Below are 55,324 nucleotides of genomic sequence, written 5' to 3'. Positions count from 1 at the left end.
GTGGACGTTGCGTCATCGTCGGGGCCGGACGTGGAGTCCCGTTGCGTCACCGGTTCGGCTACCGAGGCCGGGCAGAGTTGGCTCCCTCAATCGGAGGTGATGACTATGTCCGCCACTACCCAGGTGCACCTGAGCGCGCCGCGCGGCTACCGGGAACGGCCGCCCGAGGTCCTTAGCGTGACCGTCGAGAGGGACGAGCGTTTGCTCCTCAGTGTTGCGGAGGCGGCGCGCAGGCTCGGCATCGGCCGGACGCTCATGTACGAGCTCCTCGCCGCTGGCCAGATCCAGTCGGTGCACGTCGGCCGGCTTCACAAGGTTCCAGCTCGTGCGCTGGACGCCTACGTCGCCCGGCTCACCGCGGACGGGGAATGAGGCGCAGCGGTCGGGTCAGCATCTCGGCTGGCTGGCGATTGCCACCAGTGGTCACGCGGCGTGACCGGCGCGACTACCGCGTACGGATTCTCTCGAAGGCGGCGAGCGCCTCGTCCTGCGCCTCCGGGAGCGTGTGAAGGTACTGCTGGGTCGTCATGATCTGCGAGTGGCCCATGCGCTCCATGACCGCCTTGAGGTCCGCCCCGCCGGCCAGAAGCCACGAGGCGTGTGCATGGCGAAGGTCATGCATACGCAGATCGAAGTCGACACCGGCCCGCTGGACCGCCGGCCTCCAGTGGCGTGTGTTGAACGTGGCACGCGACAAGGGCTGCCCGCCGGCCGTCTCGCGCGACGGAAACAGCAGATCGTCCCGGGCCAGGCCCAGCGCGGCTATCCGCGCAGCGAGGACGTCGAGGAGGCCTTGGGAGACGCGAAGGGTGCGCGGCTCGTCGTCCTTCGGGTAGGGCTTGACGATCATCCGTTCACCCGTCGGCGAGTCGCGCCGCGAGACCTCGACGATGGTCTCCTCGACGGTGATCGTCCGGCGGAGGAAGTCCACGTGCCGCGGCCTGAGGGCGACGAGCTCGCCCCAGCGCAGGCCCGTCTCGATCGCGGTCATGACGAGCGGCTTGAAGCGGTCCGGGATCTCGGCCAGCACGCCCGCGAACTCCTCGGGCGTGAGTGTCCTGACCCTCCTCGTCACGACCTTCGGCAGTTCGGTGTCCTCGCAGGGGTTGAAGGCGATGAGCCGGTCACGAACCGCCCGGGCGAACACCGAGTGCAGCATCACGTGGTACTTGGCGACGGAACGTGGCGACAAGCCCCTAGCCGCGGCGCCGCTGACCCAGTCCTGCACCGTCGAGGGCATGATGCGTGCGAGCGGCATCGCGCCGAAGAACGGAACGAAGTGGTTCCGGAGATATGAGGAGTACCCGGCGCGCGTGCTGACCTCGAGGTGGCGGGAGGGTAGCCAGACGTCCTCGGCATACTCACGGAATGTGATGGCGCCGCCGCGGGGATCGATCCACGTCCCGTCGGCGACCTTCCCCTCCGCCTTCATGGCGGACTTCAGTGCCTCCCGACTGGTGGAGAACGTCCCGGCGGTCCGCTTCTCGCCGTGGGGGTCGCGGTACCGCCCTTGGTAGCGGATCGAACCAGAGGCGCTCTTGCGCTTGGTGACCCAGGCCATGGCAGCCCTCCCCGGGGACGCGTGTGGGCAGAATGTGGGCGGACGACGACGATCGCCAGCGGACACGGGCGAACAGTTGCGTACAAGGATTAGCCCGTTGACCTGCGACTTCTCTCGTTGAGAGCCTACTCAGCGGCGCGCGCCGACGGTAGTGCGCTCGGCTCATAACCCAGAGGTCGCAGGTTAAAATCCTGCCCCCGCTACTTGAAGTAGCAGTTCAGAGGCCCTTTCGATCTTCGGATCGGGAGGGCCTCTGGCGTTGGTGTCAACGAGGTGTCAACACCGGTTGCCTGGAAGTCGCCCGAACTGGCGCAGACATCGCCGAACACTGCCCAGTCACGTGGAGGTCCTGGGCGGTGATGGACACAGAGGTTGATCATTTGGCGGACTGGTGGTCGGCCGCCGGGGACGGCGTGGGCTCCTGTGGCGGTTGTGGACTGCCGACGAGACCGGCAGGTCGCAGAACCGGGCGTTGCCCCCGCCAGTGCTCGCTGTCGTCAACCCGTGACCTTCGTTTTCGGCCCGTGCGATTGAGTATGGTTGGTACATGCAACTAGTTGAGTCGACGGCCGACCTTGCCTCGGTGGAGTCGATCGAGCAGGAGCTGACCTTGCTGGTGCGTCGGGCCCAGAAGGTGTACCTGCGCGGGGCCCCGGCGGCGCAGGTCGTGGAACGGGCGGCCTATGGGATTCTCGCGTGGCTCCACGACATGGGCCCGCTGCGCCCCGGCGCTCTGGCGGCCCACTTCCACCTGGATGCCTCCACGATCAGCCGCCAGGTCACCTCTCTGGAGCAGGCCGGCCTGGTCGCGCGCGAGCCCGACGCCGAGGACCGACGTGCCTGCCGGCTGCGGCTCACCGAGCACGGTCAGGAGGTGTTGACCGCGACGCGGGCGGAACGGCGCGGCGTCGTCCGCGGGCTGCTGCAGTCCTGGTCTCGCGAGGACCTGGCGAACTTCGCGTCCCTGCTGGCCGCCTTCAACGCCGGCCTCGACCACCAGCTGAGCCAGTCCACCCGAGAAGAGAGTCAGCCATGAGCACCTCACCGTCGCCCCGAGCCGAGCAGCCCGCGGCGCCGACCGAGCAGGTGATGCCGATCCTGACGCACCGGCAGATCCTCATCGTGTTGGTGGGTCTGATGCTGGGCATGCTGGTCTCCGCCTTGTCCCAGACGATCGTGGCCACCGCGCTGCCCACGATCGTCGGGGAGCTCGGTGGTCAGGACCAGCTGGCCTGGGTCGTGTCTGCCACGTTGTTGACCTCGACCGCGTCCACCCCCATCTGGGGCAAGCTCTCGGACCTGTACGGCCGCAAGATCATGTTCCAGTCAGCGATCGGGATCTTCCTGGTCTCGTCCCTTGCCGCCGGGTTTGCCCAGAACATGGGGCAGCTGGTCGGCTTCCGCGCTGTGATGGGAATCGGCGTGGGAGGGCTGATGGCACTCTCCCAGGCGATCATCGGAGACGTCGTCACACCCCGGCAACGTGGCCGCTACCAGGGCTACATCGGCTCGGTCTTCGGCCTGGCTACCGTCGCCGGGCCCTTGCTCGGCGGCTTCCTGGTCGAGCACCTGTCGTGGCGGTGGACTTTCTGGGTCGGGATCCCTGTCGGCATCGTCGCCCTCGTGGTGACCGAACGCGTGCTGAAGCTGCCGTTCCCCCGCCGCCAGCACGCGATCGACTGGCTGGGAGCGTTCTTCATCGTCGCCGGGATCAGCGCGCTGCTGCTGATGCTCTCCCTCGGTGGCAAGGAGTTCGCCTGGAACTCGGTCTGGACCTATGGCCTGGCCGCGGTGGCGCTGGTGATGCTCGCGCTCACGGTCTGGCAGGAACGCCGGACGGCCGAGCCGATCATGCCTCCTCGGCTGTTCGCCAACCACACGTTCGTCATCACCAGCCTGGCCGGCTTTGTGGTCGGGGTCGCCATGTTCGGCGCCATCATCTTCCTGCCTCAGTACCTACAGATCGTCAAGGGCCAGTCTCCCACCGCCTCCGGCCTGCTGACCCTTCCGTTGATGGTCGGACTGCTGATCACCTCGATTGGGTCAGGACGCCTGATCACCCGCACCGGCCGCTACAAGATGTTCCCCGTCGCCGGTCTGCTGGTCGCCGCCGGTGGGCTGGCGCTGATGAGCCGACTGTCGGTGGACACCCCGCTCTGGCTCGCCGGGGTCTTCATGTTCATCACCGGCGCCGGCATCGGCATGGTGATGCAGGTCCTGGTCCTGGCGACCCAGAACGCGGTGCCCCATGCCGACCTCGGTGTGGCCACTTCCGGGGCGACCTTCTTCCGTTCCCTCGGTGGCGCGATGGGTGTGGCAGTCTTTGGCGCGCTGCTCACCTACCGGCTCCGAGACACCATCCCTGCGGAGCTGAAGGCAGCAGGCTTCCCCGCCGACCAGATGCCCCCTGGGGCTGCCACTCTGGGTAGTCCCGAACAGATCGCCGACCTGCCGGACCCCATCCACCTCGCGGTCACCACCGGGTTCGCCGAGGCCCTGCAGACCACGTTCCTGGCCGCCGTACCATTCGCGCTGCTTGGGTTCGTCATCCTGCTCTTCCTCCGCGAAGCCCCGCTGCGACACGCCCGGGGGCACACCTCGGGCGAGGACGTCGCCGCTACGTTCGAGACCTCGATCGACCCCGACGCGCATCTGACCGACGACGAAGACGCGCCTCGCCCGGACGGTCCTCTGCCGCCGGGTGCTGCCCGCCGTCATTAGGTTGTCGTGGCGCAGGAGTTGGTGACCCGTCCAGGATGCGGGAAGGCGGCCCTCCGGCCCCCTGCGCCGCTCGACCTCCGTTGTTGCCCCGACCCGCGGATCGTGGCTGTGATCCACAGCGAGCTCGCCTGGAGGGGCCGCGGCGATCGGGCACTTGGACGTTGGGGCGGCCGCGCCGCAGAATCCCACGAGACGCGCCGCGCAGGGGCACGCCGCCACGCCGAGACGTTCAGTCGGTTTGCGTCCGGCTGGCCCGCGCGGTGGCGCCGCGGTCGATCCGTCAATGGGACAGCCGGCCGGCGTCCAGAACTCCATCGCGGCGAACCCACGCGCCGCCTGCAGCGCCACCACGACCGGTCGGCGATCAGGACGGGGCCACGCGGGGGCCGGGCCGCCAGCCTCTCGATAAGAACCGCCGTGCGCGTGTGCCAGTAGGTGCCCATCCCGAGGCTGCCGGTCATCAGGCACCACCGCAGAAGGCGGGCCGCTCCCAGCAGCCACGTCGCCAGGTTGTACAGGACAGCTGGCGTGGAGGTAGAACACCACACCACCCCTCTTCCCAGGGGTCGCGCAACGCTCACCGGCTCGCACCGTCACCAGGCCACTCCCAGTGGCTTGCCAGCAACGTTGCCACCACGCGCCGCGCAACGGAAGCGTTCGGACGCCGCCGCGATCCCCACGTCTGAGCGCGGGCGTGGTCATCGCCAGGTGCCACGACCTGCGGCCGTCGCGGAGCCGTTCCTGCTGTCCACGGCCGACCTGCGGGCCCGGGCCCCTCACGCGCGGCCTCGCCCACTCGCCCGCAGGGCACTTGAGTCGATGGACCGGTTGTGGCCTTCGCGGTCAGGTTCGGTGAGGTGTGCCTCGATCAGGTCGATGATCTGGGGCGCGTCGGGCTCGACCTTGGGCCGGAATCGGTGCACCTGGCCGTCGGGGGTGAGGAGGAACTTCTCGAAGTTCCAGGTGACGCGCCCCGCCTTCCCGCTGGCGTCGGGGGTGCGGGTCAGCTCGGTGTAGAGAGGGTGCCGCGACCTACCGTTGACGTTGACCCGCTCGAACATCGGAAAGGTCACGCCCCAGGTCGTGGAGCAGTACTCCTTGATGGCGTCCTCGCTTCCCAACTCCTGCAGGAACTGGTTGCTCGGGAACCCGAGCACGGTGAAACCTCGCCGCCCAAAGGTGCGCTGGAGGGCCTCGAGCTTCTCGTACTGGGGGGCCAGCCCGCACCGCGAGGCGACGTTAACGATCAGCCTGAGGGTCTGCAGCACGAGTAGGTGACCGTGGGTCTCAGGCGGCGAGCGCCGCCTGAGTGTCCATGATGGTCTCGAACTCGATGGGTGTCAGGCGACCGAGCCTTTGCAGGCGTCGGCGGCGTAGGTCCTTTCGATCCAGGTGATGATCGCGATCCGCAGGTCCTGGCGGGTTGCCCAGGGCCGCCGGTCATGGACGTTCCTCTGCAGCAGTGCGAAGAAGGACTCCGTGGCGGCGTTGTCGCGGGCGTTGTCGCGGGCGGAGGCGACCTGGCCTATCGAGCCGGCCAGGTCGTGGGCCGCCAGGGCGCGGGCGAACTTCAGGCTTCGAAACTGGCGGCCCCGGTCCGAGTGCACCACGCACCCGGCGACGTCTTGACGCCGCTGCACGGCGCTGACCAGGGTGTTCACGGCGATCTGGGAGGTCGTGCGGTCGCAGATCGAGTAACCCCACGATCCGGTTGGAGAACACGTCCTTGAACGCGCAGAGGTAGACCTTGCCCTGGGCCGTGGGGTACTCGGTAGTCCCACAGCCGTAGCCTGTTCGGCCCGTCGGCGGTGAACCGGCGCAGCACGAGGTCCTAGTGGGCCGGCAGGCCCACCTTCCCACGCCGGGAACGATTCTTGCCGAACACCGACCACCGGCGGTTGTCCGAGCAGATCCGCCACACCGTGCGCTCACAGGCGACCAGTCCGGCCCGGGCGGCCGCGCCGGGTCGACTCCGACCGGGTCACGTCGAGACGGTTGCCATCCTCGACATCGGCGTCACACAACCAGTTGCGCAGACACGCTCGGCGATCCCGAAGTCGGCCGCGACCTGCCTGAGCGGCGCCTCACCACGCCGGGCAACCGCCATGACGTCCCGGCGGAACTCCATCGGATAGGGCCTGGGCACGAGGCACATCCTTCCAGCGGCGCCCCACGGCACCACAGGTCAGGGTGTCACCTATCGTGCGGCAGGCCCGGGTGTCGTGCGGGGGTGTCGATCCGTGCAGGGATCGCACACCCGACGACGGACGCGCGGGACGTACGGCCCGCGCCGTCGCGCCGCTGCGTGCCTAACCTCAAGCCGTCCCCGCACACGGCGCCATCCGGAAGGAGTGCCCGATGCCCATGCCGCCGCTCGTCGAGCCCGGCCCGTCCCTCAGCACGGCCGAGCTAACGCGGTACTCGCGACACGTCCTGGTTCCCGGAGTCGGTGACGAGGGCCAGCGCCGGCTGAGCAACGCGCGCGTGCTCGTGGTCGGCGCCGGTGGGCTGGGCTCCCCGGTGCTGCTCTACCTTGCCGCCGCCGGCGTGGGGACTCTCGGGATCGTCGACTTCGACACCGTCGACACCTCCAACCTGCAGCGGCAGGTGGTGCACCCGACGTCGGCGGTCGGCCTCCCCAAGGTTGACAGCGCAGCGCAGACGGTCGCCCGGACCAACCCGCACGTCGTGGTCGAACGGCACCCGATCCGCCTCGACGCCTCGCACGCGCTCGACCTGGTCAGCCGGTACGACCTCGTCATCGACGGCTGTGACAACTTCCCGACGCGGTACCTGGTCAACGACGCGTGCGTGCTCGCCGGCAAGCCGTTGGTGTGGGGGTCGGTGCTGCGGTTCGACGGGCAGGTGACCGTCTTCTGGTCCGCGCCGCCGGAGGAACACCGCGCCATCCAGTACCGCGACGTCTTCCCTCGCCCCCCCGCCGCCGGCACCGTCCCGTCGTGCGCGCAGGCCGGTGTGCTCGGTGCCGTGTGCGGCGCGGTCGGGTCGGCGATGGCGATCGAGGCGCTCAAGCTGGTCATGGGTGTCGGCGAGCCCCTGCTCGGTCGGATGGCGGTGCTCGACGCTCTGGCCGGCACGTGGCGGCACGTCCCGCTGCGGCCGTCGCGGGACACGCCGGTGATCACCGAGCTGACCGACCAGGACGAGGAGTGCGGCGTCGCGCTCCCGACGATCGCGGCGACGGAGCTCGCGGGCCGGCTGGCGGCTCGGGGGCGCGGCGAGGAGGACTTCGACCTGGTGGACGTGCGGGAGCCCGACGAGCACGCGCTGGTCGCCATCCCCGGGTCGCGTCTGGTGCCGCAGGGGTTGTTCGCCGACGACGAGGCGTTCGAGGAGTTGCCACGCGACCGGGACGTCATCCTCTACTGCCGCAGCGGCGTGCGTTCCGCCGACGTGCTGCGCCGCGCCCGCCAACGCGGCCTGTCCCGGGCGAGCCACCTCGGGGGCGGCGTCCTCGCCTGGGTGGACGAGGTCGACCCGGCTCTGCCGCGGTATTGAACGACGCCCTACCGGGCCGGACCGTGCCCGTGCCGCGGGTGGTCGCCGCCCGTGACCTGCTCGGTCGCATGGACCAGCGCCGTCCCGACCGCCGCCAGACTCTCGAGGACGGCACGCGTCGACCCCGGCAGGTTGACCACGAGGGTGCGGCCCGCCAGCCCCGCGACGCCGCGCGACAGCACCGCCGCGGTGGCGCCCGCCGCGACCCCGGCCGCCCGCACCGCCTCCGCCAGCCCCGGCACGGGCCGGTCCAGCAGTGGCGCGGTCTGCTCGGGCGTGACGTCGTCGGGCGCCAACCCGGTGCCACCCGTGGTGACCACCAGCGCGTACCTCTCGTCGACCGCCTGCCGCAGCACGGACCCGACGGCCGGCCCGTCCGGCACGACGACCACGTCGCCCACCTCGAACCCGAGCGACCGTAACGCCTGGGCCGCCGCCGGCCCGGACTGGTCGGCGTACACGCCGGCCGAGGCCCGTGTCGACACGGTGACGACCAGCGCCCCTCTGCTCACTCGCCCGGGCGGTGCCACTCGCCAGACCTCCCGCCCGTCTTCGCGACGACGCGCACGTCGCTGATCACGGCGCTGCGGTCCACGGCCTTGACCATGTCCACCAGCGCCAGGCCGGCGACCGCGACGCTGGTCAGCGCCTCCATCTCGACACCGGTCCGGTCTGCGGTGCGGACCGTCGCGGCGATCTCCACAGCCTCGTCGGTCACCTCGAGGTCGACCGTGACGCCGTGGATCGCGATCGGGTGCGCGAGCGGCACCAGGTCGGGGGTGCGCTTGGCCGCCTGGATGCCGGCGATGCGTGCCACCGCGAGCGCGTCTCCCTTGGGCACGCCCTCGCCGCGCAGCAGCTCGACGACGCGCGGGGACACGATCACGCGCCCGCGGGCGGTCGCCGTCCGCAGGGTCACCGCCTTGTCCGCGACGTCGACCATGCGTGCCGCCCCGCGCTCGTCGACGTGGGTGAGACGGGCTTCGTCGCTCACGGGACCCTCCATTCCAGTGCGTCGGGCTCGGTGACGACGACGCGCGCCGACGAACCCGCCTCCATGTGCGTGACGTCCTCCGGCACGACGAGCAGCGCATCCGCATGGGCGAGCGCACCGAGCAGGTGCGAGGAGTTGGCGCCGACCGGCGTCGCCAGCCAGCCGTCCGGGCCCGCGGTCAGCCGGACCCGCAGGTAGGCGCGACGGCCGGCCTTGTGCGACACGGCCTGCGTCAAACGCGCGCCGACCACCGGCGCCGACAGGGTCGCGTGCCCTGCGAGCAGCCGCAGCAGCGGCCGCGCGAACAGGTGGAACGAGACGTAGGCGCTCACGGGGTTGCCGGGCAACCCGAGCACGGGCACCCGCCGCTCACCGACCCAGGCCAGGCCTTGCGGCTTCCCGGGCTGCATCGCCACGTGCACCAGCTGCACGTCCGCCGGGTCGTCGACGAGCGTGACGAGGTCCTCGCGCACCACGTCGTACGCGCCCGCGCTGACACCCGCGCTGGTGATCACGACGTCGGCGCCGTCCAGGTGCTCGCGCACGGCGGCCGCCAGGGCGCCCGGCACGTCGGGGATCGCCGGGGCGGTCGTCACCAGCGCGCCCAGGGCCCGGGCCGCCGCGACGAGCATCGGCCGGTTCGAGTCGTGGATCTGGCCCGGCGCGAGGGGACGGCCGGCGGGGATCAGCTCGGAGCCGGTGGACAGCACGACGACGCGCGGTGCCCGGTGCACGGGCACGTGCGTGTGCCCGCACGCGGCGAGCAGGCCCACCTGGACGGGCCCGACGACCGTCCCGGCGGTCAGCACCGTCGCGCCGGTCGTCACGTCCTCGCCACGCGGCCGTATGTGCCGGCCGGCGGGCCCGACGGCGCCGATCGCGACGGTCGCCGTGCCGCGGTCGGTGTCCTCGAACGGGACGACCACGTCGGTGCCCGCCGGCACCGGCGCGCCGGTCATGATCCGCACCGCGGTTCCGGGCGCGAGCACGACGACCCGCCCGTCACCGGCCGCCACGTCGTCCGACACGGGCAACACCACGGGCCCGCCCGGCACCACCGCCGCGACGTCCGCGAGCCGCACGGCGTAGCCGTCCATCGCGGAGTTGTCGAAGCCCGGCAGGTCGACGAGGGATGCCACGTCCTCGCCGAGCACCAGCCCGAGCGCGTCGTCGAGCGGCACCCGCTCCACCCGGGTCGGCAGGGCGCCGGCCAGCACGGCGGCGACATGCTCCTCGACGGAACGCGTGCGCGCGGCGCGCAGTGCGGGGTCGGCGGCGATGCCCATGCCGGTGAGCGTAACGGCGACCGGGATGGATCCCGTGCGGTCCTTGGTCACGGGTCGGGCCTCCGGCCTGTGCCTAGGATCCCTCCATGACCAGGCTCGGCAAGGATCTCCCGTGGCAGGCGGGGCTGACCGACGAGCACGGTCGCGTCGCCCGCAACCTGCGCGTCTCGCTCACCGACCGCTGCAACCTCCGCTGCGCGTACTGCATGCCCCCGGAGGGACTTCCGTGGATGCCGCGCGGGTCCCTGCTGACGGACGACGAAGTGGTGCGCCTGGTCCGCATCGGCGTGGAGCTGCTGGGCATCCGCAGCGTCCGGTTCACCGGCGGCGAGCCGCTGCTGCGCACGGGCCTGGAGGAGATCGTCGCCGCGAGCGCCGCCTTCCGCGGCCCGGACGGCGACGCGCCCCACCTTGCGCTGACGACGAACGGCATCGGGCTGGCGCGGCGGGCCGCCGGCCTGGCGGCCGCCGGGATCGGCCGCGTCAACGTCTCGCTCGACACCCTCGTCCCGGAGCGTTTCGCCGCCCTGACCCACCGCGACCGGCTGCCGGACGTCATCGACGGCATGGCCGCCGCACGCGCCGCGGGGATGCGGCCGGTCAAGCTCAACTCGGTGCTCCTGCGCGGGGTGAACGACGACGAGGCGGGAGACCTGCTGCAGTTCGCGCTGGAACACCGCTACTTCCTGCGGTTCATCGAACAGATGCCCATCGGCCCGGCGGACGCGTGGGACCCCTCGCAGGTGGTGACCGCCCAGGAGATCCTCGACCGGCTCGCCGCGCGGTTCACGCTCACCCCGCTCGAGAAGGCTGTCCGCGGCCCGGCGCCGGCGCGCACCTGGCTCGTCGACGGGGGACCGGGCGCCGTCGGGGTGATCGCATCGGTCAGCTGGCCGTTCTGCGACTCGTGCGACCGGGTGCGCCTGACCGCCGACGGGAAGATGCGCAACTGCCTGTTCGCGCAGGAGGAGACCGACCTGCTCGGGCCGATGCGTGCGGGGGCGGACGACGTGGAGATCGCTCAGCTGTGGCGGGCCGCGGTTCGTCCCAAGCCCCAGTGGCACGGCGGCATCGGGCGGGTGGGCTTCGTCCCGCCGGAACGGACCATGAGCAGGATCGGGGGCTGAGGTGACCGGAACCGTCACGGTGCGGTGGTTCGCCGCGGCCGGTGAGGCTGCGGGACGCCCGGAGGAGTCGCTCGAGGTGGACGGTGCGACGACGACGCGGGCGCTGCTGGCCCGCGCGGTCGACGCGCACGGCCCGGGCCTGGCCCGCGTCCTGCCCGCGTGCAGCGTGCTGGTGGACGGGCAGCTCGACGAGCACCGCACCCGGGTGCTGGCGCCCGGGGTGACCGTCGACGTGCTGCCGCCGTTCGCCGGCGGCTGAGGCTCAGGGGCTGTTGACCCACTCCGCGGCACCGTCGGCGAACACCTGGCGCTTCCAGACCGGCAGGCGCTGCTTGACGCGCTCGACGAGCTCGGCCGTCGCGGCGAACGCCTCGGCACGGTGCGCCGAGGAGACGGCCGCCGCGAGCGCGCAGTCCCCGATCTCCAGCCGGCCCACCCGGTGTGTCACCGCGATCGCGTCGATGTCGAACTCGTCGGCGATCTGTCGCGCGATCGCCGCGACGATCGCCGCGGCGTCCGGGTGCGCGGTGTACTCCAGCCACGAGATGGTGACGCCGTGGTCGTGGTCGCGGACCACTCCGGCAAAGGTCACCACGGCTCCCGCCGCGTCGCGCCCGACGATCCGGGCGTGCTCGGCGACGTCGAGCGGCTCGGCCGTGACGGTCGCACGCACCACCTCGCGAGTCGCCGGCAGCGCGCGGGCCGGGGCGGTGCCTGCCGCATCGTCGTCCGGGTGCACCCGGACAGCGTAGGCGGTGCTCGGGGGGAGCGTGACGGGACCTCCGTCGCAGCGCCCGCAGGAGCCCGCCACGAGCGCATCCAGCGGTGCGCAGCTGCGGTGCCGGGCACCGAATGGCGGCACGCATCTGCGGAGCCAGCCGGGACCTTGTGCCCGCGCGCGCGGAGACGATCCAAGACACCATCGACGCATGCCCGAGTTCAAGATCTCCGAGGCGGCACTGCTGCTCGGCGTCAGTGACGACACCGTTCGTCGTTGGGTCGAGGCCGGCAGGCTGCCCGCCCGCAGGTCCGAGGCCGGTGGCCCGCTCACGGTCGACGGCCGGGACCTCGCCCACCTCGCCCAGGAGCTGGCGACGCCGGTTCCGGACGGGCTGCGGCGCGCTGTGTCGGCCCGCAACCGGTTCACCGGCATCGTCACGCGCGTGCTGCGCGACACCGTGATGGCCGAGGTCGAGATCCAGGCCGGCCCCCACCGGTTGGTCTCCCTCATCAGCCGCGAGGCGGCGGACGAGCTCGGCCTCGAGCCCGGCGTCCTCGCGGTCGCCGTGATCAAGGCCACCGAGGTCATCGTCGAGCGGTCGGGAAGTCAGCCGTGAGTCGTCGTCCTCGCGCGTCCGTCGCACTCGTGGCGGCCCTGGCGGGCCTTGCCCTGGCCGGCTGCTCGTCGGCGGGCGCGAACGAGGTCGGCGCCTCCTCGAGCGCGTCGACGGGCGCCACGACCACGCCCGCCGCTCCGGCCCTGAGCGGCGACCTGACGGTCTTCGCGGCCGCCTCGCTCACCGACACCTTCACCACGATCGGCGCCCAGATGATGGCGGCGAACCCGGACCTGACGATCACGTTCAACTTCGGCTCGTCGGGCACGCTCGCGGAGCAGCTGCTGTCCGGCGCCCCCGCGGACGTCTTCGCCTCGGCCAGCACCACGACCATGGCCACGGCCGCGGAGGTCGTGGGCGAGCCGGCGCTGTTCGCGCACAACGGGCTGGTCATCGTCGTCCCGAAGGGCAACCCGGGCGGGGTCACCGGCCTGTCCGACTTCGCGAACCCCGACCTCACGATCGCGCTGTGCGACCCGTCCGCGCCGTGCGGCGCCGCGGCCCGGACGGTGTTCGCGAACGCCGGGATCACCCCCGCGCCCGACACCCTCGGCCAGGACGTCAGGGCGACGAGCAGCTACGTCACCTCCGGCGAGGTGGACGCGGCGCTCGTCTACACGACCGACGCGATCGCGGCGGGCTCCGCGGTCGAGACCATCACCTTCCCCGAGGCCGCCGAGGTCGTCAACGACTATCCGATCGCCGTGGTCGAGGGAACCCGGAACGCCGACGCCGCGCGGGCGTTCGTCGAGCACGTGCTGTCGCCGGCCGGCCAGGCGGTGCTGACGGACGCCGGCTTCGACCCCACGTGACCGGGCGGCCGGCAGCGAGGCGGTCATGACGGATCGCACCCGTGGCCTGCACGACGCCACCTCGCCCACGCCGCGGGTCGCCCGTCGCCGGCGTGCGGGCCGGGCGCCGTTGCCCCTGCTGGTCCCCGCCGCACTGGGGTTCCTCTTCCTCGTCGCGCCCTTCGTCGCGCTCCTGGTGCGCTCGCCGTGGGGCGACCTCGGCTCGCTCGTCACGTCGCAGCGCGTGCTCCAGGCGCTGTGGCTGTCGCTGCGCACCGCGACGGCGGCCACCGTCGTGTGCCTCGTCCTCGGTGTGCCGCTGGCCTGGGTGCTGGCTCGTACCACGTTCCCCGGCCAGAACGTGGTGCGCTCGATCGTCACGATGCCGCTGGTCATGCCCCCCGTCGTCGGGGGCGTCGCCCTGCTCAGCCTTCTGGGGCGCCGTGGCCTGCTCGGGAGCCCGCTCGACACGGCGTTCGGCATCACCATCCCGTTCACGACACTCGCGGTCGTCATCGCCGAGGCCTTCGTCGCCCTGCCGTTCCTCGTGCTGTCGGTCGACGGGTCGCTCCGCTCGGCGGACCTGCGCTACGAGCAGGCCGCCGCCGTGCTGGGCGCCTCCCGCTGGTACGTGTTCCGGCGCGTGACGCTGCCGCTGGTGGGGCCGTCGGTGGCCGCCGGCGGCGTGCTGTGCTTCGCCCGGGCCCTCGGCGAGTTCGGCGCGACGATCACGTTCGCGGGAAACTTCCCCGGCACGACCCAGACCATGCCGCTGGCGATCTACCTGGCCATGCAGGACGACCCGAGCACGGCGCTCGCGCTGTCGCTCGTGCTGATGGCCGTGTCGCTGGCCGTGCTGATCGGTCTGCGGTCCCGCTGGGTGTCCGGGCTCATCGAGGTGGCGTCGTGAAGCTCGACTCGCACGTCGTCGTGCGTCGGCCCGCCTTCACGCTCGATCTGTCGCTGAGCGTCGAGGCGGGGGAGGTGGTCGCGCTCGTCGGCGAGAACGGCGTGGGCAAGACGACGTACCTGCACGCGGTCGCCGGGCTCGTCGAGCTCGACGACGGCTACGTCCGGCTCGGCGACCGCGTGCTCGACGACGCCAGCAGTCGCGAGCACGTGAGCGTGGAGGAGCGACGCTGTGGGCTCGTCTTCCAGCAGCACCTGCTGTTCCCGCACCTGGGTGCGGCCGAGAACGTGGCCTTCGGGCTGCGGGCGCGCGGTGTCGGGCGCCGGGACTCCCGTGCCTGGACGAGGGAGTGGCTGGAGCGGCTGGGCGTCGCCGAGCATGCAGACACTCCCGCCACGCGGCTGTCCGGCGGGCAGTCGCAGCGGGTCGCTCTCGCCCGCGCACTCGCCACGGAACCCGATGTGCTGCTGCTCGACGAGCCGTTCGCTGCCCTCGACGTGACCGCACGGCCAGCCGTGCATGCCCTGCTGCGTGAGCACGTGTTCGACGACGTGCGGCCCGTGGTGCTCGTGACGCACGACCCGGCCGACGCGTCGGCGCTCGCCGACCGCGTGGTGCGGCTGGCGCACGGCCGACCGGCCGCGTGAGACGGGTCGGCGTCTCTCTCGGCGCCGGGGCAGACTGGGCCGCGTGAGCATGGAGGGTGTCGGCCTCGTGGTCCTCGCGGGGGGGACCTCCGCACGGCTGGGGGGCCGCGACAAGACCGCACTGGACGTGGGAGGCCGGTCGATCCTCGTGGGGCTGCTGGCCGGGCTGCCGCAGGTGCCGACGGTCGTCGTCGGCCCACCACCACCACGACTGCCTCGTGAGGCTGCGCACGTGGTGTGGACGCGTGAGGACCCGCCAGGTGGGGGACCGGCGGCGGGACTGGCCGCCGGTGTCGCCGCCCTGCCGCGAGCGACCGCTGTCGTGGTCGTCCTGGCCGGCGATCAGCCCTTCGCCGCGGCCGCCGTGCCGCGGCTCGTGGCCGCGCTACGCGCCGACCCGGCGGTGGGGGCGGTGCTCGGGCGGGACGCCGACGGTCACCCCCAGCCTCTGCTCGCCGCATACCGTGCGGACGAGATGGCCCGCGTTCTGCCGCAGGTGCGCAGCGGGGACTCCGTCCGGTCCACGCTCGCGGGTATCTCCCGCGCCTTTCTCGACCTCGACGCCGATGAATGTCTCGATGTCGACGACCCCGCCGATCTGGCGCGGGCCCGGGCGAGCGCGGCCCGTCGCATGGACCGTCCCGCTGGCGCTCCGCCCTCCTGACCCGGTACGGGTCAGGAGGGCGGGACCCACCGGGCCACGAGTGCATCGACGCGCTCGATCTGTGCCAGCACCTCCTGCGCGGCCTTGGCGGCGTCGCCGTCGGGGGTGGCCAGCCCGGCGGCCAGCCCTACGAGGAACCCGCTCATCGCGCCCGCGGGGCGCGCCACGCCGTGCGCGACGTCGCGCACCAGACCCAGCAGGGGCTCCTTGACCTGTGCCAGCACCTCGTCGGGCAGGCCGAGCTCCGACCCGAGCACGCCGAGCCACCGGTCCATCTCTGCCATCGGGTCCATGGTCTGTCCTTCTTCTCGTCCTTCCGGCCGCGTCGATGCGCAGCGTTCGGCGCCAGCCTTGCACGCCCGCCACGGGACAGGCACCTTGCGCGCCCGTGGTCGGCCCAGCGAACCGTGGCTTCACTCAGGTGCGTGGGGCGCGCCAGGACCTCCGTCCTACCGACAAGCGTCGCTAGCAGGAGAAAGTTCGTTCGCAAGGGCGCACGCACGACCCAGACCCAGGAGGTCGAACATGGGCGCGAATGACTTGACCGAGTCGAGCATCCCCACCGCCAGAACACGGTCGGCGTCACCCTACGGGGCCGTACTGTCGTCCGAGTCGACGGTCGACCGTTTTTCGCTGCATCTCGTGGCGCAGCCTTACTGGCGCTTCCCGCATGCCCTGTGGTTCTGGGCCATGGGCCTTGGCGCGGGGACGTTCATGGTGCGGCACGTGTTTTCGGTGCGGGACGCGGGAACGGTTCTCGGCCTCCCACTCCTCGACGTACTGGGGTTGGTCCTCGTCGGGATCGGTGGCCTCATCCTGATCCTGGACCTCGGTCGGCCCGAGCGTGTGCTCAAAGCCCTCAAGAGGCCTGACCGCTCGTGGATCGCGCGTGGTGCGATCGCCGACTTCGTGTTCCTCATCGTCGGCGCGGTGTACGTGCTGCCCGGCTGGGTCCCCTCGTTGCCCTGGACCGATGCACCCTTCCTGGAGGCCGAGCTCCTCGCGCAGGTGATGATCGCGATCGCCTTTCTCGCTGCGGCGCTGATCATCGCCTATCCCGGGATGGTCCTGTACGAGTCGCTGTCCATCCGGCTTTGGCACTCGGCGCTCGTCCCGGCGCAGTTCATCGCGCACGCGCTCTCGTCGTCGATCGGCCTCACGTTGTTGGTGCTCGTCGCGGGGGACCGCCTGGGGGACTATCGGTCGCCCTTGGCGATCGGGTTCCTCGTCACCCTCGTCGCTACTCTCGGCATCACCCACATGTACCTCATTGACCGTTCCCACGAGCACGGCCCGGCGGCACGGGCCGGCGTCGAACGGTTGGTGCGGGGGAAAATGGCGGTGCACTTCTGGGTGAGCGTCGTGCTCGGCTTCGCCATCCCCATGGTCCTCACCCTCGTCGCGCTGGCCTCGTCCGACTCTGCGGGCCCGCTGCTCGCGATCGGCGGGGTGCTGTGCGTCGTGGGAAGTCTTCAGTTCCGGTACGCACAGCTGTGCTCCGGGATCAAGGTCAGCCCGCTCGGCTGAGGCCGTCGACGACCTCACCACACGAGGAGAACGAACATGACTCAGTCGGCCCTCTTGCCGCTCCTGCCGAATGAGGGAGAGCAGGTGTTCAGCCAGGCATGCACCCCCAACTGCTGGATGAACTGCCGGATCTACGCCCATGTCCGCGACGGCAAGCTCGTCGAGACGACGGCGGCGCCCTTCCCGGACCCGCGGTACAACCGCATCTGCCTGCGCGGCCTGAGCCACCCGCAACGCGTCTACGACCCGAACCGGGTGACGACGCCGCTGAAGCGCGCCGGCAAGCGGGGCGAGAACCGTTGGGAGGAGATCTCCTGGAACCAGGCGCTGGATGAGATCGGTGCCAAACTGGCCGACATCCAGCAGCATCACGGGAACAAGGCGGTCTGCGTCGCGCCGTTGTCCGGCAACTACTCCATCATCAACGGTGCGATCGCCGGGTCCGGGCATCGCTTCGCCAACGTGGTGGGGGCCACTTTGGCTGTCGACTCCATCGACCTTGGGCTCGCTACGGGCGAGACTCAGGTGGTCGCTAACGTCGCTACCGGCATGGCGGCGTGGATGCTCGCCCATCAGCCGGAGGACATCGCAAACGCCCGGACGATCATCGCCTGGGGTACTAACGTCACCGAATCGCAGATCCATAACTGGCACTTCTTCGCCGACGCGCTGGACGACGGCGCCAAACTGATCGTCATCGACCCCCGGTACAGCGAGGCGGCTGCGAAGGCACACATCTGGGTCAGGCTGCGACCGGGTACCGACTCGGCGTTGGCGATGGCGATGGTGCATACCGTGATCGAGGAGGGTCTCACCGACGAGGCCTACCTGCGCGCCCACACGGTGGCCACCTACCTGGTCCGGGAGGACACCGGCCTCTTCCTGCGGGCCACGGACCTCGACCCAACCGGGGAGGCGGTCGTCCTGGCGATGGACCCGCAGACCGGGCTGCCGGTGCCGGCCGACCCCAACACCGGGACCAGCGCCATCACGGGTGTCTACACCGTCGCCACGGCGACCGGTCCCGTGGTGGTCCGTCCCGCCTTCCAGATCCTGACCGACGAGGCTGCGCGCCACACCCCGGAAGACACCGAGTCGATCACGGGCGTGAATCCCCTGCTCGTCCGGGAGATCGCCCGCCGGTACGCCACCGCGGGTCCGTCGTTCGTCTACTCGGGCATGGGCATCGATCGTTGGGACAACGCCGACCTGGTCGGCCGCGGGATCGCCACGCTCGGTGTCATCTGCGGCCAGATCGGCAAGCCCGGCGCAACCCCGCTCGGATCCCTCATGGGCGGCACGGCGATGAGCATCATGTTCACCCCGGGTGTGCTTGACGAGTGGACGAAGCCGACGGGCGAGCCCACTGCCAAGCTGAACTACCTGCTCCTGTACGACGCTGTGGCCAAGGGCGTGATCCAGCAATGGGTGCCGAACGACCCCTCGAACGGCTTCGCAGGACCGCGATCCTCGACCCCTGAACCCGTCGAGTGGCCGGTCAAGGCCATCATCTTCAACTCGTCGAACTTCGTCAGCAACTTCCCGAACCAGAACCGTATCCGCAAAGAGATGCTCGCGGAGGAGAACCTCGAGCTCGTCGTCCACCTGGACATGGTGATGAACGACACGGCCCGGATGGCCGACTACGTGCTCCCGGTGACCAGCTGGTTCGAGAACGACGACCTCGTCGGGGGCATGCACCCCTTCCTGATGCGCCAGCAGAAGGCAATTGCCAACGTCGGGCAGGCCAGGTCGGACTACGAGATCTTCGGTGGGATCGCGAGCCGCCTGGGCAAGGGCGAGTACTTCACCCAGACCCCGGAGCAGTGGATCGACCAGATCGTCGAGAAGGTGGCCGAGGTGCTCCAGCGGCCGGAGGTCAGTACTGACTTCCGCCGCGACGGCGTTGCCAGGCTATTCGACTCGGGCTACATCCCGCTGAGCGAGGGCGGATTCTGGACACCGTCAGGCAAGGCCGAGTTCTATGCGGAGGGCGTCGTGGTGAACTTCCCCGAGATGTCGCCGGCCCTGCGGCTGCCGATCTCCGAGGGCGTCTCCCCGCTACCGCACTTCGAGCCGCCCTTCGAGGCCTGGCACGGCAACCCCAAGTTCGCCAAGTTCCCACTGATCCTCAACCAGCGCCACTCCCGGTTCCGCGTCCACAGCACCTTCTACGAGGTCCCGGTGCTGAGGGAGATGGACCCCGAGCCGCTTGTCGAGCTGAACGAACGCGAGATGGCCAAGCGTGGCCTGAGGGACGGAGACGTTGCGCGCGTCTTCAACGACCGGGGGCAGGCATACCTTCACGTGCGGACGAACAACGCCTTCCCCGACGACACGTGCAATATCAACAAGGGCTGGCAGCGGCACCAGTTCCTTGCTGGCGGCTATCAGGAGCTCACGCACGAGCAGGCGAACACCAAGCACTACAGCTGCTCGTTCTTCGACGTGCTCGTCGAGGTCGCCAAGGTCGATCCTGCATCGGTTCCTCCCATTCCCGCCGAAGAGCGCAAGGCGGGCCCTGCGATCATCAACGGGAAGGCATCATGACCAGGAAGTCCAGCAGCACGACTCGACCGCGCCGGTGGGGCATGGTCATCGATCTCAATCGATGCATCGGCTGCCAAGGCTGTGCGGTCTCGTGCAAGATCAAGAACAACTTGCCCGAGGGGCTTTGGTGGAACAGGGTCCTGACGGTCGGCGGTGACGAGATCGATGTCGTGGGCGGCGACGTGGAGCACCCGTCGATCTCGTTCCTCCCTCTGGCCTGCCAGCACTGCGCCGAGCCTGCGTGCCTGCCCGTCTGCCCCACCGGGGCGACCTACAAGCGGGAGGACGGCATCGTCGGCATCCACTCCGAGGACTGCATTGGCTGTCGGTCGTGCATCCAGGCATGCCCGTACGGCGTCCGGGTCTTCAACCTCCGTGAGCCGGAGCGAGCGACGTCGCATGCCCTGGGCTCCATCGCGGTGACGTCCGGCGTCAGGGGAACCGTGGAGAAGTGCGACTTCTGCGTCGACCGGATCGACGCCGGAGCTCTGCCGATTTGCATCGAGAGCTGCCCGGCGCGTGCTCGGTTCGTCGGCGACCTGAACGACCCGGACTCCGAGGTGTCGCGTCTCATCCAGGAGACGGGTGCGGTGCAGCTGCAGCCGGAGATGGGGACCGACCCGAGCGTGTACTACATCCCGGTCCAGCATCGGTCTCCGCGACAGACGGGTATGGACTTCATCGCCAGCGAGCCTGCGGCCTACCAGCAGCGCGAGATCACGGAGATGCTGGCGCCGCGCTGATGTGAAGCATCCTCAGGTGATCTATAGATCGCCCTTGGTCTGAGGAGGCTCGGGCTAAGACATCGCGACCATGGTTCTGGTCGCTCCCGTGGCGAGCGTAGAACGCGGCCTCGAGGGGCTGCTGCAGGTCCGGTTGACACCGGGTGAGTGGTGATCATGCCGCAACGGCTGCGGTCTGGGCGGTGAAGGCTAGGTCGAACTCGACGGGAGTGAGCTTGCCGAGGGCGCGCTGGCGTCGGCGGCGGTTGTAGGTGCGCTCGGTCCAGAACACGATCGCTTGGTGCAGCTCCTCACGGGTGCGCCAGCGCTGGCGGTTCAGGACGTTCTTCTGCAGCAACGCATTCCAGGACTCCACGGCGGCGTTGTCCCCGGCGGAGGCGACGCGACCCATCGAGCCTTGCAGCCCAGCGGCGGTCAAGGACCGCCCGGAAGGTCCGCGCTCGGAATTGACTGGGTTCAACCGGTCGATGCAACACGTGCTGCCTGGAGCGACCGTCGCTGCTCGTCGAGGACCTCGGCGGGCGTTCTCCAGCCGAGGACTTTGCGGGGTCGGCTGTTGATCGCGTTCTGGACGGCGAGGAGGTCCTCGGCGGGCCACCGGGACAGGTCGGTGCCCTTTGGGAAGTACTGGCGCAGCAGGGAGCCTGACCCGGTGTCCCGGACAGTTCGGATTGGGTGATCATGCCGCCGCGGTAGCGGCGGTGTGAAGGGCTTCGAACTCGGCCGGGGCCAGGTCGCCGAGGGAGGTGTGGCGTCGGCGCGGGTTGTACCAAGCCTCGATCCACTCGGAGATCGCCGACGCGAGCTCGGTCCTCGTGGACCAGGTCTTGGTGTCTTGGAGCTCGCGCTGCATCGTGGACCAGAACGACTCGATCATGGTGTTGTCGACGCTCGAGGCGACCCGGCCCATGGATCCCAGCAGCCCGCGGCGCGCAGCCGGTGCCCGAAGACCCAGGAGGTGTACTGACCGGATTCAACCGGTCGATGCAACACCGCCTTGTTGAACCAACAGTAGGTGTTCGTCGAGGGCTTCGGCGGGGGTCCTCCAGCCGAGGGTCTTGCGTGGCCGGGTGTTGAGGGCGTGGGCGACGGCCTGGAGGTCTTCGGCGCTCCACCGTGACAGGTCGGTGCGCTTGGGGAAGTACTGGCGCAGCAGCCCGTTGACGCTTCTATGTCAAGAGGCGAGCTGGTGCTGGGCGATGTCATGCTGCCAGGAGGCTCGGTCTTGAGACATGGCGCGGTAGATGACGTCGATGAGGTGGCGCTTGAGGATGCGTCGAGCGCCGCGTGCTCCCTTGGTCGACTCGTGGCGGGCCAGGAGTGCTCGTGCGCCGGGGTGGCATCGCTGCTGGACGATGGACGTCGTGTAGATCACGCTGTTGAGTCGTCGGTTGCCGCCTCGGTGCAGGCGGTAGCGCTCCTTATCGGAGGAGTAGATCGGGATCGGTGCAGTTCCGGTGTAGCGGGCGAGCTTTGCGGAGCGGCTGAACCGAGTGATGTCGCCGATCTCGGCGAGCAGAACGGCCGCGGAGACGTGGCTGATCCCCGTGATTTCCAGCAATGCTGGTGCCAGTGGGGTGACGAGCTCCCTGATCGTGGCCTCAAGCCCGAAGACACGCCGGTTCAGGTCATCTACCTCCGTGAGCATCTCGAGGAGCACCCGGCGGACGTGGGCGCTGGTGTCCGTGCTATCCACCAGCGCCGTCAGTGAGGTCATGCCGCGCCGGCGGGTGAGGTCGCCAGGGGTGTGATCGAGCCACAGGTGGGTGTATGCCTTGGTCTGGTTGATCACCATGGTGCGCCGTCGGACGAGGTCGGTGCGCAGGTCGACCAGGACGCGCAGTTCCCGAACACGCTCGTCAATGCGGTGGCGCTCAAGATCGGGGGTGGCGATCGCGGCATGGGCAACCGCGGCGGCGTCGATGGGGTCCGACTTCGAGCCGGTGGCGGCGTGCAGCTTGCGGTGGGCGGCCATGAGACGGGTCGGGACCCAGACCACCTCGTGGCCAGCCAGCAGCAGGCCGTCTGCCAGGCGGCGGGCGAAGCCACGGCCGTCCTCGATCGCCCAGGTGACGGGGGCCTCGTCGGCGATGGTGCGAATCCACCCGAGCAGCACACCGGTCAGGGCCGCGTCATTCTTCACGGTCAACGGCCTGGTCAATCGTCTGCCTGCAGCATCGAGAGCTACTACGACGTGAACGTGCTTGTGCGGGTCGATGCCTACTGTCACCATCGAGATGTCCTCCTGTCTGTGGTCGCCGATGACGGGGCAGACGCGAGGGCCGTGGCCGGGGGACAGACCTATTGCGAGTTGACGGCTCAGCAGGCTTCTATCAAGTCACTCCCGGCCAGGGCCCTCGCCCTGTGGACCGTCGTGGACATGTCAACGGCGAGCCTTCCGGCACGTGTTCTCAGAGTCACCCGACGGTCCTGCTGGACTCCTCCCGTCGAGGGAGTCCCGCGTTCTCAGCCTGCACCAACAGGTGTTCTCGTTCGTGCCGCGCTGCCACGGGGACTGCGGGTCGGCGAAGAACACTGGGATGCCGGTGGCGACCTTGAACTGGGCATGCGCGGACATCTCCTTGCCGCGGTCCCAAGTCAACGACCTGGTCAGCTGCGCCGGCAGTGTCGCCATCGTCGCGGCCAGGGCCTTGCTCATCGTGACCGCGCCATAGCCGGCCAGTGCGGGACCGTTCTTCGGTGTCTCCTTGTGGCGGTAGCCCTCCTCGCGGGGCAGGTGCACCAGCATCGTGAACCTCGTGCTGCGCTCGACGACGGTGCCGATCGCCGAGCGTTCCAGGCCGATCAGCAGGTCGCCTTCCCAGTGCCCGGGGACGGCGCGGTCTTCGACCTCGGCGGGGCGTTCGCTGATCAGGGTCTCGGGGGTGACGTGCGCCCAGGTCTTGCGCCGTGACCGCTCCCGCGGCGCGCGCAGCGCGCGCCCGGTGCGCAGGCACCAGACCAGCTCGCGCTTGAGCGCGCCCCGGCCCTGGATGTAGAGCGCCTGGTAGATCGCCTCGTGGCTGATCCGCATGGACTCATCCTGGGGGAAATCCACCCGGATCCGGTTCGCGATCTGTTCCGGACTCCATGCCTGCACCCAGGCCCGGTCCTTGCGGTGCGGCTTGTTGTTGCCAGTGAACCGCGGCGGGTGCGGTCCGCTGACCGTCGTGCCGTCGGGCCGGCGAACCTGCCCCGACAGGCGCTCCTGGACGTAGGCATGCAGCCGCGGATCGGCGACCAGCTTCGGGGTCTTGGGCCGACAGGCAGCGAGGTCGGCCTTCCACTGCGCGACCGACGCCCGGTAGTCGAGCGTGCCGCCGCGGGTCGCCGCGTTGCGGCGCAGCTCACGAGAGATCGTCCCCGGGTCGCGGCCGACCGCTCGGGCGATCTGGCGAACGCCCTTGGCCTGGGCCCTGAGCAGGGCGATCTCCTCGCGCTCAGCAAAGGACAGGTAGCGGCCCGAGGGGCGCGACTTGAGGTCGAACGGTGGCATGCCGCCACCGTTGTGGAACCACCGCTGACCCACGGGCTGCGACACACCGATCACGGCCGCGGCCTCGGTGGGCAACAGCCCCTTGGCGATCTCGGTCCAGAACGCGGCCTCGACCACGCGCTGGAACCTCGGGTGCCCCGGGGACCGCAGCTTCGGGCGCACCGCCCGATCCGCTGCCTGCTGCCGACGAACCATCGAACACCTCCACCAACTCGAGGTGTTGCGACGACCGATTGAATCCGCCCTGAGACCCGGCGTCGCTGTGGTGGATGACGCCCTCGACGTCGCGGCCGGCCCGGTCGCGGACCCACAACGCCATCTCCAACGCGTCCAGGGGCAGCTCGGTGGGCATCCGGTCGGCGGTCCGCCAGCCCACGATCCGCCGGGAGAACACGTCGGTGACGAACGCCGTGAACGCCATGCCCGACCAGGTCGGAACGTAGGTGAAGTCGACCACCCACAGCTGGTCGGGACGGTCAGCGGCGAACAGTCGTTGCACGTGGTCGCCCGGCCGCGCCGCACCCGGCTCGGGGCGGGTGGTCACGAACCGTTTGCCGCGGCGCACGCCTTGCTGGCCCAGCTCGCGCATCAGCCGCTCCACGGTGCATCGGGCCACCGTGATCCCCTCGCGGCGCAGCAGGTGCCACACCTTGTGCGCCCCGGCCAACCCGCGGCCCTTCTTGCGGTCGAAGAACACCCGCTGATGGCTGCCTTGAGCTCCGCGTCGCGCACCGCCCTGGCCGAGGGCGAGCGATGCTTGAACGCGTAGTAGCCGGACGGGGCGATCTTGACGCCATGCTCGGTGAGCACGCGACAGATCGGCTCGACCCCGAACCGGTCTCGGTGATCGTCGATGAACGCCACTACCAGGGCAGTCGCGGGTCGAGCTCCCGCGCGAAGAACGAGCTGGCCGCCAACAAGATCTCGTTCGCGCGCTTGAGCTCACGGACCTCGGCCTCCAGCGCCTTAATCCGCACTGCGTCCGACGTCGTGGTCCCCGGCCGCTGCCCGGCATCGATCTCTGCCTGCATGCACCAGCCGCGCACGTGTCCGCGTTCACCCCGACCCGCTGGCCGATCCGGACCACCGCCGCGTTCAGCGACAGCTCCGGGTCCTCACGCCTGGCCTCCACCACGAGCCTCATCGCCCGGTCCCGCAACTCCTGCGGGTACTTCCTCGGTGCTGCCATGACCCACATCCTCCGTGGCTTGCAGCCCTCCACTGAACCCGGGGCGATTCAGCCCGCACGTCGCCGCGTCCAGGGGCACGCGCCCCAGCTTGCCCGGCCCGCCAGCGCGCCGGGCAAGGTCAGTCGCTTGCGTCCGGCTGTCCCGCGCGTTGTCGCCCGGGGCGATCCGCCAACGGGGGAGACCCGAGATACATCCACCACTCCATTGCCGCCACCCCACGGGCCGCCTCCAGCGTGACCATGATGGGCCGGTGATCGGGTCCGGGCCAGGCGGGGGGCCCGGCCGCCAGCCACGTGGTCAGGACCGCTGGACGTGCGTACCAGTAGGTGCCCATCGCGAGGCTTCCGGTCATCAGGCACCACGCCAGGAGGCGGGCCGCTCCCAGCAGCCATGTCGCCAGGGTGTAGAGGTACAGCCTGGCGCGAAGGTGCAACACCACGGCACCCCTCTTCCCGGGGTCTCGCAACGCTCATCGGCTCGCATCGCGCCACCGGGCCAACTCCCGGGGGCTTGTCAGCAACCCTGCCACGACGGGCCGCGCAACGGAAGCGTCCGGCCGTGCCGCCGCCGTCCCGATCGGCGGCGTGGTGCTCGCCGGCCACCGCGACCTGTGCCCGGTCGAGCAGTCGCTGCGGATGCCGCGACCGACCTGCGGTGCCCGGTCGAATCTCCTCGCGGACCCGCCCGCCGACCCCGCCCGCCGACGGAGTGCACCCGACGATCGTGTTCGCCGCACTGGCGATCAACGACGACCAGCGGAGCTCATACGCTCTCGCCCACTGAACAGACGGACCAGGTCAGGCCTCACGGCCAGGCTGGGGGAGGTGCGCCTCGATCAGCTCTATGATCTCGGGCGCGTCGGGCTCGACCTTCGGCCGGAATCGATGCACATGGCCGTCGGGGGTGAGGAGGAACTTCTCGAAGTTCCAGGTGATGCGCCCCGCCTTCCCGCTGGCGTCGGGGGTGCGGGTCAGCTCGGTGTAGAGAGGGTGCCGTGACCTGCCGTTGACGTTGACCCGCTCGAACATCGGAAAGGTCACGCCCCAGGTCGTCGAGCAGTACTCCTTGATGGCGTCCTCACTGCCCAGTTCCTGCAGGAACTGGTTGCTCGGGAACCCGAGCACGGTGAAACCTCGCTGCCCATAGGTGCGCTGGAGGGCCTCGAGCTTGTCGTACTGGGGGGCCAGCCCGCACCGCGAGGCGACGTTAACGATCAGCCTGACCTGCCCGGCGTACCTGGCCAGGGTCGTGACTTCGCCGTCGATCGTCGTGACCTGGACGTCGTCGATCCCCATTACTGCTCAACTCAGTGGGAAGAACGGGCATTCCCGCCCCGGCGGCGCGGGCCGGTGGCGCGACAGCCGTCAGTGATCTGTCCGCGGACGGGTGGGTCGCTCAGTGCGAGCACGTCTCTAAGGCTCGAGCGGCGCCAAGCCCGCTCACCGCAGGCGCGGGCGCGGGCGTGGCGGACTCACACGAGTACACGGGTCTTCGGTCACCTGCTGCCAGTGCGGACGGCGGCTCTGGCCGGGTGCACTGCTCGGTCTGCATCAGCCGACGACGTCACCCGCCCCGATTGCCCACCTGGCGCTCTGCTGGCGTCGTCACCGTAGACCTGTTCTGCGGCTCGCCGCAGCGCCGCGAACGCCGTGGCTATGGCCCGCACGCTCTCGTCGTCCAGGCGCGACAGGAGCGCGACTCGATGTCCGGCGCCTTCGGCCATCAACGTGTCCACCAGTTGAGAGCCTTCAGCCGTGGGGTGTACGTGACGGGCGCGTCGGTCGGTCGGGTCGGCTACGCGGTGGACCAGGCCTCGGTCTTCCAGCCTGTCGACCAGGCCGGTGACGGAGGCTGGGCTGATCTTCAGTGCGTCGGCCAGTTCGTGGCTCATCAGGGAGCCGTCGACGTGCAGCAGCAGCAGGACCTTGAGTTGCTGCATCGTCAAGGTGGTCTGCAGCAGAGCGGTGAATTGGGCCCGCGAGAAGAGGCGGATCAACGCGGCCTCGTCCTCGGCGATTGCCGCCATCACTGCGTCGCGTTCCACCGTGTACCCCGATCCTTCGGTCGACCCGTACTATTCGACTTGCGCCGACTATACGGGAGATCTCCATGACTCGTCTTGCCCGCCTGAGCCTTGCCAACCGCGCCGTGGTGGCACTGGCCACACTGATCCTCATCGTCGTGGGCGTCCTGTCGACCACGTCGCTGAAGCAGGAGCTCATCCCCTCGTTGGAGATTCCGCTCGCCGTGGTGGTGACCCCTCTCCCGGGCGCGGCGCCCGACGTCGTCGAGCGGCAGGTCACCGAGGTGGTCGAGGCGGCCGTCAGTGGTGTGGAGGGGTTGGAGGGGACCGAATCCATGAGCAGCAACAGCCTGTCGGTGGTGACGGTGGAGCTGGCCTACGGCACCGACATGCAGGCGGCCCAGCAGGACCTGGAGCAGGCCGTGACTCGGGCGGGCACCGGCCTGCCGGCGGGGGTGACACCGTCTGTGATCACCGGCAGCATCGACCAGCTTCCGGTGGTGCAGCTGGCGGTGGCCGCCCCGCAGCTGGACGAGCAGGAGCTCGTGACCCGGGTGGAGGAAGAAGTCGTTCCGCGGTTGCGCGGGGTGGAGGGGGTTCGTGAGGTCACACTGTCCGGGGGGCGTGAGGTGCGGGTGGAGGTCGTGCCCGACCCGATGGCCCTGGCGACCGCGGGGATCGGCCTGGATGCTCTCACTTCTGCCCTGCAGGCCAACGGTGTGGTGATCCCGGCCGGGACGGTCACCGACGGGCAGCGCAGCCTGAACGTCGTGGTGGGTGAGCGGCTGTCCTCGGTGCAGGGCATCGCGGCGATCGCGTTGCCCGCCGCTGACCCCTCCGGAGCACCGGTCCTGCTGGGCGATGTGGCCACGGTCGAGCAGGCGCACGTCCCCGCCACCTCGTATGCCCGGACCAACGGCCAGGTGAGCGTCGCCCTGGCGATCACCAAGACCCCTGACGGCAACACCGTCAGCGTCTCCCATGACGTGCGGGAGCTGATCCCGGGGATCGAGGCGGCGCTGGGTGAGGGGGCCGCGGTCGACGTGGTCTTTGACCAGGCCCCGTTCATCGAGAAGTCGATCGAGGACCTGAGCACCGAGGGCCTGCTCGGGCTCATCTTCGCCGTGATCGTGATCATGCTGTTCCTGCTGTCGTTGCGCTCGACGCTGGTCACCGCGATCTCAATCCCGCTGTCGTTGCTCATCGCGATGACCGGGCTGTTGGTCGGTGGGTACTCGTTGAACATCCTGACCCTGGGGGCGCTGACGGTCGCGGTCGGGCGGGTCGTGGACGACTCGATCGTGGTGATCGAGAACATCAAGCGCCACCTCGGCTACGGCGAGCCCAAGGCGCAGGCGATCTTGACAGCGGTGCGTGAGGTCGCCGGGGCCGTGACGTCGTCCACCATCACCACCGCAGCGGTGTTCGTGCCGATCGGGATCGTCGGCGGTCAGGTCGGTGAGCTGTTCCGGCCCTTCGCCTTTACCGTGGCCGTGGCCCTGCTGGCCTCGCTGGTCGTTTCCTTGACCATCATCCCGGTGCTGGCCTACTGGTTCCTGCGCGCCCCGGCAGGGAACCAGGTGGACCGGGACCGCGTCGAGGAGCGCGAACGCCACGGACTTCTCCAGCGCAGCTACTTGCCGGTGCTGCGCGGAGCGCTCGGCCACCCGGTGATCACCTTGGTGATCGCAGCGGCCGTGCTCGGTGGGACGGTTGCGGCTTCCACGCGCCTGGAGACCAACTTCATCGGCGACGCCGGGCAGAACACGCTCAGCGTCGACCAGCAGCTGCCTGCCGGGACCAGTCTGGAGGTGACCGATGCCGCCGCACGGCGGGTCGAGCAGGTCATCGCCGAGCTGGAGGGCGTCGAGACCTACCAGGTGACCGTCGGCTCAGGTGGCAGCGGACTGGAGACCGCCTTCCTGGGTGGTGGCGGCGGGTCGAACACGGCCACCTTCGCGATCACCACCGACCTGGACGCCGATCAGGCCCGCGTCGAGCAGGACCTTCGTGCCGCGATCGCGGACGTGGAGGACGCCGGGGAGCTGACCGTGACCACCGGCCAGGCCGGGTTCGGCCTGCCGCCGGTGGAGGTCGTGGTCCGCGCCGACGACGACCAGACGCTGCGCGAGGCCGCAGATCTGGTCGCCGAGGTCATGGCGGACGTTCAGGGCACGACCGACGTCGTGAACAACCTGGCCTCAGACGCTCCAGCGGTCCAGATCCAGGTCGACCGGGTGGCAGCGACCCAGGCCGGCACCAGCGAGAGCGCTATCGGGCAGGCGGTGGCCGGCCTGCTCCGTGGTGCGCCGATCGGCCAGGCGGACATCGCCGGGCGCACCACCGACGTCGTGGTGCTCCTGGGCCAGGCCCCCGGCGACGTCCAGGCCCTGCGCGACACCCCTGTCCCCACCGCCACCGGGATCGTTCCCCTGGGGCAGGTCGCCGAGGTCAGCGAGGTCCAGCAGCCCACCAGCCTGACCCGACAGGACGGGCAGCGCACGGCCACGGTGACCGCCACCGCGACCGATCAGAACCTCGGCGGTATCACCACCCGGCTGCAGGAACAGCTCGACGCCCTCGACCTGCCCGACGGCGCAGAAGCCGAGATCGCAGGCGTCAGCGCCGAGCAGCAGTCAGCGTTCGCCGACCTGTACCTGGCACTGCTGGCCTCCATCGCCATCGTCTACCTGGTGATGGTCGCCACGTTCCGATCCCTGCTGCAGCCGCTCATCCTATTGGTGTCGGTGCCGTTCGCCGCCACCGGCGCACTGGCCCTGCTGCTACTCACCGGCACACCCTTGGGCGTGCCGGCGATGATCGGGCTCCTCATGCTGGTCGGCATCGTGGTGACCAACGCGATCGTGCTCATCGACCTGGTCAACCAGAAGCGCGAGCAGGGCCTGAGCGTGCTCGACGCCGTGATCGAGGGGTCCCGGTACCGGCTGCGGCCGATCCTGATGACTGCGGCGGCGACCATCGGAGCCCTGACCCCCATGGCGCTGGGACTGACGGGCGGTAGCGTCTTCATCTCCCAGCCGCTGGCCCTGGTGGTCATCGGCGGGCTGACCACCTCCACCCTCCTGACGCTGGTGCTCGTCCCGGTGCTGTACAACCTGACCGAACGCGCCAGTACTGCCCTGCGTGAGCGCCGAGGCCGCCGGAGGTCCGCCACCCTCCCGGCATGACACCCGACACCTCACGGCCGTGTCTGGCAACCCATGATTCACACTGGTTCCGGTCGACCAATGCAGCGGGGTTCATGCACCGGCGTAACTTGGCCAACCAGGCCGAGCGCGCCTCGGCGACCTTAGGGTTCGAGCGTCACCCCGCCTCAGTTACTGGTCCCGAACGACTTCGCGGACCTTCACACCGCCGCCTTGGCCGTGCCAGGATCAACGGACCGTCCGGGGATAGTGCGTCAGGCTCCCGGCAGCACGACCTCAACGAAGGGGTTGGCGATGAAGGCAGCGCGGTTGCACGAGTTCGGCGGTGACTTCGTGGTGGAGGAGGTTCCCACGCCGGAGCCCGGTCCCGGTGAGGTTCGGGTCCGCGTCGGCGGCTCGGGCGCCTGCCACTCCGACCTGCACGTCCGGACGGGGGAGATCCCCGTCCACCTTCCCGCTCTCCTGGGCCACGAGAACGCCGGGTGGGTCGACGCCATGGGTCAGGGCGCCGAGGGCTTTGAGATCGGTGAACCCGTCGTGGTGTTCGGTGGGTGGGGCTGCGGTCGCTGCCGTGTGTGCCTGGGCGGCCAAGAGCAGCTGTGCGACACCATGCGGTGGGGCGGTATCGGCCCCGACGGTGGTTACGCGGAGTACATGGTCGTGCCGAGCACCCGGCACCTGCTGGCCGCTGGCGACCTGGACCCGACCCTCGCCGCCCCGCTGACCGACGCGGCACTCACCCCGTACTCGGCGGTGAAGAAGGCCCTCCCGCGTCTGGTGCCCGGCACCACGGCGGTGCTGGTGGGCGCCGGTGGGCTCGGCCAGTACGGGCTGCAGTTCCTCAAGCTCCTCTCCCCGGCGACGGTGGTTGTCGTCGACAGCTCGGCGGACAAGCGGCGCCTCGCCCTGGAACTCGGTGCCGACCAGGTGGTCGACCCGGCAGACGCCGACGCCATGGAGCAGATCAAGGCCGCCAGCCACGGCGAAGGCGCGGCGGTCGCGCTGGACTTCGTCGGGGCCGACGCGACGATGAGGCTGGGGGCCTCGTCGCTGGGCCCGCAGGGCCTGTTCGTCCTGGTGGGCCTGGCGGGAGGTTCCTTCCCGTTCTCGTTCTTCTCCCTGCCCGTCCAGGCGACGCTGACCAGCAGCAGCTGGGGCAGCCGCAACGAGCTGGAGGAGGTCCTCGCCATGGCCCGGACCGGGCGCCTGGTCTCCACGATCGAGCGGTATCCGCTGGGCGAGATCAACGACGTGTTCGCGCGCCTCGCCGCCGGGCAGGTCCAGGGCCGTGCCGTCCTGATCCCTTGAGCACACTCGTCCACGTCCCGCTAGGCGCGTCTGCCACGGCGAGCGGCACCATGCGCTGACGCGGCGCCCGCCGCCATCACCGCCTGGCCGAAGACAGCAGACATGACCCGGTCCGGGCTAGTCAGCCGCCCGGCTCCATTCTGCTGCCCAGGAAGCTATCGCGTCGATGACCGGTCCGAGGGCCCGCCCCTTCGCCGTCAGCACGTAGCGCGGTGCGCCTGCGCCGATCGGGCACGTGCGCGAGAGGAGTCCTTCGCGTTCCAGCTCCCGTAGCCTCTCGGCCAGCAGGCGGTCCGAGAGCCCGGGGATGACGGCGCGGATCTCACTGAAGCGCTCCGCGTGGGCCATCAGGGCGTGAAGAATGACACCGTTCCACCGTCGACCGAGCAGCTCGACGGTCTGGTGGAACGACGGGCAGTAGCGACCGCAGTCGTCGCCCGCGGGACCGACCGCCTCGTCCGCCACCTCGCCCTCCACGTCCGCTCAAGGGTGATTGACCCGCGCCCAGGGTACTGCTATACCTCAATCACTTACATCTGGTAAGCGGCGACCTGGGAGGGTGACGTGGAGGTCCTGGTGCTCATCGGCAGGGTGGTCTTCGCCTTGCTCTTCCTCGGCTCAGGCTTTGGCCACCTCACACAGCGGCAGATGATGGCCGGTTACGCCACCGGCAAGGGAGTGCCTGCCGCCAACCTGATGGTCCCGCTGACCGGGCTGCAGCTCCTGGCCGGCGCACCGATGGTGGCCCTGGGGATCTGGCCCGACGTCGGCGCCCTCCTGCTGGTGACCTTCCTGGTGCCCACAGCCTTCATCATGCACGGCTTCTGGGCCGAGACCGACCCCGGCGCCAAGGCTATGGAGCAGACCCAGTTCCTCAAGGACCTGGCCCTGGCCGGAGCGGCACTGGTGATGTTCGCCGTCTTCGCCTACCTCGGTGACGATCTGGGCCTGGTCCTGGTCGGCCCGCTGTTCAGCCTGTCATGAGCGGCGCGGTTCCCGTGGCCATGCCCGAGCGCCCGGGCCCGCGACCCTCGACGACCCCGACCAACCCGCACACCCAGCTCGACCAGCAGCCGAGCGACGACCGACCACGGCAGCGCCTCATCGGGCAGCTCGCCGACCTGCCGGATGTGGTCTGGGCGGCCTCGACGATCTCTGTCCCGGGTGCACAAGCGCTCACGCTGCCTCGGGGCCCACACCGAGGGCCACCCGACGCGTTCATGATCGACACCGAGTTCGCCCACCTCCACCCGGCCCCTGACCACTCCCTTCACCTGGTACTGCCGTCGGCGGCCGCCGAAGCCGCCATCGACGCCGGCTGGGCCGAGCAGCACCCCATCGCCCGCCTCGGGCTCATCTCGCCGGGTGCGGTCATGGTCTACGCGCCACGGGACGCGCACGAGGCGGACATCGCCGCCGGCCTCGTCCGGGCGTCCTACGCCTACGCAACTGGTTCGACGCGTTCGCTCAGAGCGAAAACCTGAGCGGCAAAAGAGGCCGCGGTCCACTCTCGGGTCCGCGCCCGATCCGAAGATCACTCAAGGAGGAGTGCCTCATGGCAGGAAGACTCGAGGGCAAGGTTGCCCTCATCACCGGTACGGCGGACGGTCAGGGACGGGCCGCCGCCCTCGCCTTCGCCGCTGAAGGCGCCAAGATCGTCGGGTGCGATCTCAAGGCGGAACTAGCCGAACAGACCGTCGAGCTCGTCCGGGCGCAGGGCGGTGAGATGGTCTCGATGCAGCCGCTGAACCTGGGCGACGAAGCCGCGGTGCAGCGCTGGATCGACTTCGCCGTCGAGCAGTACGGCGACTTCGACATCCTGTACAACAACGCCTCGGGTGTCCGCGGCGGCACCATCGAGTCCTTGACCCGCGCGGACTGGGACTTCGACATGACCAACGAGGTCACTATCTTGTTCCTGGCCATCCAGAAGGCCCTGCCGGTCTTCAAACGCAAGGGCCGCGGCACTATCCTCAACACCGGCTCGGTCGCCGCGATGGTCGGCTCGGCCATGCCCGGCAACGTCGCGGGCAACCTCGTCCACAACGTCGCCAAAGGCGCCGTCCTGCGCCTGACGACCAATCTCGCCGTCGAGCTGTCACCGTGGAACATCCGCGTCAACACCGTCTCCCCAGGGTTCATCGACACCCCCGCGACACGACCGCTGCTGGAGGCCGGCGGGCGCGCACCTGTCGAACGCGCACTGCTCAACCCGCGCGTGGGGCGACCGGAGGACATCGCCATGGCAGCTGTGTACCTCTGCTCGGACGAGGCCGACTACGTCACAGGCGCGAACCTGGTCGTCGACGGCGGCTGGGTCGCAGGTGGCGGCGTCGGCCGCCCCGACCCCGAGATCGAACAGATCTTCGGCGAGGTGATGAAGAAGCTGACCAACGCCCCCACCGCCTGACAGTGAGGATGTAGGCGAGCTCTCGACGACGCTCCCTGCCCTCTGCGTGACTGGCGGTGACCGACGCCGCCGACCCTTCGGTGCCGCCGATCTGGCCCGCCCGCGGCCGGGGCCTCGCGGTCGTGCTGCTGGCCGCCACCACCTGATCCCTCCGGCAAACACGGACCGCGGCGCTGGTCGCGGCATGGCGAAAGGTCAACGAAGTTGATGCCTGACATGGCAACGATGCTCGCGCACTGGACCGAGAGGGCCGGGCCCCACTCAGAGGGCGCGCTCCTGCCACCGCACCATGAACGGTGCCTTGGCTGCGGCCCGGACAACCCCCACGGCCATCACCTCCAGGTCCACCGCCGTGGGGACGGGGTGATGGCTGACCATGTCTTCGACGAGCGCCACGTCGGAGCTCCCGGAGTCGTGCACGGCGGCGCCGTCGCCACCGTCCTTGACGACCTGTTCGGGTTCCTGCCCTACCTGGTCGGAACGCCGGCCGTCACCCGCCAGCTCACAGTGGACTACCTGTCACCGGTGCTCGTCGGAGTCACCTACCGGATCGAGGCGACGGTGACGAGCCGGGAGGACCGCAAGGTCTTCGTCGTCGCCACCGTGAGCGACCTGGATGAACGCACCGTGGCCACGTCGAGCGCGGTGTTCATCACGGTCGACGTCGAACACTTCGCCCGGCACGGAGGCGTCTCCGGCGGTGGCCCGACACCACCCGTCACGGATGACCACCGTGACACCGGCCGGGAGAGCGCGGTGGGCCAGCAACGCGGGTAGTGCGTGTCTCGACAGCGATCTGTGCGCGCGAGCTCCAGCCGGACCCTGAACCCGCCACGCGCCCGAGGCCCGCGGAACCGCTTCGCTTGAAGCCCGGGGTGGGTCACCTCGAGGCGCGGGAGCGGGTGGCGTGAAAGGCGGCGAGTGCGCGCTGATCGGCGTCGCCGAGGGTGTGCAGGTACTTCTGGGTGGTCTGGATCTGCGCGTGGCCCATTCGCTCCATCACGGAGAGAAGGTCCGCTCCTCCGGCCAGCAGCCAGGATGCGTGTGCGTGACGTAGGTCGTGCATGCGAACGGGAAAGTCGATGCCGGAGCGTTGAACGGCCGGCCGCCAGTAGCGGGTGTTGAACGTGCCCCGCGAGAGGGGTTGGCCTCCTTCGGTCTCACGGGAAGGGAAGAGCAGGTCGGCCGGTCCCAGGCCGAGGTCATCGATCCGCGCGAGGAGGGCGTCGATCAGATCCTGGGAGACCGCGACGGTGCGCGGCTCGTCGTCCTTGGGGTAGGGCTTGACGATCATACGGCGCCCGGTTGGGGAGTCCTTGGTGGACACCTCCACGATGGTGTCCTGCACGGTCACCGTGCGGGCCTCGGTGTCCACGTGCCGGGGTCGTAGCGCGACGAGCTCGCCCCATCGCAGGCCGGTCTCGATGGCCGTCATGACCATGACCGTGAAGCGCGGCGGGATCTGCGCCAGCAGCCGGGTGTACTCATCCGGGGTGAGGGTGCGGGTCCTGGTGGTGATCACCTTCGGAAGGTCGGTCGCCGCGCAGGGGTTGAAGGGGATGATCCGGTCGGCCACGGCTCGGGCGAAGATCGAGTGCAGCATCACGTGGTACTTGACGATGGACCGCGCGGACAGGCCCTTGCGTCGCTTGTCGGCGATCGTCGTGGGTTTGGCCGCCTGGTTGACCCACTCCTGGACCAGGGCAGGCATGATCCGCGCCATTGGGTAGTCCCCGAAGAAGGGGACGAAGTGGATGCGCAGGTTCGAGGCGTACGCGGCGTAGGTGGTGACCTCCAGGTGGCGCGAGGGCAGCCACACGTTCTGGGCATACTCCTTGAAGGTGATGCGTCCGGCCCGTGGGTCGATCCACGTCCCCTCGGCGAGCGCGATCTCGGCGCGGACAGCGGCCTGCATGGCGGCCTTGTCGGTGCTGAAAGTCCCGACGGTGCGCTTGGCTCCTGAGGCGTCGCGGTAGCGGCCCTGGTACCGCTTCTTGCCGTCCTCGGCCCGCCGCACGGTCACCCACGCCATCTCGACCACCCCGGCCGACATGTGGGCCCAATGTGGGCAGACGCCGCCGGGCACTGGCGAACAGCGGCGAACGCCGGCGTACGCGAAACCCATGCTGATGTGGGTAGATGCATGCATTGAGCCTACTCAGGCGTCGTCCCCTGGCAAGAGGGCCTGCACTCATAACCCAGAGGTCGCAGGTTCAAATCCTGCCCCCGCTACAAGAAGACGAAGGCCCGGACCTGACGGTCCGGGCCTTCGTCGTGCGGGCCTTCGGACCTTCGGGTCTCCGGGCCTTCGGGCCTCCGGCGCGCCGGTACTCGTCCGCCGCGCGGCCGCTACCCGCGCGCCGAGACGCGCTCCGACCCCAGCACCGCCAGCAGCGCGAGCTTGCTCGCCGCCTCCGTGCGGGGCGGGGCGGTGAGCACCAGCAGCACCTGGGACGCGTCCTCGGTGAACAGTGCCTGGCAGTCCACCTCGATGTCGCCGATCTCGGGGTGGACGAGCACCTTGTGGTCGGCGAACCGGCGGCTCACCTCCTGCTCGGCCCACAGGGCGACGAACTCGGGGCTGCGCCGGGTCAGCTCCCGGACGATCTCTGCCGCGCGGGAGTCCGGGCCGGCGGCACCCAGGGCCGCACGGAGCGACGCGACCTGCGCGCGGCCCTGCCGGTCGTGGTCGCCCAGCGGGTAACGGCGGCGTCCGGTCCCGGGGTGGGCGAACCACCGGTAGATGTCGCTGCGCTCGAGGCCGGTCAGCGAGCTGGTGTCCCCGAACAGCGCCCGGGCGGGCTCGTTCTGCACGAGGGTCTCGGCGAGCGCGGTGATGATGAGCGCCGGCGTGTCCGTGAGGCGGTCCAGCACACGCAGCAGCCCCGGGGCGATGTAGTCGGGGGCGGGGTGGCGCTCCGGCGCGCTGTGGCCGGCCACCCGGAACAGGTAGTCCCGCTCGTCGGGCGTCAGCCGCAGGGCGCGCGCCAGCGAGGCGAGCATCTGCGTGCTCGGCTGCGGTCCCCGGCGCTGCTCGAGCCGGGTGTAGTAGTCGGTCGACATGGCGGCGAGCTGCGCGACCTCCTCCCGCCGCAGCCCCGCCGTGCGGCGCCGGACACCGGCGACGAGGCCCACGTCCGCGGGCTGGAGGATGCTGCGGCGGCTCACGAGGAAGCCGGCGAGGAGGTCGCGATCCACCCGTGCAGTATGGGCGTGGCCCCGCGGTCCAGCCAGGGACCGGCGATCCCCCGACGAGCGCTCTCTGGAGCGGTCCCCCGGTCCCCCGGACAGTGGTGGGCATGGACATCTCCGGCAACACGATCGTCATCCCCGGTGCCACGAGCGGCATCGGCCTGGCTCTCGCCCTGCGCCTGCAGGAGAAGGGCAACACCGTCGTGGTCGGCGGACGGCGCACGGAGCTGCTCGCGCAGATCGCCGCCGAGCACGGGCTCGGCACCGTCGTCGTGGACACCACGGACCCGGTCAGCATCCGCGCCGCCGCCGCCCAGGTGGTCCGCGAGCACCCCGACCTGAACGTGCTCGTCACCATGGCGGGCATCATGCGCACCGAGGACTGGACGACCCCCGGGTTCCTCGCCGACGCGGAGCAGACGGTCGTCACCAACCTGCTCGGGCCGATCCGCCTGATCGCCGCGTTCACCGAGCACCTGCAGTCCCGGCCCGCCGCCACGATCATGACCGTGTCGTCCGGGCTCGCGTTCGCCCCGCTGCGGGTGACGCCGACCTACAACGCCACCAAGGCCGCGATCCACATGCTCAGCGAGTCGATCCGGCTGCAGCTCGCCGGCACGTCCGTGCAGGTGCTGGAGCTGGAGCCGCCGGCCGTGCGGACGGACCTCGTGCCCGGGCAGCGGGACAACGAGCTCGCGATGCCGCTCGAGGACTTCGTCGCCGAGGTGGTGGAGCTGATCCAGACGCAGCCCGACGCGACGGAGATCCAGGTCGAGAACGTGAAGCTCCTCCGCTACGGCGAGGCCCGCGGCGACTACGCGCAGGTGGTGGCGACGCTCAACAGCCTGGACCGGCACGCGCGCTGACGAGCCGCCGCCGGGTCGTCCCGGCGGCGGACCCCGGCGCCGCCCCACCCCGCGGCCGCACGTTCGGTGTCGGTGGGGTCGCGTACGGTCGAGCCCCCGACCCCGAGGAGCGCCCCGTGCCCGCGACGACGCCCGCACCACCCGGACGTCCGGCCCCCGCCGGCCCGCCCCCCACGCTGACCGTTCCCGACGTCGCCGCGTGGCGGACGTGGCTGGACGCGCACGAGGACGACTCCGACGGGGTCTGGCTGGTGCTCGCCAGGAAGGGGGTCGTCGACCCGACGTCGCTGACGTACGCGGAGGCGCTCGACGAGGCGCTCTGCAGCGGCTGGATCGACGGCCAGCGGCGCGGGGGCGACGCCGCGACGTTCCTCCAGCGGTTCGTGCCCCGGCGCGCGCGCTCCCTGTGGTCGCAGCGGAACGTGGAGCACGTGGCGCGCCTCGTGGCGGAGGGGCGGCTGCGGGAGCGCGGCCAGGCCGAGGTCGACAGGGCGCGCGCGGACGGGCGCTGGGAACGCGCGTACGCCGGACAGGCGTCCGCCGAGGTGCCGGCCGACCTGCTCGCGGCGCTGGACGCCGTGCCGGGCGCCCGGGCCCGGTTCGACGCGCTGGGCCGTCAGCAGCGGTACTCCGTGCTGCACCCGCTCATGACGGCGCCCGGGGACGCGGTCCGGGCGACGCGCCTCGAGCGGGCGGTGCGGGCGCTCAGCAGCCCGCCGGACGACCGCTGAGCGGCCGACCCCGCGCGGGACGGGACGGAGCACGGACGGCCTCCGCGATCCGCGCGACCGCCGGCTCGACCTCCGCGACCCGACGCGCCAGCTCGAGCAGCGTGAAGGTGCGTCGGACGCTGCCGGGCGCGAGCTCGAGGACCTCGACCCGGCCTCCGTGAGGGCGAGCGCGAGGTCGGCGGCGACGGCCGACCTGCCCTCGCCCCCGGGGGCGGGACGACCCGCGGCGCGGACCGTCGAGGTCAGCAGCACACCGCCGGCCTGACCGGCCTCGACCCACTCCTCGCGCGACGGCCGACCGCGGGGAGAACCCGGTCGTCTTCGTCACCTGGAAGGTGCTCGTCGAACCGTGCTGATCCGGCCTTCGGCAAGCCGGATCATCGCAGCTGAGGAGCACTCGTCTCGCCTGCGGAACGCTCTGCCCCTGAGAGCTCCGGGTCAGCGGGCGTGCTCGACCGCGCGGCGATCGCCGTGCGCGGGGCCTTCCTGCGCCGGGCTCTCGGACCGACGTCGCGCCGCTGCGTGGCGGCCGCCGAGGCGCCGCTCGAGGGGGACCTCGACGCGCGTGTGGAGGAGCCACGCGAGGCCGGCCGAGACGACGAGGCACAGCGCGGGCCCGGTGCCCGGCGGGGCGCCGGCCGGCAGGAGGTGCCCGATCAGGCGGATGACGAGGTGGTGCACGAGGTAGAAGCAGTAGCTCGCCTCGCCCGCGAGGACGAGCGCGGGGTTGTGCAGGACCGAGCGCTCGCCCGCGGCATCGGCCTGCGCGCTCACCACGAGGAGCACCGCGATCGGCACGACGGTGACCGCGGCGATCCCGAGCCCGGTCGGGTCGAGCCCGGCGACGAGGTACGCGGCGAGGACGACGATGGCCGCGACCCAGCGCGGGACAGGCACCCGCCGCCCGCGCACCGCTGCGACGAGGGTGAGCCCGAGGACGAACTCCGGCAGGCGGGAGATCGGCGCGACGTACACCGCCCACGCCGTCACGGAGTTGGGCTGCGCGAACGTGGTCGGCAGCGCGAGCGAGGCCCAGGTGCCGAGGGCGACGACGACCCCGACGCACGCGAGCCGGAGCCCCCGGGTGGCCCCCGTGCGGAGGCGCAGGACGAGCGGGGCGAGCAGCGGGAAGAGCAGGTAGAAGAACGCCTCGGTGCTCAGCGACCACGCGACGGGGTTCCACACGTAGTAGACGCGCGCGTCGGGCACCCACGACTGGACGAGGAGCAGCGCGAGCACGTCGGCGCCGGGGCGGCCGAGCTCCGTGCCGAGGACGTGCGAGACGACCAGCCCGGCGAGCATCGCCACGAGGTAGGCGGGGTAGAGCCGTGCCGCACGGCGGCGCCAGAAGGTGCGCGCGGAGGTGCCCGACGTCCAGGAGAGTCCCAGCAGCATGCCGGAGAGCACGAAGAAGAACGAGACGCCGAGCCGCCCCTGGGCCGTCAGCGCCGCGAGCGGAGCGAGGTTGACGTGGAAGCCGAAGACGAGCAGCGCGGCGACCGCGCGCAGGCTCGTCAGCGACGCGAGGCGCGTGCGGGGCGGTGCGGTCGGCAGGTTCGTGGTCGGGCCACAGGCCGACGACCTGGTGAGCGACGACCCGACGGCCGCAGACCCGACGGCCGCAGACCCGGGGGACGGCCCGGGCGAGCCGGTCACAGCACGGGCGCGAGCCAGGACAGCAGCTCGCGGTGGAAGACGGGGAGCGCGAAGTCCCGCGCGCGCGCGACGCATGTCGCGGGGTCGGCGCCCGCGACCGCGCGGACCGCCGCCGCGAGGTCCACGGGCCGGTCGGTGGGCGCGACCGCGCCCGGGAGCGCGGGCTCGACGATCTCCCGTGCGCCCCCCACCGGGCCGACGACCACGGGTGTGCCCGCGGCGAGGACCTCGACGGGGAGGATGCCGAAGTCCTCGATGCCCGGGAAGACGAGGGCGACCGCGCGCGCGAAGAGCGCGTACATGAGGCCGTCCGACGGACCGTCGACGAGGTGCACCGGGACGCTCGCCCGCTCGGCGAGCTCGACCAGCCGGGCCCGCTCAGGGCCCGAGCCCGCGATGACGACGGGGAGCCCGAGCTCCTCTCCCGTCGCGATGACGAGATCGAGCCGCTTGTAGGCGACGAACCGCGACGCGCCGAGCAGGAACCCGTCGCCGAGGCGGTCGAGGAGCGCCCACTCGTCCGGCGTGAGGGGCTGCGCCGGGCCGGCCGTCGCCGCGGCCACCGCGCCCGGTCGGTCCGCGGGGTGGCCGTCGGGCCCGGCTCCCGTCGCCCCCGTCTCCGCGAGCGTCGCGGTGACTCGGTCGACGTCGACGGGCGGATGGATCACTCGTGCCTCGCGGTCCCAGTGCGTGCGGATCCGGTCCGCGACGAACGCGCTGTTCGCGGCGAGCTCGGCCGGCTCGCCGGCGCGGTGCCTGTCGAGCGCGCGGAACGGGACGGCCATCGCCCGCACCCACGGGCGGTCGCCGCGTCGGTCGAGCGACGGCTCCCAGAGGTAGCGCGCGGGGCTGTGCACGTAGACGTACTTGCGGAAGTCCGCCGGCTGGTCGGTGAACCGCACGTGGTGCGCGAAGAGGTGCGAGCTGACCAGCGCCCAGTCGTAGGCGCCCGGTCGCCGGCGCCAGGTGGCGGGCAGCAGGGGGAGTGCGGCCGCCTTCGACCGGCGGAGGGGCGTGCGGGCGAGCCACGTCTCGTGCACGTCGCGTCCGGGGTAGCGGCCGGGCGCGTCGGTCCACAGGCAGTGCAGGTCGAGGCCGGGCAAGGCGCTCGCCATCGCGTCGAGGACGAGCTCCGACCCGCCGCGCCGGGCCACCCACTCGTGGACCAGCACGCCGCGGCTCACGACGTCCTCCGCACGCCTCGACCGAGGCCTCGCGATCGGGACCGTGGCATGCCGCGGCCGAGCGCGAGGAGCAGGCGCTCCTGGGCCTCGTCGAGGCCGCGGGCGGTCGCGTCGTCGAGGAACGCGTCGAGGTCGGCGCACGCCGGCTCCGCCTGTGCCGTGCCGGCCGGCCGGCCCGGCGCGAGGAGGCGGGCCACGGCGTCCGCGACGGCCTCGGGGTCCGGCGCGCGCAGGGCGGTGCCGCTGCGCGCGACGCGCAGGATCTCGGCCGCGCCGCCGCCCGACGTGGAGACGACCTGGCAACCCGCGGCCAGTGCCTGGACCAGCACCTGGCCGAACGGCTCCGGCTCGCGTGGCGTGTGCAGCACGACGTCGACCTCGGCCAGCTCGGCGGCGACGTCGCCGACGTGGCCGCGGAAGACGACCGGCACGCCAGCGGCGGCCGCGAGCCGGTGGCACCGCTCGAGGTACGCCTCCGAGCCCGGGTGCGGACCACCCAGGAGGTGCAGCTCGATGTCGACGTCGAGGCGCTCGCGCAGCACCCGCACGGCCTCGATGGCGATGTCCTGGCCCTTCCACTCCTGGAACCGGCCGACGGCGGCGAGCCGGACGGGTCTGCCGCGCCCGCCGGGCGCCACCGCACGCAGGGGCCGGACCGACCCGCGCGTGAGCCCCGAGACGGGGAACGCGATCTCCACCGGGCGGCGCGCCGCGACCCGCGGCAGCTGGTCCGCGGTCCACCTGCTGTTGGCGAGGAAGCCGTCCGAACGGACCATGATCGCCCGGTAGAGCACGGCCTTGACCGGGCCGACGGCGTCCCGCGTGAGGTGCTGGCGCACGTAGGTGACGCGCGGCGCCGACCGGAAGCCCGACGTGTGCACCGCGACCGCCGCGCGCATGGAGTTGCAGACGACCAGGTCGGGTCGCAGCCGCTCGAGGTGGTCGCGCAGCTCGCCGGGGCCGAGGTCCGTGCCGCCGGGCGGCAGCACCGCGCGCACCGCGGCACCGCCGTCGTCCGCACCGTCCGCGCGGTCCGCGACGCGGTCGGCGACCGGCCCGCCCGCGAGGAACACCGCCGAGCGGCGCAGGTCGCTCGGCTGCTCCAGGTAGCGGGCCAGCCCGAGCTGCCCGCCGCCCGGGCGTCCGCTGTGGTCGACGTGCACGACGTGGGTGGGTGTCATCGTCTTTCGACCTCCGAAGGCACGGTCCGTGCCGGTGGTGCGGTGGGAAGAGGAGGGCGTCCGGCCGGGGACGGGCGGTGACGCAGCGCCAGGAGCGTGCCGGCCCCGACGACCTCGCCGGCCGCGAGCCCGGCCGCGACGCCGGTAGCGCCGGTGAGGAGGCCACCGCCGACCATGGCCAGGGTGCCGAGGCCCGCGCTCGCGACCGTCGAGGCGAGGACCGGGCGCCAGTGGTCGGCGAAGCCGAAGACCATGCGGACGAGCGGGGTGGAGACGCCGAGCGCGAGGAACGCGAGCGACTGCCAGGCGAGCACGACCGGGTCTGCGCGCACGTGCTCGCCGAAGAGCAGGCCGCTGACGGCCGGGCCGAGGGTGGCGAGAGCGGCACCGCCGACCAGGCCGAGCAGGAGGTGCAGCCGGCGCCCCACCTCGACCCGGCGTGGCGAGCCCGCGCACCAGGCGGCGAGCGCGTTGCCGAGGCCCACGACGACGAGCAGCGCGTACCGGTAGAGCCGGTCGGCCGAGACGAAGCCCGCCGCGCCCGCCCCGCCCGCCGCACCGGCGAACGCCGTGGCGAGCGGCACGGGCAACGTCGCGGCGACGGTGCCGAGCAGCACCGAGGCGCTGCCCTGCCAGGCGAGGGCGACCTCCGACCACCACCGGCGCGGCGACGCCACCACCGGTTCGCCGGTGCCGCGCAGCACGGTGTGCGCGAGCCGGGCGACCGCGATCAGCTGGACGGCCGTGAGCGTCACGGGGTAGACCTGCGGCGACGCGCCGAGGGCCAGCGCGACCGCCGAGGCCAGCGCGGCGACCAGCTTGGGTCCGGCCTCGAAGACCAGGAGCCGGCGGGCCGATCCCTCGCCGATGCAGTACCAGCCGACGGCGAGGCCCGTGGTGGTGGTCGCGGCGGCCGTCGTCGCCGCGAGCGCGTGGCTGCCCGGGACGAGGGCCGCGGCGAGCACGCCTGCGAGCGGGCTGCACGCGAGGACGAGGGGCAGACGCACCCGGAGGCTGCGGGCGAGCACCGCCGGGCGACCGGCCGGTGCGGCGACGGCGACCTCCGCCTGCCCGACGAGGTTCCAGCCGAGCATGACGACGGCGGCCGCGAGCGTGCCGATCGCCTGACCCGTCCCGAACGCGACCCAGCCCTCCTGCCCCGCGCTCCGGGACAGCAGCGGCAGGACGAGAAGCGCCGACGCCGAGCCGAGCACCGACAAGGACCCGAAGCCGAGCAGCCTCCCCACGAGCACGCGAGCGGCGCCCCGCCGACCAGCGCCCGGTGCGTGACCCGACGCCGCGGCCCGCTCAGCCCGCGACACGGGCACTCCGGTCGACGAGCGCGACGAACCGACGCGCGGACTCGGCGGCGTCGAGGCCGGTGGCGACCTCGCGTGACCGGGCCCGGGCGGACGAGAGGGCGATCGGGTCGGCGAGGAGTCCGAGGACGGCGGCGGTGAGGCCCGGACCGTCACCGGCCGGCGCGTACCGCGGAGCGTCGAGCGCGAACGAGCGCACGCCGGCGATGTCTGTGGACACGACGGCCGCGCCGCAGGACATCGCCTCGGCGACGGGCAGGCCGAAGCCCTCGTCGTCGCTCGCGCACACGTACAGCGAGCTCGCGCGGTAGAGGTCGGCGAGGTCGGCACGCTGCGGGTTGCGCACGTGCACGGCGGAGGCGGGCAACCCGTCGGGCCGTACCCCTGTGCCGAACGTCGTGAGGCGCACCCCGGGCTCGGAGGCCGCGACCGCCCGGTAGACCTCGCAGACCAGGTCGGTGCGCTTCCACCGCTGGGTCGAGACCATCGCCAGCACGCCGGGGACCTCGGGGTGGCGCCCGGGCCTGAACACGTGCCGGTCGACCCCGTTGGGGACGAGGACGCTCGGCACGCCGGCCCCGGCGAGCACGTCGTGCAGCCAGCCCGAGACGACGACCTTCTCCAGCGGCAGGCGCCAGCTCGCGACGACCTCCTCCTCGGTCGCGACGAACGTCTCGACGTGCTGGACGAGGTAGATCCCCCTCGCGCCCGTCCTGGCCACGGCCTCGGCGACCGCGGGGGCGGTGCGCACGCCGGTGGCGATGAGGACGCCCGCGGCGGGGATCGCGTCCGGCACGAGGCGTGCCGTGTTGTGCACGCGGACCGCCGCGTGCAGACGGAACCACGTCGGGCCCGCGTGCCGGCGCGCCGCGTACGCGACCCGGCGCAGCCCGAGGTCCGGGTGGTCGCCGGGCTTGCGGGTGCGGGCGTGCAGCACGGTCACCTCGTGCCCGGCCGCGGCGAGTGCGTTGACGTACCGGTACGCGACGGCGTAGCCGCCGGTGGGCGCGGCGGCGATGCCCGGCAGGACGACGACCACCCTCACGGCCCGACCCCCTTCCTGCGGGTGCCCGCGGAGGCTACGGGCCGGGCCACGCCGGGCGCGGGGCCGGCGGCCGCGGTACGCCTGCCGGCGACGGCCGTGCACGCCCGCAGCACCACCGCCATGCCGACGACGACGGGCAGGAAGAGCTCCTGCCGGGGACTCTCGACCATCGGGGACTCCAGGGTGCCGATCGCGAGGAGGACGACCACGAACCACGTCGGCGTGAGGTCGGGTGCGCGGGACGCCCGTCGCACGAGGAGGACGAGCAGGAGGAGGCCGGTGACGAGCGCGAGGACCCCGCCCGTGACGAGCCACTGCAGGACGAGGTTGTGCGCCGACGCGGCCTGGTCGGTCAGGCCCGTGCGGTTGCCGGCCGTCTCGGCGAACCACTCGCGGCCGAGTCCGGTGAGGGCGTGCGGCTCCGCCGCGCGCAGGGACGCGGCCCAGATGCCGGCACGCCCGGAGAACGCGGTGACCGGCCACGAGCCGAGCGGGACCCCGACGGCCACGACGAGCGTCGCCACCGCCCACGTGGCCCGCCAGCCGCGCCCGGGGCGACGCGGCAGCACGTGGGGCAGGACGACGAAGACGAGCCCGACCCCCGTAGCGATGAGCGCCGTGCGGCTCGAGCTCCACACCAGGGCTCCGCCGCCCACGGCCGTGCCGAGCCACGCCCAGCGCAGCGGGCGGATGCGGGCGACGAACGGGATGGCGAGGGCGGCGTAGATGCCGAGGGTGTTGGAGTGGCCGAAGACGCCGGCGAGCAGGTCGTGCCCGATGAGCGCCTTCTCCGAGGTGCCGGTGCCGCCGGCGACGTCCGGGTAGAACGCGGGGCCACCGCGGACCAGGCCGTAGACGAGGCTGAGCGCGGGCGCGAGCAGCAGCACGGCGCCGAACAGCCCCCACCAGCGGCGACTCGGGCTCAGCGTCCACACCGCGACGAGCACGAGCATCGCGATCGCGGCACTGACCAGCCACGTCGGGTCCGAGCCCGGCCGGGCGAGCTCCTGGACGGCCGGCACGCCGACGGCACCCAGCAGCAGGAGGAGCGGGAGGATGTCGCCGACCGGCCGGGCGCCGCCGCGCACGAGGACCCGTACCGCGACGAGCACGGCTCCGACCGTCGCCGCCTGGCCGGCCAGCTGCGCGCCGAGCGACCGGGCGGCCTGGTCGTACGCGTCGAGGTTGCGGTGCGGCGCCCCGGCGAAGTGCGTGGCGCCCGTGGCGACCCCGGTGAGGGCGACGAGGAGCACGAGCCAGAAGAAGATCGCATCGTCAGGGCTGGTCGCGGGCAGGCGGCGGGCGGTCATACCGTCCCTCGCAGGGTGAGGTCGCGCAGCGCGTCGGCCGCGCCGTTGGGCGAGAGCCGCGCGTACCGGGCCGAGGCCAGCTGACGTGCGACCGCGGGCAGCCGCAGTGCGCGGGTGGCGGGGTAGGCGGCCCTGGCACGCTCGAACGCGAGCTTCGCGCCGGCCAGACGGACGGCATCCGCGAGGCGAGGGTCCTCGCCGGGTTCCTGTGCGAGCGCGAGCCGCGCGAGGAGCTCCTCGCTGCGTGCGACGTTGCGGCGCGCGGTCCGGGGGGAGTCGGTGAGCCGGCGCAGGTAGTAGGCCGAGGTGCGGCGCGCCACGCCGACGACGTTGCTGCCGTGCATGCGGTAGTCGACGCGCGGCGTCGGGTCGACGCGCAGCACGCCGCGGGCCGCGGCGAGCGTGACGAGCCAGCCGTCGTGCGTCCAGCTCGGCGGCAGGGGCAGGGCGAGCGCGAGGAACTCCCGCCGGATCGCCATCGTCATGCCCGGTACGACGTTGCGGCGCACGGCGGCGGCGAAGGCGTCCGGGCCGCCGAGCGTGGCCAGCTCGCGCTCGCCGACGTGCAGGGTCGCGAAGAGGGTGGTGCCGCGCTCGTCGTCGGTCCCGGGCCGCCAGATCACCGCGTTGCCGCCGACGACCTGCGCGGTCGGGTCGTCGCGGAGGACCGTGAGGGCCGCCTCGACCTTGTCCTCGTGCCACACGTCGTCCTGATCGGCGAGCAGGACGACGTCCGCCGTGCTCGCGGCGAGCGCGCGCTCGACATTGCCCCGAACGCCCAGACGCTCGGCGGCGGGCTCGAGCACGGTCAGCGCGGGGCGGCGCTCCGCGGGCGCGGCGGCGGCGTGCCGACGGACCCGGTCGAGCGTGCCGTCCGTCGAGCCGTCGTCCGCGACGATGAGCTCGTCGAGCGGGACGCGCTGGCGCAGGAGGGAGGCGACCTGCGCGTCCACGTGGGCCGCGCCGTTGTACGTGCACAGGGTGACGCCGACGCTCATCGGGCGCTCCTCGGTCGACGGGGTGGGGCAGTCACGGGTGCAGGCCTGCTCGGGTCAGAGGCTGGGCGTCCCGGATGCCTCGGCGGTCCGGACGGGTGGCGCGGCTCAGGTGCTCGGCCCCGTGGGGCGGCACAGCGAGCGCGGCGGCGATCGAGCGGACCGCCTCGGCGATGCGGGCCACGGTCTCGACGTGCGCCGCCGCCGGCTCGGCGACGGGGTCCGGGACGTCGTCAGGGCCCCCGGCCGCCAGCGGCCGCGCGGCGACGGCCCGGGCGCAGAGGTCAGCGAGCCGGCCCGGCATCGCGTCCGGGTCCTCCAGGCGTGGGGCCGCCGGGTGCGTCGCACCGACGAGGCGGGCGAGCTCGAGGAGCGTGAAGCTGCGACGCACGGCGGCGGGCACGAGGAGGACCGCCGCCGCGCGGTGCTCGGTGGTCAAGCCGAGGACGAGGTCGGCACCTGCGACGTCCGCGGCGACGAGCTGGTGCGCGACGTGCTCGCGAGCACCCGGGCTGCCGGGGGGCAGCGCCGCGAGCGTGCGCGGATCCATCGGCGCCCCGGCCAGCGCCCGGGTCCCGACGGCACGCACCGTCACGGCCTGGCCGGCAAGAGCCGCCCGCAGGAGGCTCGCGGCGGCGGGCGAGCGACACACCGCGCCCGTGCACACGAGGAGGATGCGGCCCATCCGGCCCACGGCGTCGTCCGACCCCGTGGCTGTCCACGTCCCGCGCCTCGCGGTCGCGGTCGACCAGCGGCCGGCGCGGTGGCTCATCGGCCCACCGCTCGTGTCCGGGCCGTGGGCACGGCGGCAGCCGGCCCGGCGGGGGCGCCCCGGGGCGGGCGCGGCGCGCGCGAGCCGCGCCGCGACCCCCGGGAGCCGCGGTGCCGGCCGAGGTCCGCCACCTCGGTGCTCGCGCCGTGCACGTAGCCGTACCCGTACCCGTACCCGTACCCGTACCCGTACCCGTAGGGGTCGGCGTCCTGGCGTGCGACGCGGTTGAGGACGATGCCGAGCAACGCCGAGTCGACGTGGGCGAGCGAGCTCACCGCGGCACGGAGCTGGCCGCGGTGCACGCGGTCGCAGCCCGCGACGAGAATGGTGCCGTCCGCGAGCGTCGAGAGCACGGCCGCATCCGTCACGGGTAGCAGCGGCGAGCTGTCGATGATGATGACGTCGTAACGCAGCGCGAGCTGCCTGAGGGTTGCGCGCATCGCGTCGGAACCGAGCAGCTCGGACGGGTTCGGCGGGCGCTCGCCGGACGGCAGGACGTCGAGCAGGGTCGTTCCCCAGCGCTGGACGACGTCCTCGAGCCGCGCGCGGCCGACGAGGACGGTGGTGAGCCCGGCGATGCCCTCGAGCGTGAGCGCCCGCGCGAGCGAGGGTCGGCGCAGGTCGGCGTCGACCAGCACGACACGTGAGCCCGCCTCGGCGATCGCGAGCGCGAGGTTCATCGCGGTCGTCGACTTGCCCTCGCCCTCGAGCGCCGACGTCACGAGGAGTGTGCGCGCCTCGGCGACCGAGCGCGCGAACTGCAGGTTGGTGCGCAGCCGACGGTACGCCTCGGCGGGCGCGCCGTCCGCGTCGCGCGACGTCAGCGTGCGCTGGCCGAGCCCCGGGTGGTCGGCGACGGCACCGAGCACGCTCGCGGACGTCACCGTCGCGACGTCCCGCTCGTCGCGCACGCGCGTGTCGAGGCTGTGCCGCAGGAAGGCGAGTGCGAGGCCGCCCGCCGTGCCGAGCGCGAACCCGAGGACGAGGTTGAGTCGCAGGCTCGGCGACGCCGGCGAGAGCGGCGCAGCGGCCGGCCGCACGACCGACACGCGCACGGGCGACGTGGCGCTGCCGTCCGGGGTCTCGAGCTCGCCGACCACCGTTGCGAAGCTCTGCGCGGTGAGGTTGGCGATCTCCGCTGCCCGCGCGGGGTCGGCGTCGGAGACCGCGATGTTGATGAGCACCGTGTCGGCGGGGGAGGAGGCCGAGATCTGCTCAGCGAGTGCCGCCGCGTCGGTCCCCTCGAGGCGGTCGGCGACGGGCTGCAGCACCAGCGGCGACGTCACGGTCTGGGTGTAGGAGGCGATCTGCTGCTGTGTGAAGCTCGAGCCCTGCCACAGGTCGGCCGCTGTCACGCCGTTGCGCACCGAGACGAAGACCTGGGTCCTGGCCTCGTAGAGAGGCGTCGCGGTGAGCGCGAGCGCCGCGCCGGCGCTGATGCCCAGCAGCGCGGTCGCGAGGATCCAGGGCCATCGGGTGCGCAGGAGCGCGATGAGGTCGTGCAGGTCCAAGGGGTCCTCCCGGGACGAGTGGGTGGTCGGGGACGGGCCGGGCGCCGCGCGTCCACTGCCGGACGAGGAGGCCGACAGCGGTGCGGCCGTGGTCCGCTCACGCGGCCTCGCCGCCGGAGACGGGGTCGGGCAGGGGGATCGGGCACGGCCGGCGCACCCGCCCGGGTGAGGAGGTCGACGTCGTGCGTCGGCACCGGTCGGCCCAGCGCGTGGTCCTGGCCGGGGTCGCGGCCGAGCGCGCCGACCGGCTCGGTGGTCGCCGCGGAGACCGGGTCCCCGCCGAGCCGCGCGACGAACACCTCGTCGGCCTTGACGTGGCGCAGCACGGAGGCGGACCACATCTCGGGGGCCTCCAGCGCGCGCCCCACCAACGCCGAGGCGGCGACCAGGGTCAGCACGCCCTCGCGGCCGCCGCCGGCGAGGAACGCGACCGCGGTGACGACGGCCGGGCCGACCAGCGCGAACGCGTCGCGGATGAGGACCAGGGCGGTCAGCGTCGCGTCGGCGGCGCGCTCGCTGCTGAGCACGCGCACCGCCGGCCCGTTGAGCCCCCCGGTCATGACGGTCTGCCCGATGGAGGCGAGAGCGATCGCGTCGGTGTCGAGGCCGAGCTCGGTGGCGCCCAGCGCGCGGGCGAGCAGGATCGACAGCGCGGCGTTGACGACCATGGTCGCGGCCTGGCTGCCCGCGGTCCACGCCCCGCTGGAGGTCGCCGCGCGTGTCTCCGTGCGCGCTGCGTCGGCCGGGCCGTTCCTGCGACGCGCGGCGAGGCGGGCGCCGGGCATGGGTGCTCCTCGGGTGCGGGCTCGGACGAGAGCTGTATCAGCAGAGCGCTGACGAAACATCATGATGACACAGACAGATCGGGTGTCGGCGCACGCCGCGGCGCGGCCCGCCGTCAGCGATCCGTGAGGATCGGCGGCGCTCCCGTTCGGGATCCGTGAGGGCGCCCGTCGCCAGTCCCGGGCGGGTGTGTGCTGGCTCCGTGCCCCGGGGCAGGCGGCCGCAGCCGTCCGGCACGCGACGGGGCCGGCGCGGTGACAGGAGGTCCACCATGACGACCAGGACGACCACGACCAGCGGGACGACCGGGACGACCGGGGCGGCGGCGACCGCCGCCGGGCGCGGTCAGGAGCTGGTGCCCCGGCGCTCGGTGGTGCTCGCCTTCGCCGTGCTCGCGCCGCCCGTCGCGGCGATCGGGATGCACCTGCTGGACGTCACCGCGGTGACCGCCGTGCTGGTCCTCGTGCTCATCGTGGTCGCGGCATCCGCGTCCGGGCTGCGTGCTGCCGGTGTGGTCGCGGCGCTCGCTGCCGGGCTGTCGTTCGACTTCTTCCTCGTGGAGCCGGTCCTCAGCTTCACGATCGCCGAGCCGGAGGAGGTCGAGGCGACCGTCCTGCTGCTGCTGACCGGTCTGGCGGTGAGCGAGATCGCGCTCTGGGGCCGCCGCCAGCAGGCGCGGGCGAGCCGACGCTCCGGCTACCTCGACGGGGTGCTGCGGACCGCGGACGTCGTCGCCGCGCGGCCCGCCGACCCCGGCCTGCTCGCGGTGCAGGTGGCCGACCAGGTCCGGGAGCTGCTCGACGCGGACGACTGCCGGTACGAGCCGGTCGTCGCCGAGCCGGGTCGTCGGCCCTCGGCGTCCGCGACGGTGCTGGAGCGCGACGGGTCGGTCACGCGGCGAGGCGCGGTCATCGACGTCGACCGCCAGGGCCTGCCCACCGACGACCTGCTGCAGCTCGAGGTGTCCGGTGGGGGCACCGTGCACGGCCGTTTCCTCGTGAGTGCGGCGACCCGGGTCGCGCGGCCGTCGGTCGAGCAGCGGCGCGTGGCCGCTCTGCTCGCCGACCAGGTGGGTGCGGCCTTCGCCCCGGGGGCGCCGCCCGCGGTCGCGCCTCCGTCCGCGGGCCGGTAGGACGGGGCGCGTGCCCGGTCGGCGACGCGGTGCTGTTCCCCGGCGCGGACGGGCAGGGACCCGCGGCGACGCGCGAGATCCTGCGCCCGGGTCGTGCGAGCGGTCATCGTCCGGGGCGCCGGGCGGGCGAGGGGAGGGGCCCCGGCCCGCCGCGGCGGAGGTCGGGGTGGGTCAGGCGAGCCCGTGGCGCCGTCGCGGTGCCAGGGCGGTGAACGCCGCGGCCGTGCGGCGCGCGGCCCGCGGACGGGACACGTCGCGGGCGGCCTGGGAGCGGCGGTGCTCCAGGCGGCTCTCGAGCTCGCGCTCCTGCTGCCGGTAGACGATGAGGTACAGATCCGGGTGCACGGGGTCCTCCTGCACTGATCGAGGTGGCGGGGTGCGCCACCGGCGGGTCACCGCAGAGGGACGGCTCGCGTCCTTGCGGCCTGTGGACCGGGGGTGGTGGTCCACACCCCCAGCCTCCCGCGCGCGAGCACATCGCCGGCCCCGCACCACCCGCTCGCCGGGGGTGAACCGGCGCCCCACGGCCGCCGCACCCCCGTCTTCACCAACCCGAAAGGGACGAGAGTCCCAACCTGCTCCCGCACCGTGCTCCCGCTTCCCCCGTCGGAGGCTCCGACGGGGGATCGTGGTGCTCCGCGGACCACCTCGATCCCGCGCAGACCCCTCCGATCCCGTTCGGAGCCTCCGAACGGGACGAGGGCGTGGGGGGAGCGCGGCTGCCGGTGCGGGAGGGGTGCGGGCGTGCCGTGCGCTGTCAGGGCTCGCGCGCCGGGTCGTGGCCCGGTGCGGGGAGGGCCTCGCGGACCGTGTCGATCGTGTCCGCCTCGTCGGCGCGCTTGTCGTCGCGGTAGCGGATCACCCGCGCGAACCGCAGCGCCAGGCCGCCGGGGTAGCGGGGTGAACGCTGGACGCCGTCGAACGCGACCTCGACGACCTGCTCGGGGCGCAGGGTCACCGTCCAGCCGTCGTCGGCGACCTCCAGCTCGCGGAACCGTGCGGTCTGCCAGGCCAGCATCTCGTCCGTCATGCCTTTGAAGGTCTTGCCGAGCATGACGAAGCCCCCGGCGGGGTCACGGGCGCCGAGGTGGATGTTCGACAGGGACCCCGCCCGCCGGCCCGAGCCGCGCTCGACGGCGAGGACGACGAGGTCGAGGGTGTGCCGGGGCTTGACCTTGACCCACGCGGAGCCGCGACGGCCGGCCTCGTACGGCGCGTCCGCGTCCTTCACGACGACGCCCTCCTGGCCGGCGCCGACCCAGTCGGCGAACGCCCGCCCGGCGACCTCGGGGTCGTCGGTGACGACCCGCTCGACCACGAGCCCGCCGGCCACCGTGTCGAGGGCGGCGAGCCGCTCGCGCAGCGGGGTGTCGAGCAGGTCGCGGCCGTCGAGGTGCAGCAGGTCGAAGAAGAACGGGCGCAGCTCGGTGGTCGCGGCGAGGTCCGCGTCGCGGGTGGCGCTGCGGGCGGCGGTCTCCTGGAACGGGCGCGGACGTCCCGTGGCGTCGAGGGCGAGCGCCTCGCCGTCCAGCACCGCGGCCCGCAGCGGCAGCGCGCGCACGGCGGCGACCACCTCCGGGACGCGCGCGGTGATGTCGTCGAGGCTGCGCGTGAACACCCTGACCGCGCCGCCGTCGCGGTGCACCTGGACCCGGATGCCGTCGAGCTTGGCGTCCACGACGACCGGCCGTCCGCCGAAGCCGGCCACGGCGGTCGCCACGTCCGGTGCGGAGGCGGCGAGCATCGGGCGCACCGGCCGCCCGACCGTCAGGCCCACCCCCTCGAGCGCGGCGCGGGCGGCCTCCGGGGAGGGCGCGGCGAGCGCGGCCACGGCGACCGGCTCGCTGGCCCCGGCGAGCATCGCGGCCCGGCGGACCACCGGCGCCGGCACGCCGGCGGCCTCGGCCACGGCGTCGAGCAGCAGGGCGTCCAGCGCGCCCTGCCGGACCTCGCCGGCGACGAGGCCCGCGAGGAACCGCTGCTCGGGCTCGGTCGCGGCACCGAACAGGTCGGCGGCCAGTGCCGCGCGCGCACCCCCGGAGCCGGGGCCGGCGAGGCCTGCCATGCGCTCGAACGCCGCGTCGACGGCCAGCACCTCGAGGGACGACGCGGTCGCGGGGGCGGGCAGGTCGCGCAGGGAGCGCCACCCGAGGCCGGTGCGACGCTGGCGCAGCTCGCCCGCGAGGTACCGGGCCACGACGGGCACCTCGTCGGGAGCGGTGCGCCGCAGCAGGTCGACGAGCAGGGCGCGCTTGGCCAGTCGCGAACGGGTCGCGGCCAGGCCGGCGGAGGTCGCGGCGACGTCGGCGAGCAGCACGGCGCCATCCTGCCGCCGCCCACCGACACCCGCCCCCCCGGCACCCGCCCACACGGGCGCGATCGGGCGCCCCGGGCGCGCGCCGCCTCAGTCCGCGCCGTCGCCCGCGCGCGCTCCGACCCGCGCCGCGGCCCTGCCGGGGTCGGGCGCGGGCACGAGGGTGTGCGGGTGGCGCCGGGTGTGCGTCTCGACGGCGGTCAGCACCCCGGCGAGCACGGCGGCCGCGAGGACCGTCGCCCGGGTGCCGAGGGCGTCGGGACCGCTGGCGAGCGCACCGGCCCCGGCCCCGGCCGCGAACGCGAGCACGACGGCGGACAGGCGCGCCACGGCGGCCCGCTGCGCCGGGTCGTAGCCGGTCAGCCACTCGTAGGCGGCCGTCACGAGCGTGCGCAGGTTGCCGGTGGTCATGGTGGTGCTGTAGCTGGTGTCCCGCACCAGGCGGAACGTCGTGACCTGGAGCGCCGCGACGAACGACACGGCGCAGGTGGTGACGAGGTGCGGCGCCGTGCGGGGGAGCGCGGCGACCGCCAGCAGCACCAGGATCTCGGTGCCGAGCACCAGCCGCGTGGGGTCGTGGAACCAGCGGCGGTGCCGGTGCGCGGCGAGCACCTCCGCCGCCACCAGCCCGAGCACGAACGTCGCGATGATCGGCAGGTACCGGGCGGCGTGCGGACCGTCGCCGCGCGCCCAGGCGACGGCGACCAGCACGACGTTGCCGGTCTGGGCGTTGGCGAACACCCCGTCGTGCGCGACGAACGTGTACGCGTCGAGGAACCCGCCGACGACGGCGAGCGCGGCGCCCGTGGCGGGGTGCTCGGCGCGCGAGCGGACCCTCACCACGAGGCGCCGCCGGGGGAGCGGGAGGGCCGGGTGCCGACCGGGGTGACGTCCACCGGGCCATGGTCCACCCGGTCATCCCATGACCCGCCGGGACCCTCGGCCCAGCCGCGCCCGGTCAGACCGCGGCCAGCAGGGCGTCCACCTGCGCGGCCACCGGGGACGAGCTCGTGCTCGGTGAACGCGGCGGGCCGGCTCGGCGGGCCCCACCAGCGCTCGAGCTGCCGCGGGTCGGCCCGCAGCCGCCAGACACGCTCGGCCGGCGCGGCGAGGACGCGGTCCACCCCGTCCGGTTCCAGCTGACGGACGACCATGCGGGTGCACGTGACGCGGGTGCCGGGACCCGCACACGAGGGTGCGGGGCGTGGGCGGGCGCACACTGGTGCGCATGATCGCCACCGGACTCGTGCTCGCGACCGTCGCCGCGCTCCTGCACGTCTACATCTTCGTGCTCGAGTCCGTGCTCTGGACCACCCCGCGCGCCCGGCGGACGTTCGGCACCACGCCCGAGCAGGCGGAGGC

54 protein-coding genes, 5 pseudogenes and 1 other annotated feature (1 of these 60 only partly in view) are annotated in these 55,324 nt (G+C 72.3%); of the genes and pseudogenes, 24 read left to right on the top strand and 35 right to left on the bottom strand.

The window, feature by feature from the left end; all coding sequences use genetic code 11:
* The first annotated feature begins 105 nt into the window (after positions 1–105).
* Positions 106–372 (top strand): helix-turn-helix domain-containing protein, encoded by a 267-nt coding sequence (locus K5O09_RS13955; protein WP_222170087.1) that lies wholly within the window; start codon positions 106–108, stop codon positions 370–372.
* Positions 373–445: 73 nt separating this feature from the next.
* On the opposite strand, the gene K5O09_RS13950 is transcribed toward K5O09_RS13955, so the two are convergent.
* On the bottom strand, positions 446–1,561 hold the full coding sequence (locus tag K5O09_RS13950) for a site-specific integrase (RefSeq protein WP_222170086.1): 1,116 nt from the start codon (positions 1,559–1,561) through the stop codon (positions 446–448).
* 547 nt (positions 1,562–2,108) lie between these two features.
* On the opposite strand from K5O09_RS13950, the gene K5O09_RS13945 reads away from it, so the two are divergent.
* On the top strand, positions 2,109–2,597 hold the full coding sequence (locus tag K5O09_RS13945) for a MarR family winged helix-turn-helix transcriptional regulator (protein ID WP_052022175.1): 489 nt from the start codon (positions 2,109–2,111) through the stop codon (positions 2,595–2,597).
* On the top strand, positions 2,594–4,282 hold the full coding sequence (locus K5O09_RS13940) for an MDR family MFS transporter (protein ID WP_222170085.1): 1,689 nt from the start codon (positions 2,594–2,596) through the stop codon (positions 4,280–4,282). Before K5O09_RS13945 ends, K5O09_RS13940 begins: the two co-directional genes overlap by 4 nt.
* 776 nt (positions 4,283–5,058) lie before the next feature.
* Here the strand turns inward: K5O09_RS13940 and K5O09_RS13935 are convergent.
* Both K5O09_RS13935 and K5O09_RS19580 read right to left on the bottom strand, forming a co-directional pair.
* Entirely contained in the window at positions 5,059–5,550 is a 492-nt protein-coding gene (locus tag K5O09_RS13935) for a glutathione peroxidase (protein ID WP_222170084.1), read from the bottom strand.
* 19 nt (positions 5,551–5,569) lie between these two features.
* A pseudogene (locus K5O09_RS19580) lies at positions 5,570–6,428 on the bottom strand (IS3 family transposase).
* Between the two features lie 212 nt (positions 6,429–6,640).
* Between K5O09_RS19580 and moeB the strand changes: the two are divergent.
* The gene (gene moeB, locus K5O09_RS13925; protein WP_222170083.1) at positions 6,641–7,801 is read left to right on the top strand and encodes a molybdopterin-synthase adenylyltransferase MoeB; all 1,161 of its coding nucleotides are present in this window, start codon (positions 6,641–6,643) and stop codon (positions 7,799–7,801) included.
* A gap of 8 nt (positions 7,802–7,809) precedes the next feature.
* Here the strand turns inward: moeB and K5O09_RS13920 are convergent, their stop codons facing one another.
* The 3 genes from K5O09_RS13920 to glp are packed head-to-tail and all read right to left on the bottom strand — an operon-like array spanning position 7,810 to position 10,081.
* Entirely contained in the window at positions 7,810–8,286 is a 477-nt protein-coding gene (locus K5O09_RS13920) for a molybdenum cofactor biosynthesis protein B (RefSeq protein ID WP_255595526.1), read from the bottom strand.
* 23 nt (positions 8,287–8,309) lie between these two features.
* Complete coding sequence (gene moaC / locus K5O09_RS13915; protein ID WP_222170081.1) at positions 8,310–8,807, bottom strand: cyclic pyranopterin monophosphate synthase MoaC; 498 nt, start codon at positions 8,805–8,807, stop codon at positions 8,310–8,312.
* Positions 8,792–10,081, bottom strand: coding sequence for a gephyrin-like molybdotransferase Glp (gene glp / locus K5O09_RS13910; protein WP_222170080.1), 1,290 nt, complete (start codon positions 10,079–10,081; stop codon positions 8,792–8,794). The genes moaC and glp overlap by 16 nt, the downstream gene beginning before the upstream one ends.
* Positions 10,082–10,167: 86 nt before the next feature.
* On the opposite strand from glp, the gene moaA reads away from it, so the two are divergent.
* Positions 10,168–11,208 carry a GTP 3',8-cyclase MoaA gene (gene moaA / locus K5O09_RS13905; protein WP_222170079.1) on the top strand — a complete coding sequence of 347 codons (1,041 nt, stop codon included), beginning with the start codon at positions 10,168–10,170 and terminating at the stop codon, positions 11,206–11,208.
* A gap of 1 nt (position 11,209) precedes the next feature.
* Positions 11,210–11,467 (top strand): MoaD/ThiS family protein, encoded by a 258-nt coding sequence (locus K5O09_RS13900; protein WP_222170078.1) that lies wholly within the window; start codon positions 11,210–11,212, stop codon positions 11,465–11,467.
* 3 nt (positions 11,468–11,470) lie between these two features.
* Here the strand turns inward: K5O09_RS13900 and K5O09_RS13895 are convergent, their stop codons facing one another.
* Complete coding sequence (locus K5O09_RS13895; RefSeq protein ID WP_255595519.1) at positions 11,471–11,947, bottom strand: molybdenum cofactor biosynthesis protein MoaE; 477 nt, start codon at positions 11,945–11,947, stop codon at positions 11,471–11,473.
* A gap of 190 nt (positions 11,948–12,137) precedes the next feature.
* Here K5O09_RS13895 and K5O09_RS13890 point away from each other — a divergent pair, with 190 nt between their 5' ends.
* From K5O09_RS13890 to K5O09_RS13870, 5 genes are read left to right on the top strand one after another with little or no spacing between them, the layout of a single operon-like run.
* Positions 12,138–12,545: a molybdopterin-binding protein gene (locus tag K5O09_RS13890; RefSeq protein WP_222170077.1), complete on the top strand. Its 408-nt coding sequence runs from the start codon at positions 12,138–12,140 to the stop codon at positions 12,543–12,545.
* The gene (gene modA / locus K5O09_RS13885) at positions 12,542–13,357 is read left to right on the top strand and encodes a molybdate ABC transporter substrate-binding protein (RefSeq protein ID WP_222170076.1); all 816 of its coding nucleotides are present in this window, start codon (positions 12,542–12,544) and stop codon (positions 13,355–13,357) included. The genes K5O09_RS13890 and modA overlap by 4 nt, the downstream gene beginning before the upstream one ends.
* A gap of 25 nt (positions 13,358–13,382) precedes the next feature.
* Positions 13,383–14,246 carry an ABC transporter permease gene (locus tag K5O09_RS13880; RefSeq protein WP_222170075.1) on the top strand — a complete coding sequence of 288 codons (864 nt, stop codon included), beginning with the start codon at positions 13,383–13,385 and terminating at the stop codon, positions 14,244–14,246.
* Positions 14,243–14,893, top strand: coding sequence for an ABC transporter ATP-binding protein (locus K5O09_RS13875; protein ID WP_222170074.1), 651 nt, complete (start codon positions 14,243–14,245; stop codon positions 14,891–14,893). The genes K5O09_RS13880 and K5O09_RS13875 overlap by 4 nt, the downstream gene beginning before the upstream one ends.
* A 49-nt stretch (positions 14,894–14,942) precedes the next feature.
* Positions 14,943–15,557 carry a molybdenum cofactor guanylyltransferase gene (locus K5O09_RS13870; protein ID WP_255596377.1) on the top strand — a complete coding sequence of 205 codons (615 nt, stop codon included), beginning with the start codon at positions 14,943–14,945 and terminating at the stop codon, positions 15,555–15,557.
* A gap of 11 nt (positions 15,558–15,568) precedes the next feature.
* On the opposite strand, the gene K5O09_RS13865 is transcribed toward K5O09_RS13870, so the two are convergent.
* Positions 15,569–15,850, bottom strand: coding sequence for a DUF6457 domain-containing protein (locus K5O09_RS13865; protein WP_222170072.1), 282 nt, complete (start codon positions 15,848–15,850; stop codon positions 15,569–15,571).
* Positions 15,851–16,082: 232 nt separating this feature from the next.
* Here K5O09_RS13865 and K5O09_RS13860 point away from each other — a divergent pair, with 232 nt between their 5' ends.
* The 3 genes from K5O09_RS13860 (at position 16,083) to dsrO (ending at position 20,377) form a co-directional block, all read left to right on the top strand.
* Complete coding sequence (locus K5O09_RS13860; RefSeq protein WP_222170071.1) at positions 16,083–17,084, top strand: DmsC/YnfH family molybdoenzyme membrane anchor subunit; 1,002 nt, start codon at positions 16,083–16,085, stop codon at positions 17,082–17,084.
* 84 nt (positions 17,085–17,168) lie between these two features.
* The gene (locus K5O09_RS13855; protein WP_222170070.1) at positions 17,169–19,634 is read left to right on the top strand and encodes a molybdopterin-dependent oxidoreductase; all 2,466 of its coding nucleotides are present in this window, start codon (positions 17,169–17,171) and stop codon (positions 19,632–19,634) included.
* Positions 19,631–20,377, top strand: coding sequence for a sulfate reduction electron transfer complex DsrMKJOP subunit DsrO (gene dsrO / locus K5O09_RS13850; RefSeq protein WP_222170069.1), 747 nt, complete (start codon positions 19,631–19,633; stop codon positions 20,375–20,377). The genes K5O09_RS13855 and dsrO overlap by 4 nt, the downstream gene beginning before the upstream one ends.
* A 154-nt stretch (positions 20,378–20,531) precedes the next feature.
* Here the strand turns inward: dsrO and K5O09_RS13845 are convergent.
* The 10 genes and pseudogenes from K5O09_RS13845 to K5O09_RS13800 form a co-directional block, all read right to left on the bottom strand.
* Positions 20,532–20,828 (bottom strand): annotated as a pseudogene (locus K5O09_RS13845) (integrase core domain-containing protein); the annotation flags it as partial.
* 5 nt (positions 20,829–20,833) lie between these two features.
* Positions 20,834–21,016 (bottom strand): annotated as a pseudogene (locus K5O09_RS13840) (IS30 family transposase); the annotation flags it as partial.
* A 40-nt stretch (positions 21,017–21,056) separates the two neighbouring features.
* Positions 21,057–21,287, bottom strand: coding sequence for an integrase core domain-containing protein (locus tag K5O09_RS13835; protein WP_222170067.1), 231 nt, complete (start codon positions 21,285–21,287; stop codon positions 21,057–21,059).
* A 63-nt stretch (positions 21,288–21,350) separates the two neighbouring features.
* A pseudogene (locus tag K5O09_RS13830) lies at positions 21,351–21,551 on the bottom strand (transposase); the annotation flags it as partial.
* Positions 21,552–22,610 (bottom strand): IS110 family transposase, encoded by a 1,059-nt coding sequence (locus tag K5O09_RS13825; protein WP_222170066.1) that lies wholly within the window; start codon positions 22,608–22,610, stop codon positions 21,552–21,554.
* Positions 22,611–22,859: 249 nt separating this feature from the next.
* Positions 22,860–23,873 (bottom strand): annotated as a pseudogene (locus K5O09_RS13820) (IS30 family transposase); the annotation flags it as partial.
* A complete protein-coding gene (locus K5O09_RS13815; RefSeq protein WP_222170065.1) occupies positions 23,818–24,570 on the bottom strand; it encodes a DDE-type integrase/transposase/recombinase in 753 nt (250 codons plus the stop codon). The pseudogene K5O09_RS13820 and the gene K5O09_RS13815, both read right to left, overlap by 56 nt.
* Before the next feature lie 80 nt (positions 24,571–24,650).
* Positions 24,651–24,781 (bottom strand) — a sequence feature (AL1L pseudoknot).
* Positions 24,737–24,904, bottom strand: a complete 168-nt coding sequence (locus K5O09_RS13810) for a hypothetical protein (RefSeq protein WP_222170064.1) — start codon at positions 24,902–24,904, stop codon at positions 24,737–24,739. It overlaps the preceding feature by 45 nt.
* 956 nt (positions 24,905–25,860) lie before the next feature.
* Positions 25,861–26,358, bottom strand: coding sequence for a glutathione peroxidase (locus tag K5O09_RS13805; protein ID WP_222170063.1), 498 nt, complete (start codon positions 26,356–26,358; stop codon positions 25,861–25,863).
* Between the two features lie 200 nt (positions 26,359–26,558).
* Positions 26,559–27,107 (bottom strand): MarR family winged helix-turn-helix transcriptional regulator, encoded by a 549-nt coding sequence (locus tag K5O09_RS13800; RefSeq protein WP_255595510.1) that lies wholly within the window; start codon positions 27,105–27,107, stop codon positions 26,559–26,561.
* Positions 27,108–27,172: 65 nt separating this feature from the next.
* Between K5O09_RS13800 and K5O09_RS13795 the strand changes: the two genes are divergently transcribed.
* Positions 27,173–30,274 (top strand): efflux RND transporter permease subunit, encoded by a 3,102-nt coding sequence (locus K5O09_RS13795; protein ID WP_222170062.1) that lies wholly within the window; start codon positions 27,173–27,175, stop codon positions 30,272–30,274.
* A 273-nt stretch (positions 30,275–30,547) separates the two neighbouring features.
* On the top strand, positions 30,548–31,561 hold the full coding sequence (locus K5O09_RS13790; RefSeq protein ID WP_222170061.1) for an NAD(P)-dependent alcohol dehydrogenase: 1,014 nt from the start codon (positions 30,548–30,550) through the stop codon (positions 31,559–31,561).
* Positions 31,562–31,678: 117 nt separating this feature from the next.
* Here the strand turns inward: K5O09_RS13790 and K5O09_RS19265 are convergent, their stop codons facing one another.
* Positions 31,679–32,038, bottom strand: a complete 360-nt coding sequence (locus K5O09_RS19265; RefSeq protein ID WP_034221090.1) for a helix-turn-helix domain-containing protein — start codon at positions 32,036–32,038, stop codon at positions 31,679–31,681.
* 87 nt (positions 32,039–32,125) lie between these two features.
* On the opposite strand from K5O09_RS19265, the gene K5O09_RS13780 reads away from it, so the two are divergent.
* The 4 genes from K5O09_RS13780 (at position 32,126) to K5O09_RS13765 (ending at position 34,748) form a co-directional block, all read left to right on the top strand.
* On the top strand, positions 32,126–32,545 hold the full coding sequence (locus K5O09_RS13780; protein ID WP_222170060.1) for a DoxX family protein: 420 nt from the start codon (positions 32,126–32,128) through the stop codon (positions 32,543–32,545).
* Between the two features lie 236 nt (positions 32,546–32,781).
* Positions 32,782–33,045, top strand: coding sequence for a luciferase family protein (locus K5O09_RS19575; protein WP_368731348.1), 264 nt, complete (start codon positions 32,782–32,784; stop codon positions 33,043–33,045).
* Between the two features lie 71 nt (positions 33,046–33,116).
* Positions 33,117–33,971 (top strand): SDR family NAD(P)-dependent oxidoreductase, encoded by an 855-nt coding sequence (locus tag K5O09_RS13770; protein ID WP_081802176.1) that lies wholly within the window; start codon positions 33,117–33,119, stop codon positions 33,969–33,971.
* Positions 33,972–34,337: 366 nt separating this feature from the next.
* On the top strand, positions 34,338–34,748 hold the full coding sequence (locus tag K5O09_RS13765) for a PaaI family thioesterase (RefSeq protein WP_202595120.1): 411 nt from the start codon (positions 34,338–34,340) through the stop codon (positions 34,746–34,748).
* A gap of 103 nt (positions 34,749–34,851) precedes the next feature.
* On the opposite strand, the gene K5O09_RS13760 is transcribed toward K5O09_RS13765, so the two are convergent.
* Positions 34,852–36,096: a site-specific integrase gene (locus K5O09_RS13760; protein ID WP_202595119.1), complete on the bottom strand. Its 1,245-nt coding sequence runs from the start codon at positions 36,094–36,096 to the stop codon at positions 34,852–34,854.
* A 224-nt stretch (positions 36,097–36,320) separates the two neighbouring features.
* Positions 36,321–37,169: a helix-turn-helix transcriptional regulator gene (locus tag K5O09_RS13755; RefSeq protein WP_222170059.1), complete on the bottom strand. Its 849-nt coding sequence runs from the start codon at positions 37,167–37,169 to the stop codon at positions 36,321–36,323.
* Positions 37,170–37,270: 101 nt separating this feature from the next.
* Between K5O09_RS13755 and K5O09_RS13750 the strand changes: the two genes are divergently transcribed.
* The gene (locus K5O09_RS13750; protein ID WP_222170058.1) at positions 37,271–38,029 is read left to right on the top strand and encodes an SDR family oxidoreductase; all 759 of its coding nucleotides are present in this window, start codon (positions 37,271–37,273) and stop codon (positions 38,027–38,029) included.
* A gap of 116 nt (positions 38,030–38,145) precedes the next feature.
* On the top strand, positions 38,146–38,760 hold the full coding sequence (locus K5O09_RS13745; protein ID WP_222170057.1) for a YdeI family protein: 615 nt from the start codon (positions 38,146–38,148) through the stop codon (positions 38,758–38,760).
* 438 nt (positions 38,761–39,198) lie between these two features.
* On the opposite strand, the gene K5O09_RS13740 is transcribed toward K5O09_RS13745, so the two are convergent.
* The 10 genes from K5O09_RS13740 to K5O09_RS19260 are packed head-to-tail and all read right to left on the bottom strand — an operon-like array spanning position 39,199 to position 50,518.
* Positions 39,199–40,416, bottom strand: coding sequence for an acyltransferase (locus tag K5O09_RS13740; RefSeq protein ID WP_222170056.1), 1,218 nt, complete (start codon positions 40,414–40,416; stop codon positions 39,199–39,201).
* A complete protein-coding gene (locus tag K5O09_RS13735) occupies positions 40,413–41,600 on the bottom strand; it encodes a glycosyltransferase (RefSeq protein ID WP_255595497.1) in 1,188 nt (395 codons plus the stop codon). Before K5O09_RS13735 ends, K5O09_RS13740 begins: the two co-directional genes overlap by 4 nt.
* Positions 41,597–42,781, bottom strand: coding sequence for a glycosyltransferase family 4 protein (locus K5O09_RS13730; RefSeq protein WP_222170055.1), 1,185 nt, complete (start codon positions 42,779–42,781; stop codon positions 41,597–41,599). The genes K5O09_RS13735 and K5O09_RS13730 overlap by 4 nt, the downstream gene beginning before the upstream one ends.
* The gene (locus K5O09_RS13725) at positions 42,778–44,034 is read right to left on the bottom strand and encodes a hypothetical protein (protein WP_222170054.1); all 1,257 of its coding nucleotides are present in this window, start codon (positions 44,032–44,034) and stop codon (positions 42,778–42,780) included. Before K5O09_RS13725 ends, K5O09_RS13730 begins: the two co-directional genes overlap by 4 nt.
* Positions 44,035–44,089: 55 nt before the next feature.
* Positions 44,090–45,145, bottom strand: a complete 1,056-nt coding sequence (locus tag K5O09_RS13720; protein ID WP_222170053.1) for a glycosyltransferase family 4 protein — start codon at positions 45,143–45,145, stop codon at positions 44,090–44,092.
* Positions 45,142–46,455 (bottom strand): O-antigen ligase, encoded by a 1,314-nt coding sequence (locus tag K5O09_RS13715; RefSeq protein WP_222170052.1) that lies wholly within the window; start codon positions 46,453–46,455, stop codon positions 45,142–45,144. Before K5O09_RS13715 ends, K5O09_RS13720 begins: the two co-directional genes overlap by 4 nt.
* Entirely contained in the window at positions 46,452–47,453 is a 1,002-nt protein-coding gene (locus K5O09_RS13710) for a glycosyltransferase (RefSeq protein WP_222170051.1), read from the bottom strand. Before K5O09_RS13710 ends, K5O09_RS13715 begins: the two co-directional genes overlap by 4 nt.
* 31 nt (positions 47,454–47,484) lie before the next feature.
* The gene (locus K5O09_RS13705) at positions 47,485–48,222 is read right to left on the bottom strand and encodes a low molecular weight phosphatase family protein (protein WP_255595495.1); all 738 of its coding nucleotides are present in this window, start codon (positions 48,220–48,222) and stop codon (positions 47,485–47,487) included.
* Complete coding sequence (locus tag K5O09_RS13700; protein ID WP_255596376.1) at positions 48,219–49,685, bottom strand: polysaccharide biosynthesis tyrosine autokinase; 1,467 nt, start codon at positions 49,683–49,685, stop codon at positions 48,219–48,221. The genes K5O09_RS13705 and K5O09_RS13700 overlap by 4 nt, the downstream gene beginning before the upstream one ends.
* The gene (locus K5O09_RS19260; protein WP_255595482.1) at positions 49,574–50,518 is read right to left on the bottom strand and encodes a lipopolysaccharide biosynthesis protein; all 945 of its coding nucleotides are present in this window, start codon (positions 50,516–50,518) and stop codon (positions 49,574–49,576) included. The genes K5O09_RS13700 and K5O09_RS19260 overlap by 112 nt, the downstream gene beginning before the upstream one ends.
* A gap of 269 nt (positions 50,519–50,787) precedes the next feature.
* On the opposite strand from K5O09_RS19260, the gene K5O09_RS13695 reads away from it, so the two are divergent.
* Positions 50,788–51,648, top strand: coding sequence for a DUF4118 domain-containing protein (locus K5O09_RS13695; protein WP_222170049.1), 861 nt, complete (start codon positions 50,788–50,790; stop codon positions 51,646–51,648).
* Between the two features lie 171 nt (positions 51,649–51,819).
* On the opposite strand, the gene K5O09_RS13690 is transcribed toward K5O09_RS13695, so the two are convergent.
* The 4 genes from K5O09_RS13690 to K5O09_RS19255 form a co-directional block, all read right to left on the bottom strand.
* Entirely contained in the window at positions 51,820–51,993 is a 174-nt protein-coding gene (locus K5O09_RS13690) for a hypothetical protein (RefSeq protein ID WP_222170048.1), read from the bottom strand.
* A gap of 412 nt (positions 51,994–52,405) precedes the next feature.
* On the bottom strand, positions 52,406–53,965 hold the full coding sequence (locus tag K5O09_RS13685) for an ATP-dependent DNA ligase (protein ID WP_222170047.1): 1,560 nt from the start codon (positions 53,963–53,965) through the stop codon (positions 52,406–52,408).
* A gap of 87 nt (positions 53,966–54,052) precedes the next feature.
* Positions 54,053–54,802: a YoaK family protein gene (locus K5O09_RS13680; RefSeq protein WP_222170046.1), complete on the bottom strand. Its 750-nt coding sequence runs from the start codon at positions 54,800–54,802 to the stop codon at positions 54,053–54,055.
* Complete coding sequence (locus K5O09_RS19255) at positions 54,799–55,116, bottom strand: hypothetical protein (RefSeq protein ID WP_255596428.1); 318 nt, start codon at positions 55,114–55,116, stop codon at positions 54,799–54,801. The genes K5O09_RS13680 and K5O09_RS19255 overlap by 4 nt, the downstream gene beginning before the upstream one ends.
* 74 nt (positions 55,117–55,190) lie before the next feature.
* Between K5O09_RS19255 and K5O09_RS13670 the strand changes: the two genes are divergently transcribed.
* On the top strand, positions 55,191–55,324 hold the start of the coding sequence (locus tag K5O09_RS13670; RefSeq protein WP_222170045.1) for a DUF1304 domain-containing protein. 262 nt of this gene lie beyond the right edge of the window; 134 of the gene's 396 nt are visible here — the first part of the coding sequence; its start codon is at positions 55,191–55,193; its stop codon lies beyond the right edge, outside the window.

It is taken from the genome of Cellulomonas sp. C5510, from assembly GCF_019797765.1.
Classification (GTDB): Bacteria; Actinomycetota; Actinomycetes; order Actinomycetales; family Cellulomonadaceae; genus Cellulomonas.
This window is presented reverse-complemented; position numbering and strand designations above follow the sequence as displayed.

Excerpts from the sequence above, each read along its gene's own strand:
- dsrO (WP_222170069.1), top strand. The coding sequence starts at position 19,631 with ATGACCAGGAAGTCCAGCAGCACGACTCGACCGCGCCGGTGGGGCATG.
- K5O09_RS13770 (WP_081802176.1), top strand. The coding sequence starts at position 33,117 with ATGGCAGGAAGACTCGAGGGCAAGGTTGCCCTCATCACCGGTACGGCG.
- K5O09_RS13730 (WP_222170055.1), bottom strand. The coding sequence starts at position 42,781 with ATGACACCCACCCACGTCGTGCACGTCGACCACAGCGGACGCCCGGGC.
- glp (WP_222170080.1), bottom strand. The coding sequence starts at position 10,081 with ATGGGCATCGCCGCCGACCCCGCACTGCGCGCCGCGCGCACGCGTTCC.
- K5O09_RS19260 (WP_255595482.1), bottom strand. The coding sequence starts at position 50,518 with ATGCCCGGCGCCCGCCTCGCCGCGCGTCGCAGGAACGGCCCGGCCGAC.
- K5O09_RS13705 (WP_255595495.1), bottom strand. The coding sequence starts at position 48,222 with ATGAGCCACCGCGCCGGCCGCTGGTCGACCGCGACCGCGAGGCGCGGG.
- K5O09_RS13805 (WP_222170063.1), bottom strand. The coding sequence starts at position 26,358 with ATGGGGATCGACGACGTCCAGGTCACGACGATCGACGGCGAAGTCACG.
- K5O09_RS13880 (WP_222170075.1), top strand. The coding sequence starts at position 13,383 with ATGACGGATCGCACCCGTGGCCTGCACGACGCCACCTCGCCCACGCCG.
- K5O09_RS13890 (WP_222170077.1), top strand. The coding sequence starts at position 12,138 with ATGCCCGAGTTCAAGATCTCCGAGGCGGCACTGCTGCTCGGCGTCAGT.
- K5O09_RS19255 (WP_255596428.1), bottom strand. The coding sequence starts at position 55,116 with ATGGTCGTCCGTCAGCTGGAACCGGACGGGGTGGACCGCGTCCTCGCC.
- K5O09_RS13835 (WP_222170067.1), bottom strand. The coding sequence starts at position 21,287 with ATGGGCCGGGTCGCCTCGAGCGTCGACAACACCATGATCGAGTCGTTC.
- K5O09_RS13870 (WP_255596377.1), top strand. The coding sequence starts at position 14,943 with ATGGAGGGTGTCGGCCTCGTGGTCCTCGCGGGGGGGACCTCCGCACGG.
- K5O09_RS13695 (WP_222170049.1), top strand. The coding sequence starts at position 50,788 with ATGACGACCAGGACGACCACGACCAGCGGGACGACCGGGACGACCGGG.
- K5O09_RS13950 (WP_222170086.1), bottom strand. The coding sequence starts at position 1,561 with ATGGCCTGGGTCACCAAGCGCAAGAGCGCCTCTGGTTCGATCCGCTAC.
- K5O09_RS13825 (WP_222170066.1), bottom strand. The coding sequence starts at position 22,610 with ATGGTGACAGTAGGCATCGACCCGCACAAGCACGTTCACGTCGTAGTA.
- moaA (WP_222170079.1), top strand. The coding sequence starts at position 10,168 with ATGACCAGGCTCGGCAAGGATCTCCCGTGGCAGGCGGGGCTGACCGAC.
- moaC (WP_222170081.1), bottom strand. The coding sequence starts at position 8,807 with ATGGAGGGTCCCGTGAGCGACGAAGCCCGTCTCACCCACGTCGACGAG.
- K5O09_RS19575 (WP_368731348.1), top strand. The coding sequence starts at position 32,782 with ATGATCGACACCGAGTTCGCCCACCTCCACCCGGCCCCTGACCACTCC.
- K5O09_RS13810 (WP_222170064.1), bottom strand. The coding sequence starts at position 24,904 with ATGCAGGCAGAGATCGATGCCGGGCAGCGGCCGGGGACCACGACGTCG.
- K5O09_RS13945 (WP_052022175.1), top strand. The coding sequence starts at position 2,109 with ATGCAACTAGTTGAGTCGACGGCCGACCTTGCCTCGGTGGAGTCGATC.
- K5O09_RS13750 (WP_222170058.1), top strand. The coding sequence starts at position 37,271 with ATGGACATCTCCGGCAACACGATCGTCATCCCCGGTGCCACGAGCGGC.
- K5O09_RS13765 (WP_202595120.1), top strand. The coding sequence starts at position 34,338 with ATGGCTGACCATGTCTTCGACGAGCGCCACGTCGGAGCTCCCGGAGTC.
- K5O09_RS13790 (WP_222170061.1), top strand. The coding sequence starts at position 30,548 with ATGAAGGCAGCGCGGTTGCACGAGTTCGGCGGTGACTTCGTGGTGGAG.
- K5O09_RS13940 (WP_222170085.1), top strand. The coding sequence starts at position 2,594 with ATGAGCACCTCACCGTCGCCCCGAGCCGAGCAGCCCGCGGCGCCGACC.
- K5O09_RS13865 (WP_222170072.1), bottom strand. The coding sequence starts at position 15,850 with ATGGACCCGATGGCAGAGATGGACCGGTGGCTCGGCGTGCTCGGGTCG.
- K5O09_RS13795 (WP_222170062.1), top strand. The coding sequence starts at position 27,173 with ATGACTCGTCTTGCCCGCCTGAGCCTTGCCAACCGCGCCGTGGTGGCA.
- K5O09_RS13760 (WP_202595119.1), bottom strand. The coding sequence starts at position 36,096 with ATGGGTTTCGCGTACGCCGGCGTTCGCCGCTGTTCGCCAGTGCCCGGC.
- K5O09_RS13955 (WP_222170087.1), top strand. The coding sequence starts at position 106 with ATGTCCGCCACTACCCAGGTGCACCTGAGCGCGCCGCGCGGCTACCGG.
- K5O09_RS13860 (WP_222170071.1), top strand. The coding sequence starts at position 16,083 with ATGGGCGCGAATGACTTGACCGAGTCGAGCATCCCCACCGCCAGAACA.
- K5O09_RS13710 (WP_222170051.1), bottom strand. The coding sequence starts at position 47,453 with ATGAGCGTCGGCGTCACCCTGTGCACGTACAACGGCGCGGCCCACGTG.
- K5O09_RS13715 (WP_222170052.1), bottom strand. The coding sequence starts at position 46,455 with ATGACCGCCCGCCGCCTGCCCGCGACCAGCCCTGACGATGCGATCTTC.
- moeB (WP_222170083.1), top strand. The coding sequence starts at position 6,641 with ATGCCCATGCCGCCGCTCGTCGAGCCCGGCCCGTCCCTCAGCACGGCC.